This is a genomic window from Massilia sp. DJPM01 (genome assembly GCF_030348125.1).
Classification (GTDB): Bacteria; Pseudomonadota; Gammaproteobacteria; order Burkholderiales; family Burkholderiaceae_D; genus Telluria_A; species Telluria_A frigida.
In genome coordinates this window covers 227,985-285,655 of record NZ_JAQOZV010000002.1, presented here as the reverse complement: position 1 = coordinate 285,655, position 57,671 = coordinate 227,985, and the positions used below count along the sequence as shown (strand labels likewise).

At 63.9% G+C, this 57,671-nt stretch carries 48 protein-coding genes and 8 tRNA genes (2 of these 56 cut by a window edge); 27 read left to right on the top strand and 29 right to left on the bottom strand.

Annotated elements, in window-relative coordinates; translation table 11 throughout:
- Positions 1-140 carry the end of a hypothetical protein gene (locus PO883_RS02710; RefSeq protein ID WP_289308385.1) on the top strand. Its footprint begins 352 nt before the window's first position, so the window shows 140 of its 492 coding nt (coding positions 353-492); the start codon falls outside the window, past its left edge; the stop codon is at positions 138-140.
- Positions 141-182: 42 nt separating this feature from the next.
- Here PO883_RS02710 and minE read toward each other — a convergent pair whose 3' ends face one another.
- From minE to minC, 3 genes are read right to left on the bottom strand one after another with little or no spacing between them, the layout of a single operon-like run.
- On the bottom strand, positions 183-434 hold the full coding sequence (minE, locus tag PO883_RS02705; protein WP_167084518.1) for a cell division topological specificity factor MinE: 252 nt from the start codon (positions 432-434) through the stop codon (positions 183-185).
- A 1-nt stretch (position 435) separates the two neighbouring features.
- Positions 436-1,251, bottom strand: coding sequence for a septum site-determining protein MinD (gene minD, locus PO883_RS02700; protein ID WP_167084516.1), 816 nt, complete (start codon positions 1,249-1,251; stop codon positions 436-438).
- Between the two features lie 27 nt (positions 1,252-1,278).
- Complete coding sequence (minC, locus tag PO883_RS02695; protein ID WP_289308384.1) at positions 1,279-2,028, bottom strand: septum site-determining protein MinC; 750 nt, start codon at positions 2,026-2,028, stop codon at positions 1,279-1,281.
- A gap of 491 nt (positions 2,029-2,519) precedes the next feature.
- Between minC and PO883_RS02690 the strand changes: the two genes are divergently transcribed.
- The 3 genes from PO883_RS02690 to PO883_RS02680 are packed head-to-tail and all read left to right on the top strand — an operon-like array spanning position 2,520 to position 8,585.
- Positions 2,520-6,785, top strand: coding sequence for an RHS repeat-associated core domain-containing protein (locus PO883_RS02690; protein ID WP_289308383.1), 4,266 nt, complete (start codon positions 2,520-2,522; stop codon positions 6,783-6,785).
- Complete coding sequence (locus PO883_RS02685) at positions 6,779-7,663, top strand: hypothetical protein (protein ID WP_289308382.1); 885 nt, start codon at positions 6,779-6,781, stop codon at positions 7,661-7,663. Before PO883_RS02690 ends, PO883_RS02685 begins: the two co-directional genes overlap by 7 nt.
- A gap of 43 nt (positions 7,664-7,706) precedes the next feature.
- The gene (locus PO883_RS02680) at positions 7,707-8,585 is read left to right on the top strand and encodes a hypothetical protein (RefSeq protein WP_289308381.1); all 879 of its coding nucleotides are present in this window, start codon (positions 7,707-7,709) and stop codon (positions 8,583-8,585) included.
- A 28-nt stretch (positions 8,586-8,613) separates the two neighbouring features.
- Here the strand turns inward: PO883_RS02680 and metE are convergent, their stop codons facing one another.
- Positions 8,614-10,905: a 5-methyltetrahydropteroyltriglutamate--homocysteine S-methyltransferase gene (gene metE, locus PO883_RS02675; RefSeq protein WP_289308380.1), complete on the bottom strand. Its 2,292-nt coding sequence runs from the start codon at positions 10,903-10,905 to the stop codon at positions 8,614-8,616.
- A 109-nt stretch (positions 10,906-11,014) separates the two neighbouring features.
- On the opposite strand from metE, the gene PO883_RS02670 reads away from it, so the two are divergent.
- From PO883_RS02670 to PO883_RS02625, 10 genes are all read left to right on the top strand, one after another.
- Positions 11,015-11,923: a LysR family transcriptional regulator gene (locus PO883_RS02670; protein WP_289308379.1), complete on the top strand. Its 909-nt coding sequence runs from the start codon at positions 11,015-11,017 to the stop codon at positions 11,921-11,923.
- Between the two features lie 117 nt (positions 11,924-12,040).
- Positions 12,041-12,397, top strand: a complete 357-nt coding sequence (locus PO883_RS02665) for a hypothetical protein (protein WP_289308378.1) — start codon at positions 12,041-12,043, stop codon at positions 12,395-12,397.
- A gap of 64 nt (positions 12,398-12,461) precedes the next feature.
- The gene (locus PO883_RS02660; protein ID WP_289308377.1) at positions 12,462-13,640 is read left to right on the top strand and encodes an acetyl-CoA C-acetyltransferase; all 1,179 of its coding nucleotides are present in this window, start codon (positions 12,462-12,464) and stop codon (positions 13,638-13,640) included.
- Between the two features lie 150 nt (positions 13,641-13,790).
- Entirely contained in the window at positions 13,791-14,531 is a 741-nt protein-coding gene (gene phbB, locus PO883_RS02655) for an acetoacetyl-CoA reductase (RefSeq protein ID WP_167084499.1), read from the top strand.
- A 70-nt stretch (positions 14,532-14,601) separates the two neighbouring features.
- Positions 14,602-15,324 (top strand): AAA family ATPase, encoded by a 723-nt coding sequence (locus PO883_RS02650; RefSeq protein WP_289308376.1) that lies wholly within the window; start codon positions 14,602-14,604, stop codon positions 15,322-15,324.
- A 19-nt stretch (positions 15,325-15,343) separates the two neighbouring features.
- Positions 15,344-16,336, top strand: a complete 993-nt coding sequence (locus tag PO883_RS02645) for a DUF1993 family protein (protein WP_289308375.1) — start codon at positions 15,344-15,346, stop codon at positions 16,334-16,336.
- Positions 16,317-16,937 carry a hypothetical protein gene (locus PO883_RS02640; protein WP_289308374.1) on the top strand — a complete coding sequence of 207 codons (621 nt, stop codon included), beginning with the start codon at positions 16,317-16,319 and terminating at the stop codon, positions 16,935-16,937. Before PO883_RS02645 ends, PO883_RS02640 begins: the two co-directional genes overlap by 20 nt.
- A gap of 85 nt (positions 16,938-17,022) precedes the next feature.
- Positions 17,023-17,979, top strand: coding sequence for a prolyl aminopeptidase (gene pip, locus PO883_RS02635; protein WP_289308373.1), 957 nt, complete (start codon positions 17,023-17,025; stop codon positions 17,977-17,979).
- Positions 17,980-18,041: 62 nt separating this feature from the next.
- Positions 18,042-18,500, top strand: coding sequence for a DUF2721 domain-containing protein (locus tag PO883_RS02630; RefSeq protein ID WP_167084489.1), 459 nt, complete (start codon positions 18,042-18,044; stop codon positions 18,498-18,500).
- A 16-nt stretch (positions 18,501-18,516) separates the two neighbouring features.
- A complete protein-coding gene (locus PO883_RS02625) occupies positions 18,517-18,972 on the top strand; it encodes a hypothetical protein (RefSeq protein ID WP_289308372.1) in 456 nt (151 codons plus the stop codon).
- Here PO883_RS02625 and PO883_RS02620 read toward each other — a convergent pair.
- Entirely contained in the window at positions 18,969-19,532 is a 564-nt protein-coding gene (locus PO883_RS02620; RefSeq protein WP_289308371.1) for an SRPBCC family protein, read from the bottom strand. The two genes, PO883_RS02625 and PO883_RS02620, sit on opposite strands and share 4 nt — an antisense overlap.
- 175 nt (positions 19,533-19,707) lie before the next feature.
- Here PO883_RS02620 and PO883_RS02615 point away from each other — a divergent pair, with 175 nt between their 5' ends.
- Positions 19,708-21,744 (top strand): NADPH-dependent 2,4-dienoyl-CoA reductase, encoded by a 2,037-nt coding sequence (locus tag PO883_RS02615; RefSeq protein WP_289308370.1) that lies wholly within the window; start codon positions 19,708-19,710, stop codon positions 21,742-21,744.
- A gap of 93 nt (positions 21,745-21,837) precedes the next feature.
- Here the strand turns inward: PO883_RS02615 and PO883_RS02610 are convergent, their stop codons facing one another.
- Complete coding sequence (locus PO883_RS02610; RefSeq protein WP_289308369.1) at positions 21,838-22,959, bottom strand: beta-ketoacyl-ACP synthase III; 1,122 nt, start codon at positions 22,957-22,959, stop codon at positions 21,838-21,840.
- A gap of 112 nt (positions 22,960-23,071) precedes the next feature.
- Positions 23,072-24,520, bottom strand: a complete 1,449-nt coding sequence (locus PO883_RS02605; protein ID WP_289308368.1) for a S41 family peptidase — start codon at positions 24,518-24,520, stop codon at positions 23,072-23,074.
- 243 nt (positions 24,521-24,763) lie between these two features.
- On the opposite strand from PO883_RS02605, the gene PO883_RS02600 reads away from it, so the two are divergent.
- Both PO883_RS02600 and PO883_RS02595 read left to right on the top strand, forming a co-directional pair.
- A complete protein-coding gene (locus PO883_RS02600; protein ID WP_289308367.1) occupies positions 24,764-27,019 on the top strand; it encodes a TonB-dependent siderophore receptor in 2,256 nt (751 codons plus the stop codon).
- Positions 27,020-27,073: 54 nt separating this feature from the next.
- Positions 27,074-29,116 (top strand): M13 family metallopeptidase, encoded by a 2,043-nt coding sequence (locus PO883_RS02595; protein WP_289308366.1) that lies wholly within the window; start codon positions 27,074-27,076, stop codon positions 29,114-29,116.
- A 347-nt stretch (positions 29,117-29,463) separates the two neighbouring features.
- Here PO883_RS02595 and PO883_RS02590 read toward each other — a convergent pair whose 3' ends face one another.
- Positions 29,464-30,348 carry a cytochrome c5 family protein gene (locus tag PO883_RS02590; protein ID WP_289308392.1) on the bottom strand — a complete coding sequence of 295 codons (885 nt, stop codon included), beginning with the start codon at positions 30,346-30,348 and terminating at the stop codon, positions 29,464-29,466.
- Between the two features lie 197 nt (positions 30,349-30,545).
- Here PO883_RS02590 and PO883_RS02585 point away from each other — a divergent pair.
- Positions 30,546-30,621, top strand: a tRNA-Arg gene (locus tag PO883_RS02585).
- A 406-nt stretch (positions 30,622-31,027) separates the two neighbouring features.
- Here PO883_RS02585 and PO883_RS02580 read toward each other — a convergent pair.
- The 12 genes from PO883_RS02580 to PO883_RS02525 all read right to left on the bottom strand — a co-directional run bounded on the left by PO883_RS02580 (position 31,028) and on the right by PO883_RS02525 (position 36,792).
- Positions 31,028-32,053, bottom strand: a complete 1,026-nt coding sequence (locus PO883_RS02580; protein WP_289308365.1) for a MerR family transcriptional regulator — start codon at positions 32,051-32,053, stop codon at positions 31,028-31,030.
- A gap of 146 nt (positions 32,054-32,199) precedes the next feature.
- A complete protein-coding gene (gene accD / locus PO883_RS02575) occupies positions 32,200-33,072 on the bottom strand; it encodes an acetyl-CoA carboxylase, carboxyltransferase subunit beta (protein WP_289308364.1) in 873 nt (290 codons plus the stop codon).
- Positions 33,073-33,225: 153 nt separating this feature from the next.
- Positions 33,226-33,792 (bottom strand): HNH endonuclease, encoded by a 567-nt coding sequence (locus PO883_RS02570; protein WP_167084430.1) that lies wholly within the window; start codon positions 33,790-33,792, stop codon positions 33,226-33,228.
- 204 nt (positions 33,793-33,996) lie between these two features.
- Positions 33,997-34,086: transfer RNA gene (locus tag PO883_RS02565), tRNA-OTHER, on the bottom strand.
- A gap of 7 nt (positions 34,087-34,093) precedes the next feature.
- Positions 34,094-34,169: transfer RNA gene (locus tag PO883_RS02560), tRNA-Trp, on the bottom strand.
- Between the two features lie 42 nt (positions 34,170-34,211).
- Positions 34,212-34,287: transfer RNA gene (locus PO883_RS02555), tRNA-His, on the bottom strand.
- 22 nt (positions 34,288-34,309) lie between these two features.
- Positions 34,310-35,155 (bottom strand): HEAT repeat domain-containing protein, encoded by an 846-nt coding sequence (locus PO883_RS02550; protein WP_289308363.1) that lies wholly within the window; start codon positions 35,153-35,155, stop codon positions 34,310-34,312.
- Between the two features lie 70 nt (positions 35,156-35,225).
- Positions 35,226-35,312: transfer RNA gene (locus tag PO883_RS02545), tRNA-Leu, on the bottom strand.
- Positions 35,313-35,476: 164 nt separating this feature from the next.
- Positions 35,477-35,552 (bottom strand) — tRNA-Arg (locus PO883_RS02540).
- 8 nt (positions 35,553-35,560) lie between these two features.
- Positions 35,561-35,636 (bottom strand) — tRNA-His (locus PO883_RS02535).
- A gap of 288 nt (positions 35,637-35,924) precedes the next feature.
- Positions 35,925-35,998: transfer RNA gene (locus PO883_RS02530), tRNA-OTHER, on the bottom strand.
- 269 nt (positions 35,999-36,267) lie between these two features.
- Positions 36,268-36,792, bottom strand: coding sequence for a hypothetical protein (locus tag PO883_RS02525; protein WP_289308362.1), 525 nt, complete (start codon positions 36,790-36,792; stop codon positions 36,268-36,270).
- Between the two features lie 49 nt (positions 36,793-36,841).
- On the opposite strand from PO883_RS02525, the gene PO883_RS02520 reads away from it, so the two are divergent.
- Positions 36,842-37,030 (top strand): helix-turn-helix transcriptional regulator, encoded by a 189-nt coding sequence (locus PO883_RS02520; RefSeq protein WP_054265574.1) that lies wholly within the window; start codon positions 36,842-36,844, stop codon positions 37,028-37,030.
- Positions 37,031-37,059: 29 nt separating this feature from the next.
- Here PO883_RS02520 and PO883_RS02515 read toward each other — a convergent pair whose 3' ends face one another.
- Complete coding sequence (locus PO883_RS02515; RefSeq protein WP_289308361.1) at positions 37,060-38,904, bottom strand: pre-peptidase C-terminal domain-containing protein; 1,845 nt, start codon at positions 38,902-38,904, stop codon at positions 37,060-37,062.
- A gap of 378 nt (positions 38,905-39,282) precedes the next feature.
- On the opposite strand from PO883_RS02515, the gene PO883_RS02510 reads away from it, so the two are divergent.
- From PO883_RS02510 to PO883_RS02485, 6 genes are all read left to right on the top strand, one after another.
- Entirely contained in the window at positions 39,283-39,480 is a 198-nt protein-coding gene (locus PO883_RS02510; RefSeq protein ID WP_289308360.1) for a hypothetical protein, read from the top strand.
- A complete protein-coding gene (locus PO883_RS02505; protein ID WP_167084421.1) occupies positions 39,474-39,860 on the top strand; it encodes a PIN domain-containing protein in 387 nt (128 codons plus the stop codon). The genes PO883_RS02510 and PO883_RS02505 overlap by 7 nt, the downstream gene beginning before the upstream one ends.
- Before the next feature lie 194 nt (positions 39,861-40,054).
- Complete coding sequence (gene prsT / locus PO883_RS02500) at positions 40,055-42,823, top strand: XrtA/PEP-CTERM system TPR-repeat protein PrsT (protein WP_289308359.1); 2,769 nt, start codon at positions 40,055-40,057, stop codon at positions 42,821-42,823.
- Positions 42,824-43,258: 435 nt separating this feature from the next.
- Positions 43,259-43,906: a hypothetical protein gene (locus PO883_RS02495; protein ID WP_054265580.1), complete on the top strand. Its 648-nt coding sequence runs from the start codon at positions 43,259-43,261 to the stop codon at positions 43,904-43,906.
- A 108-nt stretch (positions 43,907-44,014) separates the two neighbouring features.
- Positions 44,015-46,783 carry an XrtA/PEP-CTERM system TPR-repeat protein PrsT gene (gene prsT / locus PO883_RS02490; protein WP_289308358.1) on the top strand — a complete coding sequence of 923 codons (2,769 nt, stop codon included), beginning with the start codon at positions 44,015-44,017 and terminating at the stop codon, positions 46,781-46,783.
- A gap of 90 nt (positions 46,784-46,873) precedes the next feature.
- Positions 46,874-47,629, top strand: coding sequence for an N-acetyltransferase (locus PO883_RS02485; protein WP_289308357.1), 756 nt, complete (start codon positions 46,874-46,876; stop codon positions 47,627-47,629).
- Here the strand turns inward: PO883_RS02485 and PO883_RS02480 are convergent.
- The 8 genes from PO883_RS02480 to PO883_RS02445 form a co-directional block, all read right to left on the bottom strand.
- Complete coding sequence (locus PO883_RS02480; protein ID WP_167084415.1) at positions 47,626-49,209, bottom strand: FAD-binding oxidoreductase; 1,584 nt, start codon at positions 49,207-49,209, stop codon at positions 47,626-47,628. The two genes, PO883_RS02485 and PO883_RS02480, sit on opposite strands and share 4 nt — an antisense overlap.
- A 121-nt stretch (positions 49,210-49,330) precedes the next feature.
- On the bottom strand, positions 49,331-50,278 hold the full coding sequence (locus tag PO883_RS02475) for an EDSAP-1 family PEP-CTERM protein (protein ID WP_289308356.1): 948 nt from the start codon (positions 50,276-50,278) through the stop codon (positions 49,331-49,333).
- A 156-nt stretch (positions 50,279-50,434) separates the two neighbouring features.
- Positions 50,435-51,547, bottom strand: coding sequence for a nucleotidyltransferase family protein (locus PO883_RS02470; RefSeq protein WP_289308355.1), 1,113 nt, complete (start codon positions 51,545-51,547; stop codon positions 50,435-50,437).
- A complete protein-coding gene (locus PO883_RS02465; RefSeq protein WP_289308354.1) occupies positions 51,547-52,461 on the bottom strand; it encodes an HprK-related kinase A in 915 nt (304 codons plus the stop codon). Before PO883_RS02465 ends, PO883_RS02470 begins: the two co-directional genes overlap by 1 nt.
- Positions 52,458-52,733: an HPr-rel-A system PqqD family peptide chaperone gene (locus PO883_RS02460; protein ID WP_289308353.1), complete on the bottom strand. Its 276-nt coding sequence runs from the start codon at positions 52,731-52,733 to the stop codon at positions 52,458-52,460. Before PO883_RS02460 ends, PO883_RS02465 begins: the two co-directional genes overlap by 4 nt.
- Positions 52,734-52,776: 43 nt before the next feature.
- A complete protein-coding gene (locus tag PO883_RS02455; RefSeq protein ID WP_289308352.1) occupies positions 52,777-53,433 on the bottom strand; it encodes a hypothetical protein in 657 nt (218 codons plus the stop codon).
- A 240-nt stretch (positions 53,434-53,673) separates the two neighbouring features.
- A complete protein-coding gene (locus PO883_RS02450) occupies positions 53,674-54,282 on the bottom strand; it encodes an XrtA/PEP-CTERM system exopolysaccharide export protein (RefSeq protein ID WP_167084665.1) in 609 nt (202 codons plus the stop codon).
- Between the two features lie 143 nt (positions 54,283-54,425).
- The gene (locus tag PO883_RS02445; protein WP_289308351.1) at positions 54,426-55,214 is read right to left on the bottom strand and encodes a serine protease; all 789 of its coding nucleotides are present in this window, start codon (positions 55,212-55,214) and stop codon (positions 54,426-54,428) included.
- A gap of 456 nt (positions 55,215-55,670) precedes the next feature.
- Between PO883_RS02445 and PO883_RS02440 the strand changes: the two genes are divergently transcribed.
- Both PO883_RS02440 and PO883_RS02435 read left to right on the top strand, forming a co-directional pair.
- Complete coding sequence (locus PO883_RS02440; RefSeq protein WP_167084403.1) at positions 55,671-57,209, top strand: XrtA system polysaccharide chain length determinant; 1,539 nt, start codon at positions 55,671-55,673, stop codon at positions 57,207-57,209.
- Between the two features lie 25 nt (positions 57,210-57,234).
- Positions 57,235-57,671 carry the beginning of an XrtA-associated tyrosine autokinase gene (locus PO883_RS02435; protein ID WP_289308350.1) on the top strand. Its footprint extends 493 nt past the window's final position, so only the first 437 of its 930 coding nucleotides appear in the window; it begins with the start codon at positions 57,235-57,237; its stop codon lies off the right edge, out of view.

The window sequence follows — 57,671 nt, the reverse complement described above, 5'->3', positions numbered from 1 at the left end:
CGGCCGCACGCTTCGTGCCGCTGGCCGGACAGGTCGCATCGGCGGCGATCGGGTTTACCGTGTTCCGCAAGCTCGGCTACGCTCACGTGGAAGCCTGCACCACGGTGGCGCAGCAATTGCTGGCGGCGCGCGCCGCCTAGCCGATAGCGCCGCGCGCTCCCGCGCCGGCGGGAGCGGCGGCCTTAATTATCCGGCAGCACCACGTTCACTTCGAGCACTTCCAGGTTGCCCTGGCGGTCCAGCGACAACTTGATATCGTCCGGGTTGACGCGGGTGTACTTCGAGATCACTTCAAGCAGTTCGCGGTGCAGCGCCGGCAGGAAGTCCGGGCCGGTGCGGTGACCGCGTTCGCGCGCGATGATGATCTGCAGGCGCTCCTTGGCCGCCGTGGCGCTCTTCGGCTTGGAGGGGAACAGGAATGAAAGCAGGGCCATGTCACTTCACTCCGAAGATGCGCTGGAATATGCCTGGTTTTTCATAGGTGGTAAAGCGCAGCGGCAAGTCCTCGCCGAGGAAGCGCGACACCACGTCCTCGTAAGCCTCGGCCACGTCGGTGCCCTTGAAATGAATCGCAGGATTGCCCTGGTTCGATGCGTGCAGCACCGATTCGGACTCGGGAATGATGCCGATCAGCGGAATGCGCAGGATTTCCTGCACGTCCTGGTAGGACAGCATTTCGTCGTTCTCGACCCGCTTGGGCGAGTAGCGCGTGATGAGCAGGTGTTCCTTGACCGGCTCGGCGCCGGTCTGGGCGCGGCGCGACTTGGCCTGGATGATGCCGAGGATGCGGTCCGAATCGCGCACCGACGACACTTCGGGATTGGTCACGATGATCGCTTCGTCGGCGAAGGTGAGCGCCATCAGCGCGCCATGCTCGATGCCGGCCGGCGAGTCGCACACGATGTACTCGAAACCCATGTTGATCAGGTCGTGCAGCACGCGTTCGACGCCTTCTTCGGACAAGGCATCCTTGTCGCGCGTCTGCGAGGCCGGCAGGATGAACAGGTTGTCGCAATGCTTGTCCTTGATCAGCGCCTGGTTGAGCGAGGCTTCGCCATTGATGACGTTGATCAAGTCGTAGACCACGCGCCGTTCGCAACCCATGATCAGGTCGAGATTGCGCAGGCCCACGTCGAAGTCGAGCACGGCGGTCTTGTGGCCGCGCGTGGCCAGGCCGGTGGAAAAGCTGGCGCTGGAGGTCGTCTTGCCGACGCCACCCTTGCCGGAAGTCACAACAATAATTCGTGCCACAGGGGGTCCTTTTTTCGTATCTGGTATTTAAACGCGGGAGGCGGGGCTGATCGACAGTATATCGATTCGGTCGCCGATCAAGCGGATTTGGGTCGGCTGGCGCGCCAGCTGGGGCGCAAAGCCTTCTTCAAAGGTGCGGTACACGCCGGCGATCGAGACCAGCTCGGGCTGCATCGCCATGGCGAAGATGCGCGCATCCGCATTGCCCGAGGCACCGGCCAGCGCGCGCCCGAACAGCGAGGCGTAGATATGGATGCTGCCGTCGGCGATGATCTCGGCGCCGTTGTTGACCACCGCCGTGACGATCAGGTCGCAGCCGCGCGCATACACGCGCTGGCCGGCCCGCACCGGGGTATCGATGATCATGGTGCCGGGCGTGACGATGGCGCTGGCCGGGGCTGGCGCCGGCGCGGCCGGCACGGGGGCCGCCGCTTCCGCGCGTTCCTTGGCGCCGCCGGCGCCGTCGTCGAGCGACAGGCCGCGCGCGCGGATCGCGTCGTGCATGGCGGCCGGGGCGCCGCGCACGGCCACCGCGTTCAAGTGGTATTTCCTGAGCAAGGTCACCATCTTGTCCCAGTCGATGCGCGGCGCGCTCTCGGCCAGGGCGCTGATATCGATCACCGCGAATTCGTCTTCGAAGAAATCGGCCGAGCCGCCCGTCATCTGCTTGAGTGCCGCGTCGATCGCCAGCGGGTCGGCCGAATACAGAATCGTGGAGATCGCCACCACGGTGGAAATCTTGATTTCAATAGGCAGTTGGGACGGGCTTTTGAGCATAGACGAGTCGTGAGGGATGGGCGGATCACCGCCCAAAGCGGCGCAGGCTCGTGCATTCTACTGTGAAAATTGCGGTTCGGGGAGGCTTGCCACTTATGTTCCGCGTAGCAACTTCAAACCGGTTTTTGCGGCCTGCGGCGAGCATTTTTGTTGAATAAGGATATCCCGGCCAGGGGCGCCGCAGTGCCTCTCAGGACGGCTAGTGCGCCAGTGCACGGCCGCGCGCCGGAGGCGCCTGCGGGTGCGCCGCAACACGGCCGGCGCTAATGTAACAGTGCTCCTGAACATTGATTATATGTAAATTTACTATTATATAATTGGAATGTTTGCGTGGCCGGCCCACGCTCGCTGCATCCCCCGAATGTGCCCTTCGCGGCCAGTCCGAATGTCCGAATGTCCGGGCGGCAGGCGAGGCGCGCGGCGCCCGCTTGCGCAGGCAAGCGGACCGGGCATTATCGTGCCTGCTCTTATCTCCCCACATCGAGGAAAGCATGTTTGAAGCTGCCCGCATCACCGATCCCATCTCCCATACCAATGCGCTGACCGGCTTTCTGATCGGCGCGCTCATCGGCATTGCCCTGATCGCCGCAGTGGCGTTCGCCACCTTCACCTGCGGTTTCGGTGTCGCCCTGCTCGCCGGCCTGGCCGCCGGTCTTGGTGCCTCGGGCATCCTCAGTCTAGGCGAGGCGATCGGGAAAATGAGTACGACCGTGACGGGAGCGCTGGTGACCGGTTCCCTCAACGTCTGGACCAATGGCCTGGCGGCGACCTACGCCAAAGTCAGTACGGCGGCGTGCAGCATGCACAACCCGGTGCAGCTGGTGGCCGAAGGCTCGGGCAACGTATTCATCAACAGTTTGCCGGCCGCGCGCAAGGATGACAAGATCACCTGCGGCGCCAAGATTTCCGGCGGCTCCTCGAATGTCTTCATCGGCGGCGGCACCGAACCGTATCTCCCGGTGGCCGACGAAATACCGCCCGGGCTGCGCACCGCGGTCGACTGGGCCTTCACCGCCGCCGGTGCGGTGGGCGGCATCGGCAAGCTGCTGTGCAAGGCGGGCGGAGGGCTGACGCGCGCGGTACTGCCCTGCGCGGCCCGCTTCCTGGCCGGCTTCGCCGCCGGCGAAGCGCTCAGCCGCTACGTCATCGCGCCCGTGGTCGGACGCGCCATCGGAGGCTTGCTGGGCGAGCCGGTCGACGTCACCACCGGCCGCAAACTGCTGCTGGCGCAAGAGGAAACCGACTTCGTCCTGCCCGGCCCGATTCCCCTGACCGGCGCGCGTTTTTATGGGAGCAATCTGGAGCGCGTCGGGGACTTGGGGCGCGGCTGGGTACTGCCGTGGGAAGTATGGCTGCAGGTGCGTGACGGCAAAGTCTGGTACAGCGACGGCCAGGGCCGCGAAACCGGTTTTCCCATGATGCAGCCCGGGCATACGGAGTTCAGCGAGAGCGAGCAGTGCTTTTTGACGCGCAGCGCCGACGGCCGCTTCATCATGTACGACGTGAACGACGTGTATTACGACTTCGGCCAGCTCGACATGACCGGCGCCGCGCCGGCCCCGCTGCTGCGCATCGAAGACCGTAGCGGCCAATGGCAGCACTACGCCCGCGACGCGGCGCAGCGGGTGCAGTCGATCGACACCAGTGACGGCCAGATGGTGCGGCTGGCGTACGGCGCGCAGTCCGGTCGCCTGGAAGGCATCGAGCGCGTGCGCGGCGGCACGCCGCTCTGGCTGGTGCGCTACGGTTACGACAGCCTCGGTCAGCTCATCAGCGTGCATGACATCAACGGCAATCTGGCGCGCCAGTTCAGCTATGCCGACGGCCTGATGACGAGCCACACCAGCGCGCTCGGCTTCGTGTGCCATTACCGCTGGGAGATGATCGACGGTGCGCCGCGCGTTGTCGAATGCGGCAACAGCGAAGGCGAACGCACCCGCTTCGCGTACGACCCGGCGGGCCGCCAGACCAGGGCCACCGACGAACTGGGACGCAGCGCCCACTGGATCTACGATGCCCATTTCCAGGTAGTGCAATGCACCGACCTCGATGGCGGCGTCTACCGCATCAGTTACACCGACGCGGGCTCACCGGCCACGCTCGATCTGCCTGGCGAGCGCAAGGTCGCATTCGACTATGACGCCATGGGCCGCCTGGTCGGCGAAACCGATCCGCTCGGCCGCACCACCACCACCGGCTACGATGGCCACAGCATGCGCGTGACCCAGCTTGCCTTCGCCGACGGCCAGCGCTGGCAGGCGGAGTACGATTTTTCGGGGCGCCTGCTGCGCACCACGGATGTGCTGGGACGCGAGGAGCGCTACGAATACGACGAGACCGGCGTCAGCCCGCTGCCGCTGGTGCACGTGGACGCCCGTGGCGGGCGCCAGCAGCTGCGCTGGGACGAACGCGGCCAGTTGCTCTCGTACACCGACTGCTCCGGCAAAACCACGCACTACACGTACGACGTCAACGGCGAACTTGCATCGTTCACCGACGCACTGGGCCAGGTCACGCGCTACGAGAACCTGCCCACGGGCGAGCCGGCGCGCATCGAGCTGGCCGACGGCAGTGTCGAAGAATATGTCTACGACGCCGCAGGCCTGGTGACGTTCGCGCGCCGCAATGCGACCCAGACCCGGCACTGGAAGCGCAACGCGCGTGGCCAGGTCATCGAGGCGGTCGACCCGGCCGGACACATCGCGCGCTACCGCTACGATGTGCGCGGACGCCCGGTGGAACTGGCGACGGCTCCCGACACCCGCTATCTGTTCAGCTACGATGCGGGCGACCGCCTGGAGCGCGAAGTGCGCCCGGACGGGGTCGAGCGGCACCGGAATTACGATCCCGCCGGCGAGGTGATCGCACTCGCCGAACACGGCGCGCCCACGCCGGGGCAGGCCGCGCGCGCCTTGCGCACCACGCTGTTCGGGCGGGACAAGATGGGCCGCCTGCTGGCCAAGCAGACCGCCACCGCGATCAGCCGTTACGAGTGGGACGCGGGCGACCGCCTGACCGGGACCGCGCGCATGCCGACCGAGGCCGGCGCCGCGCTGGGCGTCACCGAAAGCGCACTGCGCTTCGGCTACGATGGCGCCGGGCGCCTGATCGCGGAAGAGGGGGCCGAAGGCCGGGTCGACTATGAACTCGACGAACTCGACAACATCACGGGCCTGCGCCTGCCGCATGAGCAGCGTATCGATACGCTCAGCTATGGCTCCGGCCACGTGCACCAGATCCGCATGGGCGAGCGCGTCATCAGCGACTTCGAGCGCGACGACCTGCACCGCGAAGTCGCCCACACGCAGGGCGCCCTCGTGCAAAAACTCGGCTACGACAGGCTGGGGCGGCGCCTGTGGCAGGCTTCCGCCCGCAAGACGGAGGCGCATGGCGCCGGGCTCGGTCTTTTGTGGCGCAATTACCGCTACGATCCGATCGGCGAGCTGGGAGAGCAGCGCGATAATATCCGCGGTGCCATCCAGTACCAGTACGATCTGGCGGGGCGCATGCTCAAGCAACACCGGGTGGCGGCGCATCGGTCGGAATCGTTCGCCTGGGATGCCGCGGGCAACTTGCTGGACGACGTGGCGCGCAAGAGCGGCGGCCGGATTGAAGGCAACCGCCTCAAGGCATGGCAGGATCTGCGCTTCGACTACGATCCCTGGGGTAAGCTGCTGACCAAACGCAAGGGTGCCCACCAGGTCCAGCATTTTTCCTTCGATGCGGACGACCGTCTGATCAAGGTGCGTACCCAGGACGCGTGGGGGACGGCGGAAACGCTGTTCGATTATGATCCTCTGGGGCGGCGCATCGCCAAGACCGACGTGCGCGGCGCCGCCGGGGCCAGCCCTGGAGAGGAGCGGCGGCGCTTCGTCTGGCAAGGCTTGCGCATGGTGCAGGAAATTCGCGATACCGCCCTGAGCTGTTATGTCTACAGCCCGGATGAAGGTTTCACGCCGCTGGCGCGCGTGGATACGGCCATCGGCCAGGGCGTGGCCCTGGCGGTGGGCAGCGAGCAGCCGCGTTCGCGCATTTACCACTTCCACACGGATCTGGTTGGTGCGCCGCTGGAGGTCACGGACGACAGTGGGGAGATGGCCTGGACGGCCAGCTATACGGCGTGGGGCAAGGCCGACATCGGCGACGACACAGCCATGGCGTCGAGGATCGAGCAGCCCTTGCGCTATCCGGGCCAGTATGCCGACCAGAGCACGGGGCTGCATTACAACACCTTCCGGTTTTACGACCCGGATATCGGGCGCTACATCAGCCCCGATCCGATCGGGCTGGAAGGCGGCACCAATCTGTTTGCCTACGTGCCCAACCCGACCGGCTGGGCCGACCCGCTCGGCTGGGACTGGAATTATCATTTAACGGACAGTAGTGGAAAAGTGTATTACCACGGCCGCGCGAGCGACAAGCAGACAATGGCGGATGTGGCACGACGCCATGCCAAGACCAAAGGCGCGGATGGATATCGCTTCGGAAAGGGCGATACCATGACCCGGATTACCGCGCCGGGCACGGCGAAATTGACTGCCCAGGGAATCGAGGGGATCGCCATCGATAAAACGGGAATCATCGGCCGAAGAAAAACGAATGGGGATCTCGTACGGGGCAATGCAATTGCCGGGGTGGATCCCAAGACGGACTCTGCTCCTGGCAAGCTTAAAGCCGGAAGAGCTCATTTGAACGGGAAGGTGCCAAGTGAAATGGGGCAAGTTTCGGGCAAACCATTAAAAGGAACAAAATGTTGAATAAGCAGATTGACAAAAAAGCACTTAAACTATTGGTGCAATACAACAGCATATCGCAAGAATATGCTCGCTTAAAACGCCCATTGGAGCCGGACGAACAACGCTGGATCGATCTGCGCGGCGTCACCACCGACGAGGAATTTGCATACCTGAAAGAGCAAGGATTGGCATTCGATCCGGTCGACATGAAACATGATGAGGCGGTTCAGAAGTGCTTTGAGTATGTGAAACAATGCAAGAAATCGCACGTGACCGATCTGTTCCTGTCGAGCTTCACTGCGGAGCGCCCCGATTTCCGGGCTGGTTTCGCGCCATTTGCGATCATGCAAACGATGCCTGATCACGGTTTTACAAAATCTTCCGCCCCGGGCTATTGCGCTATTTGTTCCGCCGCCGCCGTCTATACCGATATGGATGTCACTGACTGGAACGTGGATCGCTACAAGCATGGTTCAATTTGGCTGCTGAAAGTGCCGTATGTAATCCAGTTCCACCTGGCTCAACATTTGCTGCTTGCTCAACAAAAGCCGACGCCGGACGATTTCCGCATTTTTAACGCCATTCTCGATACCTTACGATCAGTGGATCCGAAGACCAAACCCAAGGATCTTCATAAATATTTGAAAGAAATCGAGGGTTTCAAGGCCACCAACACGCAGTGCAGAGTGTTGGCGGAAGCGTTGGGCATCGCGGGCATCCTGGAGACGGAGGAACACAAAGGTTACCTCACGCACTACACCAATCCCGGCCTGGCGCCTTCAAAATCACACAGCTCCGATTGGGCTTATCCCGTCGATTTCTGGACCGGCGCCGATGGCGTCAACAGGAAGGCGCTCGAATTCTGGTTTGGTGACTATCCCGAAATACGGCTTGAATGACGGAGCCACGCGAACTCCGCATGCATCTTGCGAAGGAAAAATAGTGAATGCTCCGATTGACAAGAAAGCGCTTAAATTATTGGCGCAATACAACAGCATATCGCAAGCGTATGCCGGTTTGAAACGTCCATTGGAGCCTTACGAGCAAAGATGGATCGATCTGCGCGGTGTCACCACTGACGAGGAATTTGAATACCTGAAAGAGCACGGATTGGCATTCGATCCGGTCGACATGAAACATGATGAGGCGGTTCAGAAGTGCTTTGAGTATGTGAAACAATGCAAGAAATCGCAGGTGACAGATCTTTTCCTGTCGAGTTTCACCTCGGAGCGTCTTGATTGTCGAAGCGGTTTCGCGCCATTTGCGATGATGCAGACGATGCCTGACCACGGCTTTGCAACATCCTCCGCCCCGGATTTTTGTGCCATTTGTTCGGCCGCTTCTGTCTACACCGGCATGGATGTCACCGACTGGAACGTGAACCGCTACAAGCATGGTTCAATTTGGCTGCTGAAAGTGCCGTATGTAATTCAGTTCCACTTGGCTCAACATGTGCTGCTTGCTCAACAAAAGCCGACGGCCGAGGACTTTCGCATTTTTAACGCCATTCTCGATACGCTGCGAACGGTGGATGCCAAGACCAAACCCAAGGACCTTCATAAATACCTGAAAAAGATCGAGGGTTTCAAGGCGACCAACGATCAGTGCCGGGTATTGGTGGAAGCGTTGGGCATCGCGAGCATCCTGGAGACGGAGGAACATGAAGGCTACCTCACGCACTTCACGAATCCCGGGTTGGCGCCGTCGAAATCGCACAGTTCCGATTGGGCCTACCCCGTCGATTTCTGGACCGGTGCCGATGGCGTCAACCAGAAGGCGCTCGCATTCTGGTTCGGCGCCTATCCCGCAATACAGCTTTAGCTTCCGCCGCCCATCCGCAAGCGCCGCGTCAGGCGCGCATGCGTTTGGCCGCCGCCACCATGTTCGCCAGCGCCGCCTCGGTTTCGGCCCAACCGCGCGTTTTCAGGCCGCAATCGGGATTGACCCACAGATTGGCCGCCGGGATCACCTGCGCCGCTTTCCTGAGCAGGCGCTCGATCGCGTCCGTGTCCGGCACCTTGGGCGAATGGATGTCGTACACGCCCGGGCCGATCTCGTTCGGATAGCGAAACTCGCCGAAGCCATCGAGCAGCGCCATGTCCGAGCGGCTGGTCTCGATCGTGATCACGTCGGCGTCGAGCGCGGCGATCTGCGGCAGGATGTCGTTGAACTCGGCGTAGCACATATGCGTGTGGATCTGGGTCGCGTCGTGCGCCGCGCCGGCCGTGATGCGGAAGGCGCGCGTGGCCCAGGCCAGGTAAGCGTCCCAGCGCGCGCGCCGCAGCGGCAAGCCTTCGCGCAGGGCCGGCTCGTCGATCTGGATGATGCCGATCCCGGCCGCCTGCAAATCGGCCACCTCGTCGCGCATGGCCAGCGCGATCTGCAGCGCGGTCAGCGCGCGCGGCTGGTCGTCGCGCACGAACGACCATTGCAGGATCGTGACCGGCCCGGTCAGCATGCCCTTGACCGGCCGCGCCGACAAGCCCTGGGCGTGCACGGTCCAATCGACCGTCATCGGGCGCGCCCGCGCCACGTCGCCATACAAGACCGGCGGCTTGACGCAGCGCGAGCCGTACGACTGCACCCAGCCGTGCCGGGTAAAGGCAAAGCCGTCGAGCTGCTCGCCGAAATACTCGACCATGTCGTTGCGCTCGGCTTCGCCGTGCACCAGCACATCGAGCCCGATGGCTTCCTGGCGCGCCACCGCGTGCGCGATTTCGGCCCGCATCGCGCTCTGGTAGTCGGCCAGCGGCAGGGCGCCACGGCGGAAGGCGGCGCGCGCGGCGCGAATCGCCGCCGTCTGCGGGAATGAACCGATGGTCGTGGTCGGATACGCCGGCAAGCGGAAGCGCGCCCGCTGCAAGGCTTGGCGCGCGGCAAACGGCGCGCCGCGCCGGTCGGCGCCGTCCGGCAAGGCCTGCACCCGGGCCGCCACCGCGTCGCTGTGCACGCGCGCGCTGCGCGCCCGGCTGGCAATCGCGGCGCGCGCCTCGGCCAGGCGGGGCGCTTCGGCCCCGGCCAGGGCCGTTTTCAGGGTCGCCAGTTCCTCGAGCTTTTCGGCGGCAAACGCCATCCACGAGCGTACTTCGGGGTCGAGTGCCGTTTCATCGGCCAGGCTCAGGGGTACGTGCAGCAGCGAGCACGAGGGCGCCAGCCAGAGTTCGCCGCGCTTGTCCAGCAGCGGCGCCAGCAGGCCGATGGCCGTGTCGAGGTCGGTACGCCAGATATTGCGCCCGTCGACGATGCCGACCGACAGCACCTTGGGCTGGGCCAGCCAGTCGCACACGCTGGTCAGTTCGTGGGCCGCGCGCACGCCGTCCACATGCAGGCCGGCCACCGGCAGGCGGCAAGCCAGGCCCAGGTTTTCTTCCAGCGGCGAAAAATAGGTCGCCAGCATGATGCGCGCGCCCGATTGCGCCAGCAGCCAGTAAGCGATCTCGAAGGCGTTGCGCCATTCCTGCGGCAAATCCAGGCCGAGGATGGGTTCGTCGATCTGCACCCATTCCACTCCCTGGGCCTTGAGGCGCATCAACAAAGCGGTGTAGACCGGAAGCAGTTTTTCGAGCAGGCTCAAACGGTCGAAGCCGCTGTCGCGCGCGCTGCCCAGCCACAGGAAGGTGAGCGGGCCGATCAGGCTGGCCTTGACCCGGTGCCCGAGCGCCTGGGCTTCGGCCACTTCCGCCAGCAAGCGTTCGCCGGCCAGGCTAAAGGCGGTATCGGCGCCGAATTCCGGGACCAGGTAATGATAGTTGGTGTCGAACCATTTGGTCATGTCGAGCGCGTGGCTGCCGTGCCGCTCATGCTGCTGGCCGCCGCAGCAATCGCTGCGCTCGCCGCGCGCCATGGCGAAGCTGCGCGCCAGCGGCGTGCTGGCGCCATCAAAACCGAAGCGCGCCGGTTCGCAGCCGAACAGCTGGATGTGGCTGGCCATCTGGTCGTAGAAGGCGAAGTCGCCCACGGTCACCATGTCCAGCCCGGCGCCGGCCTGCAAGGCCCAGTGGCGCGCGCGCAGGGCGGCGCCGGCCGCTTCCAGCTCGGCCTCGCTGGTGGCGCCGCGCCAAAAGGCTTCAAGGGCGGTTTTCAGTTCGCGGCGCGCGCCGATGCGGGGGAATCCAAGTACGTGAGTTTGCAGCGTTTTCATGATGTCATCGAGATTTCATTGTTGGTGTGTAAAGTCTGCGGCAAACTGTCATATAATCAAAACGAAACCTTTTGCAGTTCCGCATGAAAAATTTTCATAGAGCGAGGCCATGCTAGAACTCCGACACTTGCGCACGCTCACCGCCCTGCGTTCTTCCGGTAGCCTGGTGCGTGCCGCCCAGTTGCTGAACCTGACGCAGTCGGCCCTGTCGCACCAGATCAAATTGATGGAGGAGCGCTACGGCGCCCCCCTGTTCGAACGCAAGTCGCTGCCAATCGCGTTTACCGCCACCGGCATGCGCCTGCTCGACCTGGCCGACCGCGTGCTGCCCGACGTCGAGCAGGCCGAGCGCGACGTGGCGCGCCTGTCGCAGGGCGACAAGGGCCAGTTGCGCGTGGCGCTCGAATGCCATACCTGTTTCGACTGGCTGATGCCGGTCATGGATGCCTTCCGCCAGCGCTGGCCGGAGGTGGAGATCGACCTGGTGTCGGGCTTTCACAGCGAGCCGGTCGACCTGCTGCGCAGCGGCCTGGCCGACCTGGTGATCGGCTCGGCCGGCGGCCCGGAATACACCGTGTTTCCCCTGTTCCGCTTTGAAATCCTGGTGGTGCTGGCCCAGAAGCACCGCCTGGCCGCCCAGCGCCGCCTGGAAGCGGCCGACTTCGACGGTGAAACCCTGATCACCTATCCGGTGCCGGAAGAGCGCATCGACCTGATCCGCGAAGTCTTGCGGCCGGCCAATGTGCGCTTCGAGCGCCGCACGGCCGAGCTGACCGTGGCCATCCTGCAGCTCGTGGCCAGCCGGCGCGGGCTGGCCGCGCTGCCCAACTGGGCCATCAAGAATTACGTCGACTACGATTACGTGCTGTCGCGCCCGGTGGGCGAGTTCGGCCTGTGGAGCGACCTGTTCGTCTCGGTGCCGCCGGCGCTGGCCGCCAAGGCCTACGTGAGCGACTTCGTGGGCGTGATCCGCGAGCAGTGCGCGCGCACCCTCGACGGCATTACCTTGCTTAGCTGATATCCAGCCGGGGTAATTTGCGGCTGCGCGGCAATCCCCGATTGTTTTCGGTGAATAAGCTGATAAGATTGATTTTGCTCAAACTCGAACGGAATCGGGAAACTAAGATGGAGGACTTTGTCACGCTCTACGCTGTCAAAGACTGTCCATCCGAAAAGGGAAACCATGTTTTCAAGTTCTGACCTGTTGTTCCGCTCCATGCGGGAACTGTTCGACACCCAAGCGGGCATGTATCAGCGCAGCGTCCACGCAGCCATGGACGCCGGCGTGTCCGCGGCGGAAGTCAATGTCGATTCGATAAGAACCCTGCTCGCCACGGCCACCGTCGCAACCCGGCAGTGGCAATGCGTGGGCGGCGCCAGCAACTGGCTGACCCCGGTTCCGCGCGATGCATGGCAGTTTGCAATTTTCGGTCGGCCCCTGTTGGCCGCGCCGCCGGCCGGAGCTCAGCCGGGAACGGCGACCGGCACCTAGTGCCAGGCCGCTCACTTGAAACCTATTGGCCACCGCGCCAGAACACAGCACATCGGAGATTCACATGGAAGACGTCGTAATCGTGGCCGCTGGCCGTACCGCAGTCGGTAAATTTGGCGGCGCGCTCGCGAAAATCCCCGCCGCCGAACTGGGCGCCCACGTCATCAAGCACCTGCTGGCCCAGATCGACCTCGATCCGGCCAAAGTCAACGAGGTCATCCTCGGCCAGGTGCTGACCGCCGGCGTTGGCCAGGGTCCGGCCCGCCAGGCCGTGATCAAGGCTGGCATGCCGAACATGGTGCCGGCGTTTACCGTCGGTAAAGTCTGCGGCAGCGGCCTGAAGGCCACCCATCTGGCGGCCCAGGCCATCAAGTGCGGCGACGCCGACATCATCATTGCCGGCGGCCAGGAAAACATGAGCGCCTCGCCGCACGTGCTGCCCGGCTCGCGCGACGGTTTCCGCATGGGCGACACCAAGCTGGTCGACACCATGATCGTGGACGGCCTGTGGGACGCCTACAACCAGTACCACATGGGCGTGACCGCCGAAAACGTCGCCAAGAAATACGAAGTTTCGCGCGCCGAGCAGGATGAATTCGCGCTGCAATCGCAGCTCAAGGCCGAGGCCGCGCAAAAGGCCGGCAAGTTCAAGGATGAAATCATTCCTTTCGAAATCGTCTCCAAGAAGGGCACCGTCGTGTTCGACACCGACGAGTATCCCAAGCATGGCACCACGCTCGAGTCGCTGGCCAGCCTGCGCCCCGCTTTCGACAAAGCTGGTACCGTTACGGCAGGCAATGCTTCTGGCCTGAACGATGGCGCCGCCGCCGTCATCATGATGTCCGCTTCCAAGGCCAAGGAATTGGGTCTGAAACCGCTGGCGCGCATCAAGGCGTATTCCTCGGCCGGGCTGGACCCGACCATCATGGGCATGGGCCCGGTCTCGGCGACCAGGCTGTGCCTGCAAAAGGCTGGCTGGACCCATGAAGACGTGGACTTGATGGAAATTAACGAAGCCTTCGCCGCGCAAGCGATCGCCGTCAACAAGGAGATGGGCTGGGATACCAGCAAGATCAACGTCAATGGCGGCGCGATCGCACTGGGGCACCCGATTGGTGCATCGGGCTGCCGCGTGCTGGTGACCTTGCTGCACGAAATGGTCCGGCGCGACGCCAAGCGCGGGCTGGCCAGCCTGTGCATCGGCGGCGGCATGGGAGTTGCTTTGGCGCTAGAACGCGACTGAGCATCGTTGCGCGCAAGCGCGATGGCATGAAACGGCGCGACAATGAGCGCGACTGAGCATGGCTGAGTAGCGCTCAAGCGGAGCAAGGGCGGGTCCAAGCCGCCCCCGCGATTTGGTTGGAGTTGGTGTACAAAAACAGGAGAAGACAAAATGGCTAGAGTTGCATTAGTGACCGGCGGTATGGGCGGTTTGGGCGAGGCGGTCTGTTTCAAACTGGCCGCTCTCGGGTATCGGGTCGTCACCACGTATTCCCCTGGTAACAAGAAGGTCGAGGAATGGCTGGCGACCACCAAGGACATGGGCTACGACTTCAAGGCCTATGCGTGCGACGTGGCCGACTACGATTCGGCCCAGGCGTGCGTAGCGAAGATCCAGGACGAAGTCGGCCTGATCGACGTGCTGGTCAACAACGCCGGCATCACGCGCGACATGACGTTCAAGAAAATGGACAAGCCGAACTGGGACGCCGTCATGGCCACCAACCTCGATTCCGTCTTCAACATGACCAAGCCGGTGTGCGATGGCATGGTCGAGCGCGGCTGGGGCCGCATCATCAACATCTCGTCGGTGAACGGGCAGAAGGGCGCCTTCGGCCAGACCAACTATTCGGCGGCCAAGGCCGGCATGCACGGCTTCACCAAGGCGCTGGCGCTGGAAGTGGCGCGCAAGGGCGTGACCGTCAACACCATTTCGCCAGGCTACATCGGCACCAAGATGGTCATGGAAATCCCGAAAGAAGTGCTCGACACCAAGATCATTCCGCAAATTCCGATGGCGCGCCTGGGCAAGCCGGAAGAAGTCGCCGGCTTGGTCGCTTACCTGTCGTCGGACGAAGCCGCTTTTGTTACGGGCGCCAACATCGCCATCAACGGCGGCCAGCACATGTCCTGATCGCAGTACGCAGTCGCAGGAACCGAAAAGCACTGCCTGCGGGTAGTGCTTTTTTTCACCAAGGATCACCATGGCGATCAGCGCCAAACCGTATTTACGCGAAATCTCGATCGCCGATGATGCCGAGATCGATTTCGACAGTTATCCCTTCCATATTCCCGCCGTGCGCGACATGGGCGTGATCGAGCCGCATGCCGACGTGACCTTTTTCGTCGGTGAAAATGGCGCCGGCAAGTCGACGATTCTCGAAGCGATCGCCGTGGCGATGGGTCTGTCTGGCGAAGGCGGCAGCCGCAGCGTCTCGCGCGGACAGCAGGAGGTCTCGCCCCTGCACGACTACCTGAAACTGGTGAAGGGCTTCCGCAAGCCGGCCTGGTCCTACTTCCTGCGCGCCGAAAGCCTGTTCAATGTCTTTACCTATCTCGACGAGCTTCCTCCTCCCGGGAGACGGCCATCGAAGCATCTGCGTTCGCACGGCGAAGCCTTCATGGAGGTGATGCTGGAGTTTTCGGCCGGCGGCCTGTACCTGCTCGACGAGCCCGAGGCGGCGCTCTCGCCCAACCGCCAACTGGCCGCGCTGTCGGCCATCGACCAGCTGGTCAAGCAGGATTGCCAGTTCATCATCGCCACCCATTCGCCCATCCTGCTGTCTTACCCGAACGCCAAAATCCTGCAGTTCGACGGCAGCGGCATCGCCGAAGTGGCGTATGAAGACACCGAACATTTCGCCGTCACGCGCGATTTTCTCAACCACTATCCCCGGCGCCTCCAGCAACTGCTCGCCGACGACTGACCACAGGAACACGATCAACTTGAATACCACCTCCACGCTCACTTTCAGGCCAGCCACCGAAGCCGACATCGGCGCCATGTCGGCGATTCGCCTGACCGTCACCGAAAACCGCCTGCGCGACCCGGGCCGCATCACCATCGCCATGTACCGCGATTATCTGGGACGCCTGGGCCGCACCTGGGTGTGCGAGGACGATGGCGTGATCGCCGGTTTTGCCAGCGCCGACCGCGAACAAGGGTCGATCTGGGCGCTGTTCATCGACCCCGCGCGCGAAGGGCAGGGCATCGGCAAGCGCTTGCTGGCGCTGGCGGTGGACGATCTGTTCGAACAAGGGCACGCGCAGATCGTGCTCTCCACCGGCGCCGACACGCGCGCCGACATCTTTTACGAATCGCAGGGATGGGAGCGTGGCAAGATGAAAGACGATATCGAAGTGCAGTATTCGCTGCAGCGCGCACGCGAGGCGCCGCCGGCGCATGACAACCTGTACGAGGCCAGCGTGCCCGTGTTCCGGCGCTACCTGCGCCATCTGCGCGCCATGCTGGCGCTGGCCGAAGCGCATCCGGAAGGCCCCGCACTGCTGGGCGCGCGCCTGGCGCCGGGCATGCTGACCCTGGCCGTGCAGGCCGAGGTGGCGGCCAATTTTGCCGTGCGCGCCTGCGCCCCGCTGGCCGGCAGCAGCCTGTCGCAGACGGGCGCCTTTCCCGCCAGCGCGCTGCGCGACAGCGGCCAGTTCGCGCCGACCTACGACGGCCTGCGCCAGCGCATCGACTTCGTGCTCGGCTTCCTGGACGCGCTCACCCCCGCGCAGTTCGACGGCGCCGCCAGCCGCGTCGTCAGCGACCGCGCCGGCGAAGCGCTGGTCACCCTGCCGGGCCAGCCCTTCCTGCTGCAGTACGCGCTGCCGAACTTCTTTTTCCACCTGACCAGCGCCTACGCCATCCTGCGCCAGGGCGGGGTCGCGCTCGGCAAGGCCGATTTCGACGGCTTCCATGTCTACACCAATGCCTGAGCCAACGACCCAGCTGGAAGACATCGGCCTCGCACCCGCCATGGCGGGGGCCATCGCCCGCGACGTGGCGCGCGGCGACGCCCGCTCGCTGCTGCATGAACTGCTGCTGCGCGGGCTGTGGAGCAGCGTCGCCGACGAAGCCGCACCGGAGGCGCTGCTGCGCCACGGCGGCGCCGCCGGGCGGCTGCTGGCGGCCGGGGTGGACTTGCACGACCTGCTTGACGTCGTGCGCGAGGCCCAGGTCGACACCATCTACAACGTGGCGCAGCTGATCGACTGGCCCGCCGAGGGGCTGGCATTGGACGACGCGCTCGAGGTCCGGCTGCTGGCCGGCCTGGCGCACGGCGGCGCCACGCCGCAGCCGCTGCCCGGGCTGCATGCCTGCCTGATGGAGCGCGACCCCACCGGGCGCGCCGGCGCACCGCGCTCTCCGGAACTGCGCCAGTTCGGCATGCTCGACGCGGACATCCGGCGCCAGATCACGGCGCTGGCCGGCGAGCGCAAGTTCTCCGCCGCCGCCGTCCTGTGGAAACAGCACGTTGGCGGCGAGCTGAAAACCGCGCTGGCGGCGGTGCAGTCGCTGGCCAGGCACCCACGATAGGCGCCGCCCGCTGCCGCCGCGTCGAGCCCGGCGGCAGCGGCGCGCCAGTGCGCTACAATCGCTTGTCAACCACAAGAGGACTCCCATGCCCGCCATTCCGACCTGCCTGTTCCCGCCGATCCAGCCGACCCGGCACGGCATGCTGGAAGTCGATGCGCTGCACACCATCTACTGGGAGGAAGTGGGCAATCCGAAAGGCATCCCGGTGCTGTTCCTGCACGGCGGGCCGGGCGCCGGCCTGTCGCCGCAGCACCGGCGCTTTTTCGATCCGCAGCACTACCGCGTCATCCTGTTCGACCAGCGCGGCGCCGGCAAATCGACCCCGCTGGGCGAGTGGCGCGAGAACACCACCCAACTGCTGATCGGCGATATCGAAACCCTGCGCGAGCAGTTCGGCGTGGACAAGTGGCTGGTGTTCGGCGGCTCGTGGGGCTCGACCCTGGCGCTGGCCTACGGCGAAGCCCATCCCGAACGCTGCCTCGGTTTCATCCTGCGCGGGATTTTCCTGTGCACCGCCGCCGAAGTGGACTGGTTCCTGCACGGCGTGCGCTGGTTCTACCCCGAGCTGTACGACGAATTCGTGGCACCGATTCCCGAGGCCGAGCGGGCCGACCTGCTCACCGCCTACACCTCGCGCATGCTGTGCGACGACCCGGACGTGTACTGGCCGGCGGCGCGCGCGTGGAGCCGCTTCGAGGGGCGCCGCGTGTTCCTGCTGCCGCAGCCGGAAGACACCGCCTCCGACACCCTCGACCTGGGCGTGGGCCGGCTCGAATCGCACTACATGGCCAACCAGGGCTTCCTGGACGAAGACCAGCTGGTACGGGACGTGGGCCGCATCGCGCACCTGCCGTGCGTGATCGTGCAGGGCCGCTACGATGTCATTTGTCCGCCGCTGTCGGCCTACCGCCTGCACCAGGCCTGGCCCGGCGCGCGCCTGCGCATGGCGGCCGACGCCGGCCACGGCGCGCTGGAAGCGGGCATCGCCAAGGCGCTGGTGGGCGCCACCGAGCAGTTCAAGCGCAGCGGACGCTTCGATTAGGACGGCGCGGGTGGCCCTGCTACACTAGCGGTTGTACACGCATTATCAACTTACAGCGCCCTATGAATCTCCAGCTCACCGATATGGGCCACGTCATCCAGTTGGCCATCGCGCCGGTGTTCCTGCTCACCGGCGTGTGCACCAACCTGATGGTGCTGACCAACCGCCTGGCGCGCATCATCGACCGCTCGCGCGTACTGGAAGACCGGCTCGACATCGGCTGGCACGACGCCTACATGGACGAACTCGACGTCCTGTACCCGCGCTGGCACCTGATTAACTACGCCATCGCGCTCAGCACCGCCTGCGGCCTGCTGATTTGCCTGATCATTGCGCTGCTGTTCCTGGGCGATACCACCAATGTCTCGCTGGACCAGTACATCGCCGGCCTGTTCGTGATCGCGATGCTGTGCCTGATCGGCAGCTTTGTGTACCTGCTGCGCGAAATTTTTGTCGCCTCCAAGACGCTGCGTTCGCGCCGTCACGTGCGTCCGCGCGGTTCGCCGCCGGCCGCCAACTAACAGATTGAATTTTCTTATGCACGATTACCAACGTCCTCCCACCTTGTACCGCTACGCGCCGCGCGCCGAACTGGAAGCCGCGCTGGCCCTGGGGCAGTTTCGCCTGGTCCCGGTCAACAACTGCCTGACCCTGTCGTTCTCGCAAGCCTGGGACACCGCCCTGTTCGACGTTTTCTCGCCGGCCGACTGCTGCCTGGTGATCCACAATACCGAGGAATTCGGCGAACGCCTGCACCGCGCCGTGCAGCGTACCCTGCCAAGTTGGGCCGGGATCGATGGCGCCGTCGAATACGGCGTGCGCGCGGCCCTGGGCGCCGCCTTCACCAAGAGCAGCGCCGAAGCCGAAGAACGCGAATGGCAGTTCGCCTGGCGCGCCATGGCGCCGCAAATGAGTCTCAATCCCGTGACGGTCAAGATCGGCAGCATCGAAACCTTCGCCGAACTGCGCGAGCCGCAAAGCTACCAGGCTTAGTTGACAGGAGCGTCGCCGCGCTCCAGCCGCGCAAGTACGGCCTTCATCATGCGCTCGATGTCGGAGCGGATGATGTTCGCCCCCAGCATGCCGGGAACGTAGAACTTCGGTACCAGCTTGCCGCTGTAGACGATGCGCGTGCCGCCCGTCTCGGGCACCGGGATCAGCTGCCAGCGGCACTGGTAGACGCGCATGTCGCCGGTCACCAGGCTGATGTCGATCGACGTCATCGCTTCTTCGCTGGCCTGCACGATCAGATGGATGTCGCGCCGGATGAACAGGAAGCTGGCCACCCCGAACTGCTCGATGATTACCTTGTTGCCGGTGCGCGAGAGGACCTTGGACGTTTTCAGGTCCGGCACGAACTCGGACATGCGGTCATAATCGGTCAGCACCTTCCACACGGCCGCCGGCGCGGCGCGCACCTCGCCGCTGGAGGCGACCTCGAACATGTGCTGGTCCGCCAGATCGACGCGCTTGACCGTCACTTCCAGCCTGGATTGGGCCAGGGCGGGCGTGGAACAGGCAAGAAAGCAACATAATAGGATTCGCGGAAACATAAGCTCAGCCTACGGGAAAGCGGCGGCCCTGACAAGGAGGCACACGCAAGCGTGCGCGGGATGGCGGCCGGCGGCGGGTCGAAGATTAGAACCCGGCATCTACAGAAGTAGGTTGTAATGTCGTCTTGATATGCAGTCCCGACGTCCCGTCTTCACGCCCCCACCCATCACAATCATGACAATCCAAGCCTACCCGCACCTGCTCGCGCCCCTGGACCTGGGCTTCACCACCTTGCGCAACCGCGTCATCATGGGTTCGATGCACACCGGGCTCGAAGATCGCTTCTACAATTACGGCAAGCTGGCCGCCTTTTACCGCGAGCGCGCCAAGGGCGGCGTGGGGCTGATCGTCACCGGCGGCATCTCGCCCAACCGCCAGGGATGGCTGCTGCCGTTCGGCGGCACCCTCAATTTCGCCGGTGACGTGTACAACCACCGGCGCGTCACAAACGCGGTGCACGAGGAGGGCGGCAAGATCCTGATGCAGATCCTGCACTCGGGACGCTATGGCTATCAGCCGCTGGTGGTGTCGGCGTCGGGCGTGAAGTCGCCGATCTCGCCGTTCAAGCCGCGCGCGCTGACGGAAAGTGGAATCGAAGCGACCATCCGCGACTACGCGCGCTGCGCCAAGCTGGCCAAGCGCGCCGGCTACGACGGCATTGAAGTGATGGGCAGCGAAGGCTACCTGCTCAACCAGTTCCTGTGCGCGCGCACCAACCTGCGCCAGGACCGCTGGGGCGGCAGCATCGAGAACCGCATGCGCCTGCCCGTCGAGATCATCAAGCGCATCCGCAAGACCGTGGGCGAGGACTTCATCATCATGTACCGCCACTCGCTGCTCGATCTGGTCGAAGGCGGCAACACCTGGGACGACGTGGTCAAGGTCGCGCACGCGCTCGAACAGGCCGGCGTCACCATCCTCAATACCGGCTACGGCTGGCACGAGGCGCGCGTGCCGACCATCGTCACCTCGGTGCCGCGCGCGGCCTTTGCCAGCGTGGCCGGGCGCCTGCGGCGCGAAGTGAAGATTCCCGTGGTGGCCTCGAACCGCATCAACATGCCGTTTGAAGCGGACGACATCATCGCCCGTGGCGACGCCGACATGGTGTCGATGGCGCGCCCGTTCCTGGCCGACGCCCAGTTTGTCATCAAGGCGGCCAGCGGGCGCGCGGACGAAATCAACACCTGCATCGGCTGCAACCAGGCCTGTCTCGATCACACCTTTGCCAACAAGCGCGCCAGCTGCCTGGTCAACCCGCGCGCCTGCCACGAGACGGAGCTGGTGTACGCCAAGACGGCCAGGCCGCGCAAGGTGGCGGTGGTGGGTGCCGGTCCGGCCGGATTGTCGGCGGCGACCGTGGCGGCCGAATGCGGGCACGCGGTGACCCTGTTCGATTCGAGCGACACGGTGGGCGGGCAATTCAAGATCGCCATGCAAATCCCGGGCAAGGAAGAATTCGCCGAAACGATCCGCTACTTCCGGCGCAAGCTGGACCTGACCGGCGTGACCTTGCGGCTCGGTGAGCGGGTCACGCGCGAGGCGCTGCTGGCGGGAGGTTTTGACGACGTGATCGTCGCCACCGGCATCAAGGTGCGCATGCCGCCGATCGAGGGCATCAAGCATCCCAAGGTGCTGTCGTACATCGACGTGTTGCAGAACAAGGCGCCGGTGGGCAAGCGCGTGGCCATCATCGGCGCGGGCGGGATTGGTTTCGACGTGGGCGAGTACCTGCTGCACAACCCGGCGCACCCGCTGCCGCTGCCGGTGGCCGAATGGGCCGGTGAATGGGGCGTGGATCTGGAGGCGACCACCAGTGGCGGGCTGGTGGCGCCGCACGCGGCCGAACCGGTGCGCCAGCTATTCCTGATGCAGCGCAAGGCGTCCAAGCTGGGTGCGGGGCTGGGCAAGACGTCGGGCTGGGTGCACCGCGCGACCTTGAGCCGCAATGGGGTGGTGATGCTTGCTGGTGTCACGTACAACAAGATCGACGACCACGGGCTGCATATCACGGTCGGTGGGGAAGAGCGCTTGATCGCGGTCGACAATGTGATTATCTGCGCGGGTCAGGATAGTTTGACGGAGTTGATGCCGGAAGAGGGCGCGGCGAGTGGTGGGCCGGTATTCCACAAGATCGGCGGCGCCGCGCTGGCGGCCGAGTTGGACGCCAAGCGCGCCATCAGGGAAGGTGCTGAACTGGCCGCGCGGCTGTAACCGCCGTCGTTCCCGCCGAGTGCCGCCTTGGCGCGGGAAGTCGTTTCTGGCAATGCCAGGAACGACGGAGCTACGGTTAGCAGTTAACGGCGATTACTTCTTGCGCACCACGACGCACCCAATCGAATACCCCGCGCCGAACGAGCAAATCACCCCGTGCGAGCCGCTCGGCATGTCGTCCTGGTACTTGTGAAACGCGATGATCGAGCCCGCCGACGAGGTATTCGCATACGTGTCCAGAATGACCGGCGCTTCCTGCGGCTCGGCGTCGCGCCCGAGCAGCATGCGCGTGATCAGCAAATTCATGTTCAGGTTCGCCTGGTGCAGCCAGTAGCGCGACACCTGCGCCACTTCCAGCCCCGCATTGGTGATCGTCTCGCGGATCATCTCGGCCGCCATCGGACACACTTCCTTGAACACCTTGCGGCCCTGCTGGCGGAACAGCTTGTCCGGCTGGCCGATGCCCGCTTCGTCGAAGCGGTTCATGAAGCCGAAGTTGTTGCGGATGTTGTTCGAGAATTTGGTCCTGAGCTTCGATTCGAGAATCTCGAACTGGTGATTGCTGGTCGCCGTCTCGGCTGCTTCGACCACGATGGCCGTGCAGGCGTCGCCGAAAATGAAGTGGCTGTCGCGGTCGCGGAAGTTCAAATGGCCGCTGGTGATTTCCGGATTGAGCACCAGCACCGCGCGCGCCTGTCCGCTCTGCACCGCCGCCATCGCCGTCTGGATCCCGAAGGTCGCCGAGGAACAGGCCACGTTCATGTCGAAACCGAAGCCGTCGATGCCCAGCGCTTCCTGTACTTCCACCGCCATGGCCGGATAGGCGCGCTGCATGTTGCTGCACGCGACCAGCACCATGTCGATGTCGGCCGCCGTGCGTCCGGCCCGGTCCAGCGCCTGGCGCGCCGCGGCCACGCAGATTTCAGCCTGCAGCGAGATGTCTTCGTCGGCGCGCTCGGGAATGCGCGCCGTCATGCGCGCCGGGTCCAGAATGCCGGATTTTTCCATCACATAGCGCGATTTGATACCGGACGCTTTTTCGATAAAGGCCGCGCTCGATCCTTCGATCGCCGTCAGTTCGCCCGCCGCGATCGCAGCGGCGTGTTCGGCGTTGTACAGCTCGGCGTAGGCGTTGAAGGCGACAACCAGCTCTTCGTTGGAGATCGAATGGGGCGGCGTGAACAGGCCCGTGCCGCTGATGACAACTTGTTTCATGGTAAAGCTTTCAAATAGGGTAAGCCGGGCGTAACCCGGCATGTGCCGATGATTCTACACAATGGACTTCGCGGTGGCGAGAAAAGCGCGGGGCCAGCCCGGTGGACAGTGCCTATTTGCGTTTTTTCGCGGGTAGCGGCACCGCTGGCGCTTGCGCCACCAGGTCCTTGGGGGGCTTGGCCAGTTGCACCGGCAAGCCTTTCAGGTGATTCAGGGCCTGGGCCAGCTGGAAGTCGTCGGTACTGCCGTATTCGAGCGGCTTGCGCTTGCGCTCGACCGCCAGCAGGCGCCGTTGGGCATCGAGCTGCTCGCGCGTGCTGGCCGCGCTTTCCTGGTCGCGGTCGTTGGACAGGTGCTTTTCCAGGTCGGCTTCGCGCATGCGCAAGCCGTTCAAGCCATCGCCGTCGGCGTTTTCGTCGACCAAAAAGTCGGGAATGATGCCGCGCGCCTGGATCGAGCGCCCGTTCGGGGTGTAGTAGCGCGCCGTGGTCAGCTTGACCGCCGTGTCGCCGCCGAGCGGCTTGATGGTCTGCACCGACCCTTTGCCGAAGGTCTGGCTGCCGAGGATCACGGCGCGTTTGTAATCCTGGAGTGCGCCAGCGACGATTTCGGAGGCCGAGGCCGATCCGGTGTTGACCAGCACCACCATCGGCACCGTCTTGAGCGCCACCGGCAGCCTGGCCAGCACGTCGCCGTCGCCCTGCAGGGTGTAATACTCGGGTTTGCCGAGGTAGCTCTGGCGCGAATTGGCCAGCTGGCCATTGGTCGAGACGATTTCGGCGCCGCGCGGCAAAAACGCGGCCGACACGCCAATGGCGCCTTGCAGCAGGCCGCCCGGGTCGTTGCGCAAGTCCAGCACCAGGCCCTTGAGGGATGGATCCTGCTGGTACAGCGCCGCCAGGCGGGCCGCCATGTCGTCCACGGTCGGTTCCTGGAATTGCGAAATGCGCAACCAGGCGTAGCCCGGCTCGACAATCTTGCCCTTCACGCTTTTCTGGATGATTTCCTGGCGCATGATCGTCATCACCAGCGGCAGCGCCACGTCCTTGCGCAGCAGGGTCAGGGTGACCTTGGTGAGCGGCTCGCCGCGCATCTTCTTGACCGCTTCATCGATGCCCAGGTTCTGGATGGCCTCGTTGTTGATGCGCGTGATCAGGTCGCCCGCCTTGATGCCGGCGCGCCAGGCCGGCGAATCCTCGATCGGGGCCACGATCTTGATGTAGCCTTCTTCGCTCTGGGCAATTTCGATGCCCAGGCCGACGAACTTGCCCTGGGTGCCTTCGCGCAGGTCGCGGTAGGCTTTCTTGTCGAGGTAGGCCGAATGGGGATCGAGCGAGGCCACCATGCCGGTGATGGCGTCGGTCAGCAGTTTCTTGTCGGCCACCGGCTCGACATAATCGGTTTTGATCAGATCGTAGGCGTCGGAGAGCTGGCGCAGCTCTTCGAGCGGCATGCCTTGCTCGACCGGCTTTTGCGCCAGCGCCGAGAACTGCATGGAAAAGGCTACGCCGGCAAGGGCGCCCAGGCCGACCAGCCCGGAATTTTTAAGGGTAGAGCCCATGGTGTCACCTACGATGCCAAGAAGAATGCGCCACTCCAGCTGATGAGCTGGCACGAATCCAGTATAAACCCGATTGCGCGGCCCGCAGCGAAATTGTGCATGCCCGGCCTGTGTATCGAAAAGTAAAAAAACCGGGCGCGGCGGTTGCGCCAGGAAGGCAGCGGCTAGAATGCCAGCATCGCGAGCCCCATGACGCGCCCAGCAGTTGCCGTCCAGCCAGCCTGATTCACCACCGAACCCCCGATGAGCAAACTGATCCCCTTCGCCTGCGCCGCCCTGATCGCCAGTATCGCCCCGTCCAGCCATGCCCAGGAGGCGCCCGCCGCGCCGCTGAGCGCCGTGCCGGCGCAGGAACCGGCCGCCGTGCCTGCGTCCACGTCCAAGTCCAAGGGCGAGCCCAAGGCCGCAGCCGGCGTGGCTGCGGTCACCATCAATGGCAGCCGCGCTGGCGACACCGAATCGCGCCGCCTGTCGACCGCCGCCAAGATGGTGTTCGGGCGCGAAGAACTGGACCGCAACGGCGACAGCAGCGTCGGCGAAATCCTCAAGCGCCTGCCCGGCGTGACCATGGGCGGGCCGCCGGGACGGGGCGGCGGCGGGGTGCGCATGCGCGGCCTGGGCAATGGCTACACCCAGATGCTGGTCAACGGCGAGCGCCCGCCCGCCGGTTTTTCGCTCGAATCGCTCGCGCCCGACCAGGTCGAACGCATCGAAGTCATGCGCGGCCCCGTGGCCGAACACAGCACCCAGGCCATTGCCGGCACCATCAACGTGGTGTTGCGCGAGGGTTACCAGCAAAAGGATGTGCAGCTCAAGCTGTCCGACAGCATCGAAGATGGCCGGCACGGACCGAACCTCTCGCTCACCATGCCCGGCAAGGTGGGCGCGCTGACCTGGCTGATGAGCGGCTCGGTGGGCAGCAACCGCCAGCACGACGAGAACGTCACCACCTACCGGGATACCGATGCCGCCGGCCTGCTGCTGAAAGACCAGCAGGTCGATGGCTCTAGCCGCCGCAGTTCGCGCTCGGTGCACCTGACGCCGCGCCTGTCGTATAAGTTCGACAATGGCGACACGCTCAATTTCCAGCCGTTTTTGATGCATAACCGCAGCGAAGGCGACAGCAACAGCCTGCTGACCCAGCGCATCGGCCCGCCGCAGCGCGAATACGCGCTGGCGCTGGCCGACTCGAGCTCGTCGATGACCATGCTGCGCGGCTTCGGCAACTGGCTGCACCGGATGGATGCCGGCGCCAAGCTCGACGTCAAGTTCGGTTTCGGCGGCGGCCGCAGCGAAAGCACGTCGCTGCGCAAGCAGTACGCCGACGATGGCGTGCTCAAGGATTACTTCAACGACATCGACACCTCGCGCAGCCATAACCTCAACAGCGGCGGCAAGTACAGCACGCCGCTGGCCAAGGGCCACCTGCTGGCGGCCGGCTGGGATGTGGAAGGCGGGCACCGCGAGCAAAGCACGGTGGCGCTGGTCAACGGCCGCGCCCAGTTCGCCGAATCGGGTTCCAGCATGACGGCCGACACGCGCCGCGTGGCCGGCTATGTGCAGGACGAGTGGGATATCACGCCGCAATGGTCGGCCTACCTGGGCTTGCGCTGGGAAGGCATCCGCACCAGCGCCACCAACCAGGGCCGTGACGTGCGCAACAACAGCAGCGTGTGGAGCCCGGTGCTGCACACGGTATGGCGCATTCCCGGCTTCGAAAAGGACCAGATCCGCGCCAGCCTGACGCGCAGCTACCGCGCGCCCCAGCTGAACGACCTGATCGCCGTGCCGACCTATTCGCAGCTCAACAGTGCAACCCGGCCCGACCGCACCGGCAATCCGAACCTCAAACCCGAGCTGGCGCAGGGCATCGACCTGGCTTACGAGCACTACCTCGGCAAGAGCGGCATCCTCAGCGCCAGCGGTTTTGTGCGCAACATCGATAACCTGATGCGGCGCGAGCTGACCCTGCGCGACACGCCGGACGGCCCGCGCTGGCTGTCGAGCCCATCGAACATCGGCAGCGCGCGCACCAGCGGCATCGAGCTGGAAGCCAAGTTCCAGCTGGCCGAGCTGGTGGCCAACGCCCCGAATATCGACCTGCGTTCGAACTACAGCCATTTCTGGTCGAGCGTGGAGGGCATTCCCGGCCCCGACAACCGGCTCGACCAGCAAGCCAAGCAGACCGCCAACGTCGGCCTCGACTGGCGCCTGAAGAATGTGCCGCTGACCCTGGGCGGCAGCTACAACTGGACCCCGGCGATCCTGGTGCGCACCAGCGCGGATGAAGTCGCCACCACGGGTGTGAAGCGCCAGTTCGACGTGTACGGCCTGTGGAAGATCAGTGCCGCCACCCAGCTGCGGCTGGCGGCCAACAATCTGCTCAACGACGACTACCTGGCGGGCCGCACCGTGACCCGGAACGGCATCGCCCAGCTGTCGGACACGGCCAGCCGCACCTACACGACGTGGACAATTCGACTGGAAATGAAGTTATAGTGATCGATACCGTGGCCACAAGCCATTTTTTCCCTGCCCCATAAGGACACCCCTGTGAAACGATTTCTTCTGAGTACCCTGACCCTGAGTTTGGCGGCCGCTTTTGCCAACGCCGCCGATCCGGTCCAGCCGGCCGCGCCGGTTTCCGGCATCGACATGCAGTACATCGACAGCAGCGTGCGTCCGCAGGACGACTTTTTCAGCTACCTGAATGGCGTGTGGCTGAAAAACACCGATATCCCGTCCGACAAGTCGAGCTGGGGCACCTTTGCCAAGCTGCGCGACGATACCTTGCCGCAGCTGCGCACCCTGATCGAAACGGCCCAGAACGAGAAGAACAAGAAAGCCGGCAGCGAGGCGCAGAAAATCGGCGACCTGTACACCAGCTACATGAACCAAGCCAAGCTGGAAAAGCTCGGCTACAAGCCGCTGACCGGCGAATTGCAGCGCGTCCGCGCACTGCGCGACAAGAAAGCGATTCCGGCCCTGATCGCGCACCTGACGCAAATCGGCGTGGCCGCGCCGTACGGCATCTATGTGGGCCAGGACAGCCGCGAATCGACGCGCTATGCCACCTACATCAGCCAGAGCGGCCTGGGCTTGCCGGACCGCGACTACTACCTGAAAAAAGACGATGCCAAGCTGGCCGACGTGCGCGCCAAGTACGAGCGCCACATCGAGAAAACGCTGGGCATGGCCGGCCACAAGGATGCGGCCGCCGCAGCCAAAGCCATCCTGGCGCTGGAAACCGCGCTGGCGGAAGTTCAGTGGAGCAAGGTCGAGCTGCGCGATCCGGTCAAGCGCTACAACAAGGTCGAGATCGCCAAGCTGGGCGAGCTGACCCCGGGCTACGACTGGAAGAGCGCATTGGGCGCGGCCAACGTGGCGGGCAAGGTCGACTATGTCATCATCGGCCAGCCGAGCTACCTGAGCGGCTTTAACCAGGTGCTGGAAAAGACCGACCTGGCGACCTGGAAATCGTACTTCGAATGGCATTTGCTGACCAGCTATGCGGAATACCTGTCGAAAGAGTTCGTCGACGCCGATTTTGCCTTTTTTGAAACCGTGCTCAAGGGCGTACCGGAACAGGAACCGCGCTGGAAGAATGGCGTCTCGACCGTGAATGGCGCGCTGGGCGAAGCGGTGGGCAAGGAATACGTCGGCAAATATTTCCCGGCCGAGCGCAAGGCGCGCATGGAAGAGCTGGTGCACAACCTGCTGATGGCCTACAAGCAGAGCATCGACACGCTCGACTGGATGGGTCCGGAGACCAGGAAGGAAGCCCAGGCCAAGCTGGCCAAGTTCCGCCCGAAGATCGGCTACCCGAGCAAATGGCGCGATTATTCGGCGCTGACGGTCAAGCAGGATGATCTGGTCGGCAACATGATGCGTGCGCGCACCTTTGCCTACAACCGCAGCATCAACAAGCTGGGCAAGCCGATCGACCGCGAAGAGTGGGGCATGACGCCGCAGACAGTGAACGCTTACTACAGCTCGACGATGAACGAAATCGTGTTCCCGGCCTCGATCCTGCAGCCGCCGTTCTTCGACATGCGCGCCGACGACGCGGTCAACTACGGCGCCATCGGCGCCGTGATCGGGCACGAGATCAGCCATGGCTTCGACGACAAGGGCAGCCAGTCCGACGGCGATGGCAACCTGCGCGAGTGGTGGACCAAGGAAGACCGCGCCAAGTTCCAGGCCAAGGCCGACATGCTGGTCAAGCAGTACAGCGGCTACAGCCCGCTGAAGGGTTACAACGTCAATGGCGAGCTGACCCTGGGCGAGAACATCGGCGACAACTCGGGCGTGGCGATCGCGTACAAGGCTTACAAGCTGTCGCTGGGCGGCAAGCCGGCGCCGGTGATCGACGGCCTGACCGGCGACCAGCGCTTCTTCATGGGCTTCGGGCAGGTATGGCGCATGAAGATGCGTGAAGCGCAGCAGATCGTGCAGGTCAAGACCGATCCGCACTCGCCGGGCCAGTTCCGCACCAACGGCACGATGATGAACCAGCCGGCGTTCTATGAAGCGTTCGGCGTGAAGGAAGGCGACAAGATGTACCTGCCGCCGAAAGAGCGCGTCACGATCTGGTAATCGGGTCAATTGAGACGACAGGGGCCACGCAAGTGGCCCTTTTTTTGCAACGTGCGTTGTGCAGGGTGCGGGATGATGTGGGCGCTTGCTAACGTCGTAGCGGGCCGGGCCGAGGTCTGCCGGGAAATCGCCGGCTGCGGAGCCAACCTGGACCCCCGCCTTCGCGGGGGTGACGGCTGTGGCGGCTGCGACAGCGGCTGCGGTGGGGGCTTGTCGTTGCTGGCACTGGCGGAAACGGCTTCCCGCGCGGGCGGGACGCCAGGTTTGCAATGGCCGCGCGTCCTTGCTTATCTCCAGGCGAAAAAAAACCGCCCTGAACAGAGCGGTTTATCCGGCGTTGCGAACGCTTACTTGGCTGCGGCAATCATGAAATCAACCGCTGCCTTCACATCTTCATCCGAGGCTGCCGAACCGCCTTTTGCCGGCATCATGCCCGCCTTGCCGGCAAATCCCTTGATTGCGTGCTCGTACAGCAATGGCGCGCCTTGCGCAATGCGTGCGGCCCATGCAGCTTTGTCGCCGAGCTTCGGCGCACCGGCAATACCTGCACCGTGGCAAACAACGCATGCGGCGTTGTAGGTGGTTTTGCCGATATCGGCGGCCAGCTTCGGTGCTTCGGCCGGGGCTGCTGCCGCTGGCGTTGCTGCCGGAGCTGGTGCCGGGGCTGCCGCTTCGGCTGGCGCTGCTGCTTCGGCCGACGCGGCCGGTGCGGCGGCTGCTGCCGCTGGCACAGCTGGTTCCTTGAACTTGGCGCCGCTCTGGTTTGCCATGTGCACGACCGCGCGCGCTACTTCGACATCGTCCAGATCAGGATTGCCGCCGCGGGCAGGCATCGCGCGGATACCGTCGATCGCGTGCTTGACCAGCGTATCGTAGCCTTGAGCAATACGGGTACCCCAGCCACCGGCGTCGCCCATCTTCGGTGCGCCAGCGGCGCCCGTTGCGTGGCAGGCCGCGCAGTTGGCCGTGTAGACGGCGTCGCCAGCGAGGAAAACCTTCGGCGCGTTGGCATCCTTGAGGATGAACCCTTCATCGGCCACCGGATGCAGACGCGCTGCGATCGCTTCGGCCTTCTGGCTGTCGGTGCCGGCACCAGTGGTTTTCTTCGTCGTCACGAAGGTCACCAGCAGAATGATGCCGATGACAGTGACCAGGAAGAAGCCGGCCACCGCAGCGGCGAGCTGCTTGGGTGTCCGGATCGCGGATTCGTGTTCGTTGTGTGCGTCGCTCATGATGTCCTTAGTACAATTTTCAAAAAGCTGCCGGCCGGTCGTGTTCGCATGGATGAACTTGCAAATACTCGCCAAACCCGCGATTATAGACTCAAAGCACCTCTTATGGAACGCAAATTCCCCGTAACGCGACACTTTCCATGGACGCGGGTGCACAAAAAACGGTATCCTTCGCGTTACGTTCGACATTCCTCAGCGCGGCTGTAGCTCAGTGGATAGAGTATTGGCCTCCGAAGCCAAGGGTCGTGGGTTCGATCCCCGCCAGCCGCACCAGTTTTCCTTGGTAAAATCAACGATCTATCTCCTCCGGCACATCCGGACGTTGGCGCTGCGGCCGTGCTGTTTCCTGCTGATGCGAGCGGGATTCGACGTGTAGGGCGCATCCTTCGCCGATTCGGCTGGTAGTCATGAAAATCATGAACGACCCCCAGCATGATTTGGATACTGTCCTGAAACTCGTCGATGCGCGTTTTAACAGTGACCAAGGTGCTGGATGACAAATGCTGAATCCTGTTCCGGGCCTCCGCGCGATTTTTCAAAACGGTCAGTCCCTGTTTACGAATTCAATCTCGCCGCGTCATCCCTTCAGCGACTTCAACGAAGCACTTGCAGTCCGACTTTCTTCAAAAGACGCTCCACAAGTGCCACGGTTTTCCGTTTCGACGCGCCAAACGGCGAATCATTTATCCTGAAAAGTGGCAGCGGATTGCCTGATAAAGGCGAGCATCTCCACATTGATCCAGCTGCCGGCCAGCAGCGCCGGTTCGCTGTCGATCGCCAGGCGCATTTTGGCCAAGGTTGCCGGATTATCGCCCGCGCCCTGCCTGAACAAGGCGAACCATTCGCGCCTCAGCGCCTGCACTGCAGCGTCACCCGGTGCGGCGCCGGCTTCCATCTGCCGGTACACCGCGGCGATCAGGGTCATCCACTGTTTGCCGTGCTTGGCGCCGTGCTCGCGCATCTGGCGCAGTTCGCCGGCGTCCAGGTAATTCGCGTAAATGCCCAGCTTGTACTCGGCCAGCGCATCGATCACGTATTGCTTCAGGTCGGGGGTGATGCCGATGCGCTGACGTGCCGCCGGCTCTCCTTCCATCATCGCGCTCATGCGCAGGGCAAAGTCGGGATTGGCCGCCGTGTCGCGTTCCAGCCGCCGCATCCAGCGCAGCGCCAGGTGCTGCGCCGGCCGGCTCGCGGCCGGCACACCCTGCGCCATCAGCGTCCCGATGCGCGCCACGATGCGCTCCCAGATGGCGTCGCGTTGCGCGTCGGGGTGGAAGAAGGGCAGGCGCTGCAATTCTTCCCCGGTGAAGTAATTGTCGTATGCGCCCATCAGTTCGAGGGTGGAGAGCCAGTTCGCCAGATCCGGTTCGGCGCCCAGCTGTAGCTGGCGCTGCAACTGCAACAGCTGTCCGCGCAGCGCACTCGCCTGGGCGATCTGGCGCCCCAGCGCGCTGATCTGTTCCGCCACGATGGCGGCTAACGGCGTGTCCGGCTGGTCCAGCACGGCGCCAATCTCGGCCAGCGGCAGGCCGAAGCGGCGCAGCGCCTGGACCTGATGCAGGCGCGCCACATCGGCCCGGTCATACAGGCGGTAACCGGAGGCGGCGCGCGCCGACGGCTTGAGCAGGCCGATGCGGTCGTAATGATGCAGCGCCCGCACCGTCACGCCAGCCCGGCTGGCGAGCTCGCCTACCCTCAATCGCATCGGCTGCCATTTTTCGTTACGGGCAAGGGCAACAGCGCGGCAATAAGTAAACTCCAGAAGCACATGATCGACACTCCATTTTCACTGAGGCACCAGGCAATCAGCGACCTTGCGCAATGGAAATTGTACGCGACGGCATGCGCCGCTCAAGCCACGGCATCCTTTGGCAGTTTCAGCAGCAGCGCCAGCAGCGCGGCCAGTTCGATCCGCATCTGCCTGCGGTCCACAATCATGTCGACTGCGCCGCGTTCGAGCAGGAATTCCGGGCGCTGATAGCCATCGGGCAAGGTCACGCCCAGGGTACTTTTGATGACCCTGGCGCCGGTGAAGGCAATCAGCGCCTTCGGCTCGGCGATCACCACGTCGCCCAGGAAGCAGAACGAGGCCGACACGCCGCCCGAGGTCGGATCGGTCAGCACGGAAATGAAGGGGAGTTTCTTTTCCGCCAGCCGGGTCAGCATGGCAGTCGTCTTGGCCATTTGCAGCAGCGACATCAAGCCTTCCTGCATGCGCGCCCCGCCGCTGGCGGTAAAGCAGATGAAGGGCACGTTCTGGTCGATGGCTGCCTGCGCGCCGCGCACGAAGCGCTCGCCCACCACCGACCCCATGGAGCCGCCCATGAACGCGAATTCGAAGCAGGCCGTCACCACCGGCACCGACAGGATGGCGCCGCCCATGACCACCATGGCGTCGGTTTCTCCGGTCGCCTCGGTGGCGGCGCGCAGGCGTTCGGTGTAGCGTTTGCTTTCCTTGAATTGCAGGCTGTCGACCGGCAGCACTTCCTGGCCGATCTCGTAGCGCCCGCCGGTATCAAACAGGGCGTCGAGCCGGGCCCGCGCGCGGATGCGCAGATGATGGTCGCACTTTGGACACACATGCAGACTGGCTTCCAGCGCCGCCCGGTACAGGGGCGCCTTGCATGATGGACATTGAATCCACAATCCGGACGGAATCGATTGGCGCAGCGCGCTGCGGTCGCGCCGGATGCGCGGCGGCAGCAGCTTGTCGAGCCAGCTCATACGGTGGTACCGCGTGGACAGGGTAGGGCAGGATGGAACGATGAATGCCGGTGCATGGGCGATCCCTTGTGATCGTTAGTCATGCCCGCATCCTAAAGCCTCACCTTACGTCAGGCTCAAGCGAATGGTCGAGCCCGATCGCGGGTGACCGCATCACGCCAGCATACGCGAATGTTTCGGCAATTTGGCAGACAGATAATCATGCTGGTCCGCCAGCACATTCCTGCCGCTCAAAATGAAGTGCTCGAAACGGCATGGCACATACGGCACGTACAGCAGCGGATGGAAGTTGTGCACCATGGTGGCGCCCTTGGCTTGATTACACTGTTTGCAGGCGGTGACGCAGTTTGTCCAGCTATCCTTGCCGCCGTGGGTGCGCGCCAGCACGTGGTCGCGCGACAGGTGCTGGCGCGCGAAGACGTTGCCGCAATAGGCGCAGGTATGGCGGTCGCGCGCGAACAGCAGGTGGTTATCGTCGCCCAGCGGCAGCGCCACGCGCAGTTTTTTGGTCATGCGCTCGCTGCCAGAAATGGAAATGATCGGCTTGACCGTCATCGTCGACAGCACGCCCGCATTCGACACGCCGCCGCGAAACAGAAATTCACGGTCGCCCAGTTCCCACGCTACCTTGCCGACGGCGTAGTAGTGGATCGCTTCCTGGGCGGAAATCCATCCGAATGGATTTCCTGCGATGTCGAGTGCTAAGATTTGCGGAGTCATATTTTCACTTTTACTGATGCCTGTTTGAATGGAATAGTAGAAAAGGCCGGCGCTTTTGGCGCTGGACGGAGAATGAAAATCTGGACAGGTATGAACGTGATAATACGCCTTGCAGGCAAAGCAGCAAGCACGAAAAAGAGGCGCAGCGCAGCGCGCATTCCCGGGGCCGTGAGGGACGCCCGGGCGATATCGCTTGCGCTGCATTGGAGTGGGGTGCCGGATTCGAACCGGCGAACAACGGTTTTGCAGCGTGCCCTTGGGCGCTGCGCCCTTGGACCGCTCGGGCAACCCCACGTAAAAATGGCATCCCAGGAAGGAGTCGAACCTTCAGCCTTCGGTTTTGGAGACCGCTGCGCTGCCAATTGCGCCACTGAGATAGTGCGTCGATGATTGCGGCCGACAGCGCGCAATCGAAGACATGGGGTGACGTACCGGATTTGAACCGGTGGCCCTTGGAATCACAATCCAATGCTCTGCCAACTGAGCTAACGTCACCATTGAAACCTTATACAAACTATTACTTTTCGCCGCCGCCGCAGGCCGCAATGGCGGCGTCGAGGCGGTTATGCCAGTACGAATCGCCGTCCTCGTCACGGCTGACCGCATTCCTGATCGCGTTCAGCGGCGCCAGCAGCAGCGGGCTTGCCATCATTTCGGCCGCGTCCAGTTCGAAGACCATGCAGTCTTCATCCAGGCGTTCGAGCAGCACCGCGATCACGCGCTCATCCTTGCGTGACGCCAGTCCGGCCAGGGCTTCGCCGCTGACGCTCTCGTTGCTGTCGCCAAGGTTGTGCCACAGGCGCTCGCGGATCTCGGCCGTGTCCGCTTCATGCATGGTGCCGAGCGCAAAGGTGGCCCAGTCGCGGGTGTCGTCGTCGGGGTCGGCCGCCAGCGCCAGCAGCGCCTCGACCGAGGCATCCTCGTGATAATCTGCGAGGGCGAATGCCACCTGAAAGCGAATATTCGCATCGGCGTGCGTGGCGAATGCGAGCAGCGCCTGCAGTGCCGATGGATGCGGACGGTGACCGACACCGGAAATGGCCGCCAACACCACATTCGCGATCGGGTCGTTCAAGCCTGCCAGCAACAAGGCTTGGGTTTCTTCCATGGCGTATTCGTGGCTCCCTGAATGCCATCGCTTCGGATAGCGTTCACGCCGTAGCTGCGAAGCGATATACATCGCCAGCGCGCGTTTATGCCGGTTTTTGCTCGTCGCGAAGCGCTGCGCCATCGCCAAGGTCTCCGGCGAGCCCAGCATTTGCAGGGCGCGGATGGCTTCCCAGCTCATCTCGCTTTCCCAATCCTGCAGCGCAGTGCCGGCCAGGCTTTTCAGGGACGCTTGTTTTACAACGGTCTTTTTCATGGATGCCGATCCGGTTGCTTGAATGCGGCCCAGTATAGGCCCGCTCAGTGCCGTGGCGAACATGGGTGATTGGTGCGCTCGGAGGGCGTCGAACCCTCAATGCCTGTGCGGCGCCAGATTTTGAATCTGGTGTGTCTGCCATTTCCACCACGAGCGCGGTGCGGGTCCCGGTTGCCTGCCGGGGTAGTGCGCATCAAACTTTCGGAGCGCACCACGGCTTGCGCGTGCCGGGCTGATATCCGGAACCCGCACGCGGTTGTTCGCCACGAACCCTATCCGGGAACTATGGGAATGCCGCGTGCGGGCGACACGTGCCTTGACTGGACCCACCTGCAGGAGTCGAACCTGCGGCCTCGACGTTCGTAGCGTCGCGCTCTTCCATCTGAGCTAAGGTGAGATATATATTGGGCTGACGTACCGGATTCGAACCGGCGGCCCTTGGAATCACAATCCAAAGCTCTGCCAACTGAGCTAACGTCACCATTGAAAAAACGCGCGGTCATGCGCGATAAACAGGCAGTGGATGCAGGAGTCGAACCTGCGACAACTTGAGTCAAAGTCAAGTGCTCTACCAGCTGAGCTAATCCACAATTGAAAAGAGGGTGGGTGACCGGGGAATCGAACCCCGTATGCGCAAAGACGGCGGACAAATCGTCCGCTGCAGTCGCCATGCTGCTCGTCACCCCTGCTTGAAAGCCATTCCACAAAGCGCCTCGGGCGTGACTTGCCCCTGGCTGCGCCATGCGCCCTCTGAAAGCGCTTTGTGGAATGGCGCGGGATGGAAGAGTCGAACTTCCGGCCTCAACCCGTCAAGGTTGCGCTCTCCGATTGAGCTATTCCCGCACCGTTCCACCCGCACTGGTATCGCACGTGAGGGTGCGATACCGATACAGGCGGAACCGTTTACTACCTGTCCAAATTGTGAAAGAACTGCGTCTGGTCCGGGTTGTCCGGGGACGGCCTCAAACTGAAAGGGCTTGACTGCGTTTGCTGCGTTTGCGGTACTGCGCTAAAACCTCTGGCCAAAACAAAAAAGGCCCGGAGTCCTTGCGGAACATCCGAGCCCTTGAGCTTGACCTGGCGGTCAGCCGGGGAGGGGTTAGCCTCCGCGACTAGGGGTTGCCCCCTCGGATGTTGTTTGTATGTTCCCAATGCGCGCCACAGAATGCGGGCCACTGGCGATGCTGGTGGTAAGACGGTGCTGGCTGCGCATAAAGTGCATCAAGCGCGGCGGCGAGGGTACGGTAACCCTTGAGGCCGGCGGTGCCGGCGCCTTGCAGGGCGGACAAAGCAGCAACTTGCAGCGACGCCAACAGACTGCTGGCAAGCAGCGACAGGCCGCGCGCTGGGCGCTGCGTCGTCATCTGTTGTTGCGTCGTTGTTTTCACGGTGAATCCCTGTGGTCGTTGCTGCGGTTGGTGCTCTTGCTGAGCCAGTGAATGCATTCTGACATGCACAAAATCGGAAAGCAAGCAAATATCGAAAATAATTTGCATGTGATGCAAATAAATGGCGCTGCTTGGGTTTTTTTGCAACAGATGAAAACGAGGTGAGCGGCAAAAGGGTATGATGGCGCCTGTCGTAGTGAGGTACGGCGACCCCCCCATGCACACACTAAAACCATCCACGTCATCCACGCCCCTCCAGGGGCCACAGCGCAAAGCCGTCCTGCGGGTCCAGGTTTTGATGGCTGAACACGACATCCGTTTCGTCACCGAACTGTGGAAGCGCTTGACGGCCATGGGCGTGGAGATTTCGCATTCCCAGCTCACGCGCGTGGTCAACAACAGCACCAAGTCCCTGAGCATTGACCTGCTCGAGGGACTGGCCAGCCTGTTCGACTGTCCAGTGTCGGCGCTGTTCAAGGACGGCTAGCGCGAGTCGCGCTGCCGCCCTTCCCATGATTACGGCGCGTAAGTCGCCTTCACGCTCATATTGTTATACGCCGTGTAGGCATACACGCCCACGTAGTAGCGGCCGGCCGCCGGCGCATTGATGGAACAGTTTTCCACGCTGCTCGGCCCGTCCGACTTGCAGTTGTAGCTGGCCGTGGTCGGGGTGCCGCCCAGTTTGACGAACATGTCGGCGTCGCCGTTGCCGCCGTTGAGCGCGAACGCGACCTGGGTTTTACCCGCCGGAACGTCAATCGTGAAGTAGTTCCAGCTGCCCGTGGCCGCGCCCTGGCCGCCCAACGCCACGCCGTTGCTCAGCACCGGATAGCCGCCGCCCGCGCCGGTCAAGGTTCCCTTCATCGCATACCAGCCCAGCGACGAGTAGCTTGAGAAGCCGTTCGCCGGGGTGCCCTCGGCGCCGCCGCGCACCACCAGGCGGTAGCTGCCGGCCGGCAGCGACAGATTGGTGAACTGGGCCGAGCGGTTGACCGACAGGTTGCTGCGCGCAACCACCGCGCCGGCCGCGTTGTAGATGGTGGCGTCCACGTCGAGCATGCGCAGGTATTCGAGCGGGTCGACGCGCAGGTTCAGGGTGGTGATGCTGGTGGTCGTGAACGTAAACGTATCGGTGTCGGTGTTGCGTTCGATCTGGCCGAAGTTGCGGGTCGGATCGATGGCGCCGCCCGTGCCCAGCGTCAGCGCGCGCGACGTCGGGATATCGTCGGCCATGTACGGCACCGCCTCGTCCACGGTCATGATGCGCAGGTCATCCTCGCGATTGCTGGCCGTGTTGTATTCGCCGCGGCTCCAGGTGAACAGCTGGTTGGCCCAGCTGCCGCCCATCCAGTAGTTGCCCATGATCGGCCCCCACTGATAGGCCGCGATGCCCTCGAAATACTCGCCGCCGCTGCCGCCGCCGTCGTGGTTCATGCCCATCTGGTGCCCGACTTCGTGGGCGCCGGTCATGCCGATGCCGTAGCCGTAGTCGAACCCGGAGCCCGGATTGCGGTACAGGGTGCCGGCGGCGGTGGTGCCGAAGGAACGCAGCGGGGCGAACGAGCGGCCATCCTGGTTGATGAAGTTGATGATGCCGGTGCGCAGCAGGTTGGCCGAGCGCGCGGCGTCGTACACGGCGCGGCTGGTGGTCACGTTCAGGTTGAGCATCGAATACTGGTCGGCAATCGATTGCCAGGCGCGGTACATGTTTTCCTTGGTCACGCCGTTCAGTGGGGTGCTGCCGCTCATGACCGCCGCGGTGTTGAGGTAAAACACGTACGGGCTGCCCGGCTTGCTCTGCAGCTGGGTCACGTCCTGGTTCTGGTATGGGCCGATATGGGGTGCCTGGCGCAGCGCCATCGCGCTGTAGACGGGATGCGACACCGCCAGCGCCAGCATGGCGGTGGAGCGCTTGTCGCGGAATTCAGGATCGAAATCGGGCACGATCTTGGTAATCGGCACTTCCGTCAGCCAGACCTTGCCGGCGCGGTCGGTGGTGTATTCGTAAGCCTTGCGCGTGTCGTACTTGAGCAGGTAGCCGTACACGGCCTTCTTGTTCCCTTTAAGCACGAACACCGAATCGGGCGTGTCGACCGCGGTACCGGTGATCGATACCACGCCATTCTTGCTGGCGTAGTCGCGGATATGGGCGGCCACGGTGTTGGCGCCGACCGATTGCACTTGCATGGTGCGGCCGTTGGCGTGTTGTGCGGCAAAGCCGCTCAGCACCGCGTCGACGCTGCCGATCTCGATGGCGGGGGCGGGACGGGCCGCTTGCGCGCTGGCAATGTCGGTTTGGGCGGCGGCGCCGGCAGCGTAGGCTGCGGCCATGAGCAGGAACAGGGTATGCGAGGATTTCATTCAGTCTCCGGATTCATCGTTTTTTATCGATCTTTACTTCCCGCCCAGGCTGGCGGTGAAGTTGTCTGCAAGATATCTATTGCGACGGAAGAACGTTACCATGTGAGCAAGATTCTGTATGTATCCAAAATGCATATTTTTCTTTGTGGCGAAGTCTGGCGCCGTTCACTCGTCGCGGCAAAATTTTCTTGACGTAAATACTCGAACTTTCGCCTATTCCTGCATAAAAGCGCCTATAAATCCGCGTTTGTTTGGCAGGTGGCCTGTATTTCCGTTGATTTTCATGCGAAATGGGTAGTGCGGTCCCGCTGCTTGCCTGCTGACGGCTGGCAAACGATGCTATACACTACTTAACATTGAACAACTTCGAGGCGCACCATGGGCCGCAATCCGAACGACGTCGCGGTAACCCATGTTCCAGGTGTCATTGCCGATGAAACAGGCAGGCGTGCGCGCGCGGCCGGCGCGCTGCCGCAACGGCCCCCGGCGCCGCAGCCTGGCGCATTCGGCCTCTGGAAGAAGCGGATTCCCGAAGATGGCGTCAGCTACCAGCACAGGTTGCGCGACGAATGGTAAAGGCGCTGTTCGATACCAATATCCTGATCGACTATCTGAACGGCATCCCGGAAGCGGAACTGGCCTGCGATCACTATGTCGACAAGGCCATCAGCGTGGTGACCTGGATGGAAATCATGGAAGGCGTGTCCGAGGACGAGGCCGAACACTTGCTGGTCGAAGCCTTCCTGGGCCAGTTCGAGCTGGTGCCGATCGACCACAAGGTGGCGCTGGAAGCGTCGCGCGTGCGCGAGGTGCACGCCATGCGCCTGCCGGACGCCGTGATCCAGGCCACCGCCAACCTGTCCGGGCGTGTGCTGATCACGCGCGACACCCGCGATTTCGTGCCGGGCGACATGGTCCTGGTGCCCTACATCCTCGCTCCCGACGGCGACGCCTGAGCTTCCCCGTTCGGCCCCCGCCCGGACTTTCCGTTCGGCCCCGCGCCCGGACGCCACGGCGGCCCTGCGCCGGGCGCTATTCTTCTCGTTCTCCAAAGAAATCGATATAGAATATTAGACGTCCCAGACCGGCCAGCCAGGCCGGCGCATGGTCATCCAGCCAATCATTTCACGTTGCACACGATAGGGAAGTCATGTCAGTTACCAGAACCAAGACGCACGCCGGCGCCGCCGTGGTGTCCGCACTATTACTGCTGGGCGCCGTCGGCGCTTGCGGCAAGACCGAAACGTCGGCGTCGCTGGTGGCCGACGCCAAGCAATTCATCCAGAAGGGTGACAGCAAGGCGGCCGTGATCCAGCTGAAAAATGCGCTGGTGAAAAACCCATCGGACGCCGACGCGCGCCTGACCCTGGGCTTGTTGTATATCGACACGGGCGACGCCGTGTCGGCCGAAAAGGAATTGCGCAAGGCCCTGGAACTGGGCGTGCCCAAGGACAAGGTCGTTCCCGCCCTGTCGAATGCCCTGATGCAGCAGCAGCAATACCAGAAAGTGCTCGACCTCGCCGCCGACGCCGGCAGCGATGCCGACATGCTGGCCCTGCGCGCCGACGCCAACGCCGGCCTGGGCCGCGCCGACCAGGCCAGGGACTTGTATGCCCAGGCCCTGGCGTCGAAGCCGGGCCATGTGGCCGCACTGATCGGCTCGGCCCGCCAAGCCCTGGCGCGCAAGGACCTGGAGGAGGCCAACCGCCTGGCCGACCAGGTGGCCGCGAGCAACCCGACCGACGCCAGCGCCTGGATGTTCAAGGGCGACATGCTGCGCGCCCAGGCCAAGGCCGGGCCGGCCCTGGAAGCCTACAACCAGGTCTTGAAGCTCAAGCCGAACCACCGCTCGGCTTACGTCGAGCGCGCCTTCGTCGAGATCGCGGAAGGCAAGTTCGACGCCGCCAAAGCCGACCTCGAAGCGGCCCGCAAGATCACCCCCAACGCGCTGATGGTGGCCTACGCCCAGGCCCTGCTCGACTTCACCCAGGGCAAGCACGCGGCCGCCAAGGATGCGCTGCAAAAAATCCTGCGCGTGGCGCCCGAGCACATGCCGAGCGTGCTGATGGCGGGCGCGGTCGAGCACGCGCTCGGCTCGATGCCGCAAGCCGAGCAGCACCTGCGCAAATACCTGGCCGCCATGCCCGAGCACCGCTACGCGCGCAAGCTGATGGTGAGCACCCTGCTGAAAATGGGCCAGACCACCGAAGCGCTGACCCAGCTCACGCCGATGCTGGACTCCGGCAAGGATGACGTGCAATTGCTGGCGCTGGCCGGCGAGGCTTACATGCAGGCGCGCGACTACGGCAAGGCCACCGCCTACTTCGAGCAGGCCAGCACCCTGGCGCCGAACGCGGCCGGGCTGCGCACCTCGCTGGCACTGGGCAAGCTGGCCACCGGCGACGATGCGCGCGCGGTCAGCGAACTGGAACAATCGACCAAGCTCGACGCCAAGTCGCCCAAGGCGGCGGTGCTGCTGGTGATGACCGAACTGCGCATGAAGCGCTACGACAAGGCGCTGGTCGCGGCCAAGGCGCTGGAAGCGGCCCAGCCGGCCGACCCGATGGTGCAGAACCTCAAGGGCGGCGTGTACCTGGGCATGAACGACATGGTCAACGCCCGCGCCAGCTTCGACAAGGCGCTCGCGCTCAAGGCCGACTATTTCCCGGCCGCCGCCAACCTGGCGCAACTGGCCCTGCGCGAGAAAAAACCGGACCTGGCGAAACAGCAACTGGTGAGTTTCCTGGAAAAGGACAAGAAGAATGTCGAGGCCTACTACGCCCTGACCAAGCTGGCCCTGGCGCAAGGGCGCAACGAGGAAGCGAACCAGTGGCTGGAAAAGGCCAGCAGCGAAAATCCCGAAGCGATCGGCCCGGCGCGCACCCTGGGCGCGCACTACCTGGCCATCGGCCAGAAGCAAAAGGCGCTGACCCTGGCGCGCAAGTTCCAGGTCGCCAATCCGAAGAACCTCGACCTGCTCGACCTGCTGGGCCAGGCGCAGATCGCCAATGAGGACTTGCCCGGCGCCCTCGATACCTACGGCAAGCTGGCCGGCGCGGCGCCGAAATCGGCGATGGCGCATTTCCGCCTGGCGACCGTGCACGCGCAGATGAAGAACCTGAACGCCACCGCCGACGACCTGAAAAAGGCGCTGGCCCTGCAGCCGGACTTCGTCGATGCCCAGGTGGCCCAGGCCGACCTGGCCGCGCGCGCCGGCAAGGTCGACGATGCGCTGGCGGTGGCGCGCCAGATCCAGAAACAGCGGCCGAAGGAAGCGCTCGGCTACCAGCTGGAAGGCAATCTGTCGATGGGGCAGGGCAAGGCCGCGCCAGCGGTGGCGGCGTTCGAGAAAGCCTTCGCGCTGGCGCCGTCGAGCGCCAACCTGATCAAGCTGCACGCGGCCATGCGCGCTTCCGGCAAGGGCAAGGAAGCCGATGCGCGCCTGGCCAAGGCGGCCGCGGCGCATCCGAACGACGTGACGCTGGTCTTGTACATGGCCGAGAACGACCTGGCCGGCAAGCGCTACAAGGCCGCCATCGCCGGGCTGGAAGCGGTGCTCAAGGAGGCGCCGGCGAATGTCGCGGCGCTCAACAACCTGGCTTGGGCTTACCAGCAGGAAAAAGACCCGCGCGCGCTGAAAACCGCCGAAAAGGCCTTCGAGCTGGGCGGCAGCAGCGCGGCCGTCACCGATACCCTCGGCTGGATGCTGGTCGAGCAGGGCGATACCAAGCGCGGCCTGGCCTTGCTGCAAAAAGCGGTGGCGCTGGCGCCGGAAGCGGCCGACATCCGCTACCACCTGGCGGCCGGACTGGCGAAAAGCGGCGACAAGGCCGGGGCCAAGCGCGAACTGGAGCGGGTCCTGGCCAGCAAGGACTTTGCCCAGATCGAAGAGGCGAAGGCACTGGCCAAGTCGCTGTAAGGCCCAGGGCGCGCCAGGCGCGCGCCGGCTTGCCCGCGCCGCCAATCCCGACACCGCCATGCGCGCCAGTTCATCTGGCGCGCATGGCGGTTTTTGTGTTTTTGGGGCGGGAAACACGGGGCCAAGGGCCCAGGCCGGAGAGAACGTTTAACTTCAGCATCACAAGCAGCCGGCGCGGCGCGCGCCGCATGGCTGTTGCATATTTGCGAAGAAAAAGTTTAATTGTCTCCCTGCATTTTGCCGAGGATGTTAGGATAGCTGAGTTAGCAATATGTTACTGAATTCACTGCTTGGACAATATCTTCGGGATCATAGTCGATGGATCAGGTTCTTAATATCGTTGAAACAACTCGTTTCAATTTTCCCGCGCCGGATGCTGGCGACCTGGGCAGTCACTGTGTTTTCGCGGAAGATTATTCTGATAACATCTCCGAGATGACGATCAATACACGCAGCTTCGGGATTCGCGTTGCCGACACCGAGGAAGGACGTAACCGGGCAAGCATGCTCATCAATAAGATGTATGCCTGGCGTGGATATGCCGGTACCCATCGGCTGGAAGATAATCCCAACCAGATCACCCTGTCGGCCTTCGATGGTGGCGAAGTGATCGGCACGGTGACCCTGGGGGTCGATTCCCCGGTCGGCATCCTGGCCGACGAAGTGTTCAAGGACCATATCGACGTGTTCCGCGCGCGCGGCGCCAAGGTGTGCGAGATCAGCAAGCTCGCCTTCGACCCCACGGTGCGCTCCAAGTTCGCGCTCGGCTCCCTGTTTCATATCCTGTATATCTATGCGCACCATATTTACCAGTGCACGGATGCGTTTATCGAGATCAATCCGCGTCACCGGCGCTATTATGAGCACATGCTCGGTTTTCGCACCCAGAGCGGGGTGAGGATCAATCCGCGCGTCGACGCACCGGCCCATCTGCTCTGGCTCAGCCTCGATTTCATGGGCGCCGAGATCGAGCGCCTGGGCGGCGTGCACGACGATGCGGGTACCGAACGCTCGCTCTACCCCTATTTTTTTTCGAAGCGCGAGGAAGCCGGCATCGCCGACCGCCTGCTGTCGATCGGCTAGACCTCGGTCCGGCGAATCGGCCCCGGCGCGGCGGCATGCCTGCGGCGCTTCATTCACGCAATCGGCGGGAAGCGTGACCACGCCACCGCCTGTAACAACAGGATCGTCATGTCAACGCAAGCCCATTCCCTGGCCGCCGCCGCCCTCACCACCGTTCTTATGCTTGGTGCATTGGGCGGGTGCGGCAAAACCGAAACGCCGGCGGCCCTGCTGGCCCAGGCCAAGCAGTTCCAGCAACAGGGCGACCATGTGTCGGCCCTGATCCAGCTCAAGAACGCGGTCGCCAAAAATCCGTCCGATCCCGAGGCCCGCCTCGTGCTGGGCGAAACCTATAACAAGCTGGGCGACGCCGTCTCGGCCGAAAAGGAAGTGCGCAAGGCCATGGAGCTGGGCATGGCGCCCGAACGTACCCTGCCCGAGCTGCTGATGGCGCAACTGTTCCAGGGGCAATACCAGAAAGTCATCGACGCCACCGCCGATACCGCCTACACGGCCAACGTCACGGTACTCAGCCAGCGTGGCGCCGCCTTTTACCAGCTCGGCAAGCGCGCCGAGGCGGCCGACGCCTTCGAGCGTGCCCTCAAGCTCGATCCCGGCTACCCGGTCGCGCTGATGGGCCTGGCCAACGTGGCGCTCGCGAATGGCGACAAGGCGGGCGCGGCGCGCTATGTCGAACTGGCCGTGAGCAAGAATCCCAAGGACATGCAGAGCTGGCTGTTCAAGGGCGACTTCGAGCGCGCCGAAGGCAATCCGGCGGCCGCCCTGGCGGCCTACGACCAGGTGCTGGCGCTCGACCCCAACAGCGCCTCCGGCCACCTGCAAAAAGCCTACCTGTTCATCGCCGAACGGCGCTACGAGGAAGCGGCCGTGTCGCTGGCCGCCGCCAAGAAAAACGCGCCGAAGAACCTGATGGTCAGCTACGCCAGCGCCATGCTCGACTTCACCCAGGGCAAGCACGCGACCGCGCTCGAATCGCTGCAGCAAGTGCTGCGCGTGGCGCCCGACCACATGCCCTCGGTGTTGCTGGCCGGCGCGCTGCAGTTCACCCTCAAATCGCTGCCGCAGGCCGAGCAGCACCTGAAAAAATACCACGAAGCCCATCCCGAGAGCGATTACGCGCGCAAGCTGCTGGCCTCGACCCGCATCGCCGCCGGCGACCCCAAGGGCGCCATCGCGGTCCTGGCGCCGGTCGTGGGCGCCTCCCAGGATCCCCAGCTGCTGGCGATTGCCGGCAAGGCCTACACGGATAACCGCGAGTTCGGCAAGGCCACCGCCCTGCTGGAGCGGGCCAGCGCGCTCGACCCGAAAAAGGCGCAGCTGCGCACCGCGCTCGGCTTGAGCAAGCTGGAACAGGGCGAGGAAGCGCGCGCCCTGAGCGAACTGGAACTGGCCAGCACCCTCGACCAGACTTCCAGCGACGCCGGCGTCACCCTGGCCATGACGGCGCTGCGCCTGAACCAGTTCGACAAGGCCCTGTCCGCGCTGGCGCCGCTCGAAGCGCGCACCCCCGGCGACCCGATGATCCAGAACCTCAAGGGCCTGGCGCTGCTGGGCAAGAAGGAGCAGGCCGCGGCGCGCGCCGCCTTTGAAAAAGCGCTCAGCCTGCATCCCGATTTCTTTCCGGCGGTCGATAACCTGGCGCGCTTGGACATGCAGGCCGGCAACCTGGACGCCACCCGCCAGCGCTATGAAGCGTTTTTGGCCAAGTATCCCGACAACGTCGAGGCGCTGACCGCGCTGGGCGCCATGGCCGTGGCCCAGCGCCGCCTGGCCGACGCCAGCACCCTGCTGGAACGCGCCAACGCGGTCGACCCGGCCGCGCCCGGTCCGGCGCTGGTGCTGGCCGGGCACTACGTGCACATGGGCGCGCTGGACAAGGCCCTGGTCCTGGTGCGCAAGCTGCTGGTGGCCAATCCCGGCAGCCCGGCCGTGCTCGACCAGCTCGGCCAGCTGCAAGCGGCCAGCGGCGACAATGGCAGTGCCATGGAAACCTTCACCAAGCTGACCGTGGCCGCGCCGCAGTCGGCCGAAGCCCATTTCCGCCTCGGCTCGGCCCACGCGGCCATGGGCAACCTGCCCTCGGCCAGCGCCTCGCTCAAGCGCGCCCTGGTGCTGCGGCCCGATTACCTCGAGGCCCAGCTGGCGCTGGCTAGCGCCCACCTGCGCCAGCAACAGTTCAACGATGCGCTCGGCGTGGCGCGCGCCATGCAGAAGCAGCATCCGAAACTGCCGGTCGGCTACGTGGCCGAAGCCGACGTGCTTCTGGTCCAGCACAATGCCATGGCGGCGATCCCCTTGTACGAAAAAGCGTTTTCTCTGGGCAACAATGCCGAGTTGCTGATCAAGTTGTACGAAGCCTTGCGCATCGTCGGCAAGAGCAAGGAAGCCGATGCACGAGTGCAACAATGGCGTGCCGCCCACCCGGATGACGTCAAGCTGCCGGGTTATCTTGGAGAGCAGTATATTGCCAATAAAAAATATCAATTAGCAATAACAGAATTTGAGGCCATACTGAAGAAGGCGCCTGCCTATCCGAGCGCCCTGAACAATCTGGCGGTGGCCTATGAACTGGCGGGCGATGCGCGCGCCCTGCCGACCGCCGAACTGGCCTTCAAGGCGCTGCCCGGCAGCGCGGCGGTAATGGATACCCTGGGCTGGCTGCTGGTACAAAAGGGCGACCTGGCGCGCGGCTTGCCGCTGCTGCGCGGCGCCAGCGCCAAATTGCCGGGCGTGCCCGAGATCCGCCTGCATCTGGCCAAGGCGCTGATCCAGGCCAAGGACAAGGAGGCGGCGCGCAAGGAACTTGAGGTGTTGCAGGACAAGTACAAGCAATTTCCGCAAGGCGAGGAGGCGCGGGGCTTGCTGAAGCAACTTTAAAGCGGGCACGACGGCGAGTCGCAGCCCACCGGGCACCATTCCTGCCGGCAGCATGTGCGGGTGCGGCGCCACGCCACAGGGAGTTTTCACATGAATGCAGAGCATGATGCAGTGGAAGCGATGGGCAAGCAGCAGGCCCATCTGGAGTCGTCGTACGTGGTGGGAGCCGAGGAAGACGATCACGGCCGCCTGATCGGCAGTTTCACCGACAACGACCGCACCTTCGGGATCCGCCTGGCCGATACCGACCAGGGGCGCAATTCGGCCAGCCTCCTGATCAGTAAAATGTATGCCACGCGCGGCTACAACGTGTCCAGGATGGAACGCGACCCCAACCGCATCACCCTGTCGGCCTCGGACAAGGGGTGCCTGATCGGCACCGTGACGCTGGGGCTCGATTCCGAGCGCGGCATCCTGGCCGACGAGATTTTCCACGACCATGTCGAGGCTTTCCGCGCGCGCGGCGCGCGCCTGTGCGAAATCACCAAGCTGGCGTTCGACCCCCAGGTCAAATCCAAGGCGGCGCTGGCGGCCCTGTTCCATACCCTGTTCATCTACGCGCGCTACCTCCACAGCCGCACCGACGTGCTGATCGAAGTCAATCCGCGCCACCGGCGCTTTTACCAGACCATGCTCGGTTTCGTGGACCAGGCCGAACTGCGCCACAACACCCGGGTCGACGCCCCGGCCTACCTGATGTGGCTCAGCGTCGAGCACATGGCGCAGCAGATTGCGCGCCTGGGCGGCACCAGCAGCCATGCCGGCACCGAACGTTCGCTGTATCCGTATTTTTTCTCTTCGCGCGAGGAAGAGGGCATCGCCGGGCGCCTGATCAAGATCGGCTAGGGCGCTGCCTTGGGCACGGCCGGCTGGGCATCGTAGCGGCCCGGCGCGATGATGCCGTCCGGATCGAGCCGGGTCTTGAGCGAGTGGATGGTGGCCCAGTAGTGCGGGTCGCGGCGCACGATGGCGGCCATCATGTCGGCGCGCGCGCGGTACACTTCCAGCCCCATCGCGTGGATCTTGTCGAGCATGCGGTCGGCGCAGAAGTGGGCGCGCTTGACGCCTTCCAGGTTGCTGCGGTCGAACAGCAGGTTGATCACCGCCACCAGCGAGGTCGGGGTTTCGATATTGATGGTGATGTACAGGGTGTCGTGATAATGGCGCGCCGCCGTCTTTTTCATTTCATCGATGAACTTGGCCACGAAAGCCCCGTCCAGCGGCAGCGCCGGGTTGATGAACAGCAAACCGCAATTCGATTGGTCGAGTTGGGACGCGTTCAGGTCGGTGCGTCCGAATTTCCATAGCAAATTATCGATCGCCGCATCGGTCGGCACCCCCAGCGCCAAGGTGTGCAGGGGGCGGATGGCCGCGATCGCGGCGGCATTCGCGCGCGCGGCCGGAATGAAGCGCAGCCGGTGCGCCACCGCATAGGCGGTGTCGAGCAGCTGGTGGGTGATCGGGCGTACCCGCGCCAGGCCCTTCATGCGTTTCCGGATCTCGGCCAGGTTGGCCTTGACCTGGGCCTGGGTGCCGGTGATCGCCCCCAGGCTGGCCCATTCGCCCGGCGCGATCAAGTCCATCACGCTTTCCGCTTCGCCGAAGGCGCGCTCGGGCGTGTACCCGCATTCCTGCTCCAGGTAGCGCGTCACCCCATAGGCCAGGGTGGCGTGGGTGCGCGCGCGGTTGGCGATGTGGGTGACCGACTCGATCAAGCCTTCGCGCTTGCAATTGGCCAGCTCGTCGATAAAGGCCGGCAAATCCTCTTCGCGCCGCAGCGACAGCGACAGCGCCACCTGCTTGGGGCGCTTGGGCACGAGGCGGAAGCAGGCGCTGACGACGATGCCGAAATTGCTCTGGAAAAAGAGCCCGTCGAGGATCGGCCCCAGCCCGTAGGGATTGCTGGTGCCCAGCGGCGAGTGTTTCAGGCGCCGGAAGCCCGTGCGCAGCAGCTTGCCGTTGCCGCACACCACGGCCAGCCCGAACAAGTCTTCCTTGCGCGGCCCGAAATAGCCGACCCCGCGGTCGAGCGCATTGCCGATGATGCTGGTGGCGCGCGCCGAACCGGTGACGTTGAAGGTGAGGTTGGGATGATGCTCTTCCAGGAAGTCGTACAGCGCGCCCTGGGTCACGCCCGGACCGATCACGGCCACCGGCAAGACCCGGCCGTTGCGCTTGTCGATCGTCATGCGGATCGCGTTCAGGGCGCCCAAGTCGACCAGCAGGCTGCCGGCCATGGTGGGCGACTTGCCGCCGTAGCCGAAATTAAGGCCGGTCGAGAAGGGATACAGGGGCGTGCCGTTCTTGCGTGCCTCGCGCACCAGCTTGATCACGGCGCGCACGCTTGGCGGACGCACCTGGCCGCGCACATCGGTCGCGCGGCCGGTGATGTTATTGCTCGGGTGGTCACTCTGGGTGTAGGCCATGATTCTATTATCGCTTAAAAGCGGGCGCGCAAAAGCAAACGACCCGAGCGCTTGACGCGATCGGGTCGTTCTCGACACACTGCGCGCACCGGCCCTGGCCAGCCCGGCGCGCGCACCGGTCTTACTTGGCAGCCTTGCGGCGCGAAGCGGCGCCCAGGGCCAGCAGGCCCAGGCCGATCAAGACCATGCTGCCTGGTTCAGGCACGGCACGCACTTCCGAAGCGATCGAGTTCGATGCCTGGTTGATGGTCAGCTTGTAGGTACGGCCGCCGGTCAAGGTCACCAGGTTCGACAGGATCGTGCCCGAGCTTTCCTTGATCGAATTTTGCGAAATGTCGCTTGAGGTCACGCCGTCGTTGATCTCGGCCGGGCTCCAGTTCATGATCGTGGTCGAGATATTGCCGATCACTTCCTGCAGCGACAGCGTCCAGCTGATGGTGCCCAGCGAGGAACCGTTCACGCCAGCCATCGCATTGACGAACGCGGCCACATAAGCGTTGAAGCCGAGCGCGAACTTCGCTTGCAGCGTCGTGCCGACGCTGAAGGTGGTCACTGCGGTCGCCGAGTTGGCGATGGTGGCGTTCGCGCTGCCGGCGTTACCTGGCGACATCACGGACGAATCGGCACGGGTCAGGCCGTTGGCGCCGGTCACGCCCAGCGCGGTGCCGGCGATGTACATATCGCCCAGGGCGTAGTTACCGTTCGGTGCCGGGAGGTGCGCCGTGAAGTTGTTTTCCACGCCGCCTGGATAGTTACCGATTGGCATGCCCGCGCCGCACGATGGACCCGCGCAACGGTTCTGGACATCGACCGTGCCACCGATGGTGGTGCTGAAGATGTTGCCCAGGCCGGCGCCGGTGCCTTGCGCATTGTTGAAGTTCGAATTCGCGGTGCCGGTGCGGTTTTCGTTCTGGATCACGATGCCGTTGGTCACTGGCGCATTGTTCGAGTTCAGGATGATCAGGCCGGTGATGGCCAGGTCGGCCATGCCCATGGTCGCTGCGGACACTGGGGCGACGACGAACGCTGCGGAAACGGCTGCGGCAGCGATGTATTTTGTCAATTTCATATTGGTTCTCCCGGATTATGTTTGTTGATCCTACGCGCCTTGATGTAAGCAGGACTCGTGCCAGAAGAGGCTATTTGTTTTAAATCAATGGCTTAAGCTGTTTTTTATGGCTGTTGCATGAGGGGGTGTAAGGAAAACCGACAGGCGGGACGCGGATTAATCTTTACGAGGAGAAATAAAAGCCTTGTGAAACAGATGTCTTGTTAATAATAGCGGTGGCATGCGCAGCCAGTTTCCCCGGATATACAATAAAAAGCGCGCGGCGCCGCTCCAGCGGTCGGCGCAGCTGGGGTGCATGGGCAGCAGGGCGCGCAGGAACAGGCTGTCCATCAGGGCCAGCAGCGCCGTGCCGGGCCCGGCCGCGCGCGTGGCGGCCAGGACTGGTTCCGGCAGCGGCGTGTGCAGCAGGCGCGCGCAGTAGCGCAGGGCATAGAACAGGGGACGGCCCAGTTGCAGTTCGGCGGCGCGCGCCGGCAGCGCATCCCAGAAACCGGGCGTGCCGCCCAGGCTCGCCAGCAGGCGGTGCAGGTCGAGCAGGTCGCGCAGGCCGTGGTCGAACTCGCCGTCGTAGAACAGGTGCACGGCGCTGTGCAGCACCATGTCGGCCGGGGCCAGCACCTGCACTGGCGCCTGGCCCGCTGGCGCTGCGGCGGGCAGGGCCACGGCGGCGGCGCGCAGCCTGGCCGGATCGGGCCGCACGCGTGCCGTTTCCGGCAAGATCGCGTGGTGCACATCGATCACGCTGGCGCGCCGCGCATGCTTCATCGGCGGCAATTCGTGCATCCAGGTACGGTAATAGCGCTGGTCGTAAGCGTCTTGCGCCACCGTGGACCAGCCGTGCAGCATCAGCGCCGCCTCCACCTGGGCCAGGCGGTCCTTGGGCACCAGGATGTCGATGTCGGAAAACAGCCGTCCGCGCGCCGCCGCCAAGCCCGCCATGGCGTAGGCGCCGCCCTTGAGCAGGATCAGCGGCACGCCGCTGCCGGCCAGCGCCGCGCCGATCTGCGCCACTTCGAAGCGCACCGCGTTGGCGTGGCGTTCGGCATGCACGCCGGCCCAGTCGAGGTGGCGGCGGGCCTGGGCCGGAATCGCGCCGGCCACGCCGTGTTCGTCGAGCAAGCCGTGCAGGCTGGCTTCCAGGCGGGCGCTGGCGGCCTGGCGCAGCAGCAAGTCCCATTCGGCCAGGCTCAGGGCCGCGCCGCGCGCGGGGTCGCGCAACAGTTGCAGCAGCAGCGGTACGGCGATCGGGGTGAGGCGCGCGGCCGCCATCAGGGTGTGCCCGCCAGTTGCTCGAACACGGCCACTGCCTCGTCCAGCGCGCTGTAAGTGAAATCGATGCAGCGCGTGCGCGCCACCAGATCGCCCAGGGTGGCAAAGCCGCGCGCGCCCAGCACGCTGTAGTTAAAGCCGTTTTCGGCCACGCGCATGAAGGCGCGCGCCGGCGCCACCTCCAGCAAGGTCGTGGCCGCGCCCGCTGAATACTTTGGAAACACGATCCAGCCCGGGCGCGCCAGTTCGGCGGCGCGCGCGATGCTGGCGGCCGGCGCCTTCAGGTGCGCCACCGTGCCCTTGGTGGTGTCGGGTACGGGGCGGCTGATGACGGCGTCCGGCTGGTAGCGCCGCATCACCTCGATCGAGCCGTTTTTCAGGCTGATCGGGCGCGGCAGCGGCGCCAGCAAGCCATCCTCGGGCCGCACCAGCGCCAGTTCGTCCGACAGCAGGCGCCAGCCGCGGCTGACCAGGGCCGCGCACAGGGTGCTCTTGCCGGAACCGGGCGGGGCCGGCAGGATGGCGGCGCGTCCCTGCTTTTCGACCACGGCCGCGTGCAGGATCAGATAGCCGTGGGCGCGGCTCGACACGCACCAGTTCATGCCCCACTCGAACATGGGAAACGCTTGCGCGGCCGGCAGCGGCAGGAAGGGCACCATGCCATCGTAGACGAAGCGCGCCAGCGGCTTGTACCAGCGCCGCAGCGAGGGCGGCGGCGCGACGTCGACGTGGAAGTCGGCAAAGCCATTGTTTTCCAGCAGGGGATAGTCGCCGTACAGCAGGTGCAAGCCATCGGCCACGCTGGCGAAGGGACTGTGCACGCGGGTCACGAAGGCGCCGGTTTGCAGGTCGATGCTGCCGTCGCGCAAGCGGCGGCCCAGTTCGGCGCGGCTGAGCGCGCTCAGAGTCGTCATGGATGCGCGGCGATCAGGGCGATGCCCGCCAGCTGGTCGAGCAGGGCTTGCAGCGCGCCATCGGCATCCTCCTCGTCCGCGGCGCCCAGGGCCAGGCGCAGCGCCGCCACGCTGTGCGCGCCGGCGCGCACCGCCAGCAGCACTGCCAGGGCATCGGCGTCGAGCAGATGGGTGTCGCCGCTGAGGTCGTTAAACAGGACCGCTTCCTGGTCCCAGCTGCGGTAGCGCAGGGATTGGCCGGGAAGGACGTGCCAGGACAGGGCGGGCGGCATGAGGTCGGAAAGGCGGGCGCGCGTGGCGCCGGCGCCGTGCAGGCTAGTGATGGAAGGTGGTTTTCAGGTAAGCGACGATATCGTCGCCATACCATTTGACGCCCGCCGTCGGTGCGTAATAGCCCAGCTTGCCACCACCGGTGGTCTGGTACTCGCGCCAGATGTTGCGCAACTGCGCTTCGGTCAGCACGGTCGAGCGTCCAGTCAGGATGTTCAGGTAGGCGGCGAGCACATGGCTGGCCACATTGTGCGGATCGATATCCTCGCTCTTGAACGGCCCCTTGCCGTCAAGCGCGTTCTTGTTGCCGTTGCTGGTGAACACATCCATCAGCGCCAGGTTGCCCAGCGCGGTCTGGTTGGCGTTGACCGGGAAGATATCCTTGAAGGTGCGGCTTGACGTCGCCGTCGGGCTGGCCGGCCAGCCGGATGGGTTGTTGGCGTAAAAGCCCGGCGAATTGCCGCCGCAGGTCAGGGGATTGTCAGGCCGGTGGCTCGATTGCAAGCCGTTCGACAGCGAGCCGGACGGCGAGGCGCAGGTGGTGGCGGCCATGCCGGGCTGGCTGGCCAGGGTCATCAGGACCCCGGAGACGCCCAGGCTTGTCCGCGTGAAGCGGCGTCGCGCGCTGCCCGTTGCCGACAAGCCCGCTTGCGGCTGGGCTGGTTCGCCGCTGGGGCGGTCCTGTTGCTGATTGGTAGTCACGTCAGTTTCCTCGAATTGAACGGCATCGTCAGGCGATGCCCCGTCAGGCGTGCACGATGCCAGGGCAATCAATGCAATTTCCATACCATCGCCGCGCAGCGCTACAAAAATATGATGTAGATCAAAGGCTTGACGACTGGGTGTGTTAGCGGTCCAGCCATCGTGCGGTCCAGCCTGTAAAAAAACCCGACATACTGTCTTCTGCGCAAGTATTCCACGACTTGCACGCCTTGTCGACCTTTAGAAGAAGCTTTCCGGAATCACCAGCACGTCGCCCGGACGCATGTAGATATTCGCCGAAATATCGCCCTGCTTGATCAGGTCGTTCAAGCGCACCGCCAGTTTTTCCGACTTGCCATCGATCTTGCGGATGATGATGGCCTTGTTGCCCGAAGCAAATTCGGTGACGCCGCCGACCGCGATCAGCACATCCATCAGCGACATGTCGCGCCGGTACGCCAGCGCTTGTGGACGGGCGGCCTGGCCGATCACGCGGATCTGCTCGCTGTAATTGCCGACGAAACTGGTCACGATCACCGTCACCACCGGTTGCTGGATGTATTTTTCCAGCGCTTTTTCGATATCGCGCGCCAGGGTGGTCGAGGTCTTGCCGCTGGCCTGCAAGTCTTCCACCAGCGGGGTGGTGATCTTGCCGTCCGGACGCACCGGCACCGAGGTCGACACTTCCGGATTGCGCCACACCACGATATTGACGCTATCGCCCGGGCCGATCAGGTATTCCTGGGTGCTGGCGGGCAGGGGATCGGGTACCACGGTCGAGACCGGGGATGCGCAGCCGCCCAGCAACAGTGCGGACAGCGCCAGTGCGCTGCCGCCCAGCCATGTCATCGTATGCGATTTGAAGGTGTTCACCTGGTTTCCTTTATGCGGACAGCGCCCGAATTGAAATACTGTAATGCAATTTTAATTACAACAGTTTCTATTTTAGCATGAAGTTTTTTAAGCGAAAGGGTGGCCGCGATTTTTGTTCTTCACGGTGTTGTTTGTTGTAACAAGGCACGCACATGGCTGACCGGGATCGCATAGCTGATCCCGCTCGGATTGGTGATCGCGTTTTCCTTCAAGCCCTTGACGAATACCATGTTCAGCACCGCCAGCACCGTGCCGGTATCGGGATCGTAGACCGGGCTGCCGCTGTTGCCGGGGTAGGCCGTGCCGTCGAGCTGGTAGATGGGGGCGGGCGCGCGCGCCAGTTGCGCAATCGCGCGCGCATCGAGCTTGCGCGAACTGACCGAGGGCATCACCAGCGGGGTGATGGCCGACAGCATGGCGCGGTGGGTGACCGGATGCAAGCCGAGCACCATGCCGAGCGGAAAACCGGTGAACGCCAGCGCCTGGCCTTCCTCGACGTTGGCGCCATCGCCCAGGCGCAGGGCCGGCATGGGCGAGCCCGCCAGGCGCAAGTGGGCCAGGTCGTGCAGGCGGTCGAGCGCGGCCAGCTTGGCCGGACGGAAATCGACCTTGTCGCCGCGGGCGATGACGATGCCCAGCGTTTCATTGTGCTCGCTGTCGAGCGTCTCGGGAATGGCGTGCGCATTGGTGACCACGCTCAAGCCGTCGCCGGTGACAAAACCGGTGGCCGCGAACACGATCGCCGGGCTGCGGGTGGGCTGGTAAGTGCCGATCCCGACCACGGAAGGCTTGACCGACTGGATCACCTGGCCGAAGCTGGCGCAAGGCGCCGGCCCGCTGGCCGCCAGGGATAAAACGGCCGCGGCAGCGACGCTGCTTGATGCGCGCAAAAGGAGGGAAGTAGCCATGCGCCGACAGTACCCGATTGGCGTCGCGGCAACAACTAGTTTCATTCACGCAAAGCCGTCAATGATGGCCGCTTCGCCACTGTTGTAATTTCAGCTTCGCGGCCACGTTTTCTTTAGTTTTTTGCCTATCAATGTGCGAAACTCTTTGCGAGGGGCAACAGGATTAGTCGACTTGTCATGGAATACACGAGTAATGCCGTAAACAATTGTTGAACGTATACTAGCGTTAGCGAATTTACTATCAGCAAGCATCGGATTCCTGTATCATATGATTATTAATCAATGCCTTGGGGTAATTTATTGACGCGCTTGCTGAGCTGTCGCAATGAATTGCTTTTTGTGCATCCGACAACACTTTGGCTGGCGCTTTGCGGCACCGGGCGCCCCGCGTTCGTCCGCGGAGCTGGCGGCCTGGGCCACCCTTGCGGGACGCCCTTTATTGGCGAGATTGACGCGATGGCAGAACTGCAGGCCCTACTGACGAACTTCCTGAAAGCGATCTGGAAATACCGCTGGTATGCGGTCGTCATTTCCTGGATCGTGGCCCTGGTCGGCTGGGCGGTGGTGTACCGGCTCCCCAACGAATACCAAGCCTCGGCGCGCGTCTACGTCGACACCCAGAGCATCCTGCAACCATTGCTGTCCGGCATGACCACCGTGCCGAACGTCGACCAGCAGGTGGCCTTTATGCGGCGCACCCTGATCAGCCGTCCCAACGTCGAGCGCGTCATGCGCATGGTCGACCTCGACATCAAGGCCTCCACTCCCAAGGAAAACGAAAAGCTGGTGGATGACCTGATGGCGCAGATCAGCATCGGCGGCACCGAGCGCGACGACATTTACACGATCTCGTACAAGAATTCCAATCCCAAACTGGGCAAGGATATCGTGCAATCGCTGCTGACCATTTTCGTCGAAGGCAGTTTTGGCGGCAAGAAGCAGGATTCCGAAAAAGCCGTGCAATTCATCGACGACCAGATCAAGAATTACGAAGAAAAACTGGTCCAGGCCGAAAACGCGCTCAAGGAATTCAAGATCAAGCACCTGGGCATGCTGCCGCGTGGTGGCGGCGGCGACTTTACCGCCAACATGACCCAGATCGAAGACTTGCTCAACCAGGCGCGCCTGGAACTGACCGAAGCCGAGCAGGCGCGCAATGCCATCAAGCGCCAGATCGCCGGCGAGGAACCGGCCCCGCTGACCGCGCCCGAAGCATCAACCGTGGCCAACCCCGAACTCGACGCCCGCATCGCCGCGCTCAACAAGAACCTGGACAGCCTGCGCATGCAGTACACCGACGCCCATCCGGACATCGTCTCGGCACGGCGCCTGATCGCCCAGCTGGAAGCGCGCAAGCTCGACGAAGCCAAGCGCAACAAGCGCAACAACGACCCCGGCGCCAACTACAGCCCCATGCTGCAGCAAATGAACGTGGCCCTGTCGGTGGAAGAAGCGCGGGTGGCCTCGCTCAAGGCCCGCGTGGCCGAATACGGATCGCGCGCGGCGCGCCTGCGCGCGCAGAGCAGCAACGCGCCCGAAGTCGAGGCCCAGCTGGCCCAGCTCAACCGCGATTACCTGATCAACAAGGAAAACTACGAAAAGCTGGTTGGCCGGCGCGAAGCGGCCAAGCTCTCGGGCGACCTCAGTTCGGCCACCGACATGCTGACCTTCCGCGTGATCGACCCGCCGACCGTGCCGTCGACGCCATCGGGCCCGAACCGCCACCGCCTGTTCTCGTTCGTGTTCGCCGGCGCGCTGCTGGCCGGCCTCGGCGTCGCCTTCCTGATGAGCCAACTGCGCCCGACCTTCATGAGCCAGGGCACCCTGCGCGACGTCACCGGCATTCCTATCCTGGGCAGCATCAGCATGAACTGGACCAACGAACAAAAGGTCATGCGCACCAAGCGCCTGTACGCCTTCGGCGCGGCGGTGATCGTCCTGTTCGGGGCCTACGGCGGCGTGATGGCGGCCCTGTTTGTACGACCGCTGCTCTGATGCGGCCTTCACTGGAGAGAACAGCGTGAGCATTATCGAAAAAGCGGCCAGCCGCATCGAACACAAGAAGGGCGAGCCGCAGGACGCGCCGCCCGCGCCGGCAGCCGCGCACCCGGCCGCCCCGGTCGCCGCCGCCATCGCCGAGGCACCTGCCGCCGCACCGGTGCACGCGCCTACCGCCGTGCCTACCGCTGTGCCTACCGCCGTGCCTACCGCCGTGCCGCGCCGCACCAGCAACCACGTCGAACTCGACCTCGAACGCATGCACGCCATCGGCCTGGTGACGGCCGCCGGCGGGCGCACCACCCTGGTCGAGGACTTCCGCATCATCAAGCGGCCCTTGCTCAAGCGCGCGTTCGCGGCGCGCGGGCCCGGCGAAAAGCCGGGCAACCTGATCATGGTCACCAGTTCCCTGCCGGGCGAAGGCAAGACCTTTTGCTCGATCAACCTGGCCATGAGCAT

Excerpts from the sequence above, each read along its gene's own strand:
- minE (WP_167084518.1), bottom strand. The coding sequence starts at position 434 with ATGGCCCTGCTTTCATTCCTGTTCCCCTCCAAGCCGAAGAGCGCCACG.
- minC (WP_289308384.1), bottom strand. The coding sequence starts at position 2,028 with ATGCTCAAAAGCCCGTCCCAACTGCCTATTGAAATCAAGATTTCCACC.
- PO883_RS02690 (WP_289308383.1), top strand. The coding sequence starts at position 2,520 with ATGTTTGAAGCTGCCCGCATCACCGATCCCATCTCCCATACCAATGCG.
- PO883_RS02685 (WP_289308382.1), top strand. The coding sequence starts at position 6,779 with ATGTTGAATAAGCAGATTGACAAAAAAGCACTTAAACTATTGGTGCAA.
- metE (WP_289308380.1), bottom strand. The coding sequence starts at position 10,905 with ATGAAAACGCTGCAAACTCACGTACTTGGATTCCCCCGCATCGGCGCG.
- PO883_RS02670 (WP_289308379.1), top strand. The coding sequence starts at position 11,015 with ATGCTAGAACTCCGACACTTGCGCACGCTCACCGCCCTGCGTTCTTCC.
- PO883_RS02660 (WP_289308377.1), top strand. The coding sequence starts at position 12,462 with ATGGAAGACGTCGTAATCGTGGCCGCTGGCCGTACCGCAGTCGGTAAA.
- phbB (WP_167084499.1), top strand. The coding sequence starts at position 13,791 with ATGGCTAGAGTTGCATTAGTGACCGGCGGTATGGGCGGTTTGGGCGAG.
- PO883_RS02650 (WP_289308376.1), top strand. The coding sequence starts at position 14,602 with ATGGCGATCAGCGCCAAACCGTATTTACGCGAAATCTCGATCGCCGAT.
- PO883_RS02640 (WP_289308374.1), top strand. The coding sequence starts at position 16,317 with ATGTCTACACCAATGCCTGAGCCAACGACCCAGCTGGAAGACATCGGC.
- pip (WP_289308373.1), top strand. The coding sequence starts at position 17,023 with ATGCCCGCCATTCCGACCTGCCTGTTCCCGCCGATCCAGCCGACCCGG.
- PO883_RS02630 (WP_167084489.1), top strand. The coding sequence starts at position 18,042 with ATGAATCTCCAGCTCACCGATATGGGCCACGTCATCCAGTTGGCCATC.
- PO883_RS02625 (WP_289308372.1), top strand. The coding sequence starts at position 18,517 with ATGCACGATTACCAACGTCCTCCCACCTTGTACCGCTACGCGCCGCGC.
- PO883_RS02620 (WP_289308371.1), bottom strand. The coding sequence starts at position 19,532 with ATGTTTCCGCGAATCCTATTATGTTGCTTTCTTGCCTGTTCCACGCCC.
- PO883_RS02615 (WP_289308370.1), top strand. The coding sequence starts at position 19,708 with ATGACAATCCAAGCCTACCCGCACCTGCTCGCGCCCCTGGACCTGGGC.
- PO883_RS02610 (WP_289308369.1), bottom strand. The coding sequence starts at position 22,959 with ATGAAACAAGTTGTCATCAGCGGCACGGGCCTGTTCACGCCGCCCCAT.
- PO883_RS02605 (WP_289308368.1), bottom strand. The coding sequence starts at position 24,520 with ATGGGCTCTACCCTTAAAAATTCCGGGCTGGTCGGCCTGGGCGCCCTT.
- PO883_RS02600 (WP_289308367.1), top strand. The coding sequence starts at position 24,764 with ATGAGCAAACTGATCCCCTTCGCCTGCGCCGCCCTGATCGCCAGTATC.
- PO883_RS02590 (WP_289308392.1), bottom strand. The coding sequence starts at position 30,348 with ATGAGCGACGCACACAACGAACACGAATCCGCGATCCGGACACCCAAG.
- PO883_RS02580 (WP_289308365.1), bottom strand. The coding sequence starts at position 32,053 with ATGCGATTGAGGGTAGGCGAGCTCGCCAGCCGGGCTGGCGTGACGGTG.
- accD (WP_289308364.1), bottom strand. The coding sequence starts at position 33,072 with ATGAGCTGGCTCGACAAGCTGCTGCCGCCGCGCATCCGGCGCGACCGC.
- PO883_RS02570 (WP_167084430.1), bottom strand. The coding sequence starts at position 33,792 with ATGACTCCGCAAATCTTAGCACTCGACATCGCAGGAAATCCATTCGGA.
- PO883_RS02550 (WP_289308363.1), bottom strand. The coding sequence starts at position 35,155 with ATGAAAAAGACCGTTGTAAAACAAGCGTCCCTGAAAAGCCTGGCCGGC.
- PO883_RS02520 (WP_054265574.1), top strand. The coding sequence starts at position 36,842 with ATGGCTGAACACGACATCCGTTTCGTCACCGAACTGTGGAAGCGCTTG.
- PO883_RS02515 (WP_289308361.1), bottom strand. The coding sequence starts at position 38,904 with ATGAAATCCTCGCATACCCTGTTCCTGCTCATGGCCGCAGCCTACGCT.
- PO883_RS02510 (WP_289308360.1), top strand. The coding sequence starts at position 39,283 with ATGGGCCGCAATCCGAACGACGTCGCGGTAACCCATGTTCCAGGTGTC.
- PO883_RS02505 (WP_167084421.1), top strand. The coding sequence starts at position 39,474 with ATGGTAAAGGCGCTGTTCGATACCAATATCCTGATCGACTATCTGAAC.
- prsT (WP_289308359.1), top strand. The coding sequence starts at position 40,055 with ATGTCAGTTACCAGAACCAAGACGCACGCCGGCGCCGCCGTGGTGTCC.
- PO883_RS02495 (WP_054265580.1), top strand. The coding sequence starts at position 43,259 with ATGACGATCAATACACGCAGCTTCGGGATTCGCGTTGCCGACACCGAG.
- prsT (WP_289308358.1), top strand. The coding sequence starts at position 44,015 with ATGTCAACGCAAGCCCATTCCCTGGCCGCCGCCGCCCTCACCACCGTT.
- PO883_RS02485 (WP_289308357.1), top strand. The coding sequence starts at position 46,874 with ATGAATGCAGAGCATGATGCAGTGGAAGCGATGGGCAAGCAGCAGGCC.
- PO883_RS02480 (WP_167084415.1), bottom strand. The coding sequence starts at position 49,209 with ATGGCCTACACCCAGAGTGACCACCCGAGCAATAACATCACCGGCCGC.
- PO883_RS02475 (WP_289308356.1), bottom strand. The coding sequence starts at position 50,278 with ATGAAATTGACAAAATACATCGCTGCCGCAGCCGTTTCCGCAGCGTTC.
- PO883_RS02470 (WP_289308355.1), bottom strand. The coding sequence starts at position 51,547 with ATGGCGGCCGCGCGCCTCACCCCGATCGCCGTACCGCTGCTGCTGCAA.
- PO883_RS02465 (WP_289308354.1), bottom strand. The coding sequence starts at position 52,461 with ATGACGACTCTGAGCGCGCTCAGCCGCGCCGAACTGGGCCGCCGCTTG.
- PO883_RS02460 (WP_289308353.1), bottom strand. The coding sequence starts at position 52,733 with ATGCCGCCCGCCCTGTCCTGGCACGTCCTTCCCGGCCAATCCCTGCGC.
- PO883_RS02450 (WP_167084665.1), bottom strand. The coding sequence starts at position 54,282 with ATGACATGGCTGGGCGGCAGCGCACTGGCGCTGTCCGCACTGTTGCTG.
- PO883_RS02445 (WP_289308351.1), bottom strand. The coding sequence starts at position 55,214 with ATGGCTACTTCCCTCCTTTTGCGCGCATCAAGCAGCGTCGCTGCCGCG.
- PO883_RS02440 (WP_167084403.1), top strand. The coding sequence starts at position 55,671 with ATGGCAGAACTGCAGGCCCTACTGACGAACTTCCTGAAAGCGATCTGG.